This is a genomic window from Dietzia sp. oral taxon 368, from assembly GCF_002999155.1.
GTDB lineage: Bacteria > Actinomycetota > Actinomycetes > Mycobacteriales > Mycobacteriaceae > Dietzia > Dietzia cinnamea.
Genome location: NZ_CP027238.1, coordinates 1,473,394 through 1,529,652 on the forward strand (window position 1 = coordinate 1,473,394; position 56,259 = coordinate 1,529,652).

Here is a 56,259-nt window from a genome sequence, read left to right on the forward strand (position 1 = left end):
GCCGCGCGGCCGTTGCCCTCGCGGAACGGGTGCACGTGGTTGAACCGCGCGTACCAGTCGGCCAGCGCCAGGGCGGCGACCGTCCGGCGGGGCGCGGCCGCCGGCGCGGAGGCCAGCGCGTCGGCGACGATCCGCGCGGGCCGCTCGAGGGGCGCGACGAGGGCCGGGACGCGGGAGGCGGGCGCGAACACCGATCCCCGCCGGCTGAGGTCGACGATGCGCGGCCGCCCGGCCCAGGCGTACACGTCCCCGAACAGCGCGGCGTGGACGTCGGACACCGTCTCCGGCGCGGGCCCCGGGGCGCGCAGGAGGCGTGCCCCGGCGGCGACGACGAGCAGGGCCTCCGCCCGCGCGAGAGCCCCGGCCGAGGTGATCCCGAGGGAGTTCTGCAGCATCCGCGTCCCCCGGTAGAGGTACGGGGCGCGACGGGCCAGGACCCGCGGACCGGGTCGCCGGCGGGCCTCCGCGGGTATCGCCTCCAGGACGCGGAGGCGGATCAGCCGACCGGAGACGCCCCGGTCGACGAGTCCGAGCACCTCGTCGTCGTCCCCGGGGCCCCATCCCTCGAGCGCGGATACCGCGAGCATCGCCGCGGTGGCCGGGTGGCGCGTCATCCCGGCTGCCGGAACTGGCCGGTCGACCGCAGGTAGTCGAGGGTGCGCTGCGCGCCGGCGATCTCGCGCGCGGCGGCCCGCAGCCCGGCGCGCTCGGCGGCGGTGAGGCCGGACAGCGGCACCCGGTCGGTCCCGGGGCCGTCGGCGTCGGCGCGGAGCCGGACCTCCCACCGGAGCCGGGCGGCGACGCGGGCGGCCTCGCGCAGGGCCTCCCACCGGTCGGCGGGGAGGACGTCGGGATCGGCGGCGAGGTCGAGACGCGCGTCGGTGGCGGTGGCGGTGACCCCCGCACGCAGGGCGGCCCACCGCGCGAGCTTGACGACCGGGGTGAGGACGCTCGCCTTCAGGTCCACCACGGGGTCGGCGCGGGTCGGCACCCTGAGTCGGGACGGTACCGAGGCCCGGGTCGCCAGGGCGTCCGCGAGGACGTCGGCGAGCACCGTGGGGTGCGCGCGCACGGCGCCGACGGCCAGCCGGGGGAGGAACTCCGGGTCGTCGTGGCCGTCGGTCAGGGGGCGGGCGTCGGCGAGCAGGCCCAGGTGGACCACCCCCAGGTCGCGGGCGGGGTCGGCGGCCCAGCCGTCGGCGGCGGCGGACCACCCGGCGGCCGTGCGGACCAGGCGGGGGTCGGCGGCCGACGCCGCGGAAGTCTCGGCGAACCACGGCGCGCCCGACAGGTCTGTGGCGGCCACGGCGCGGCGTACCGCGCGGGTGTCGGGGTCGACGACGACGGCGAGGGATTCCAGATCGCTCCCGGGGACGGCCTCTGAGCGACCCACCGATCCGGTCACCCACACCGCGGTCGCCACGGCCGGATCGAGCCGGGCGGCCAGCTCGCGCCGCAACCCGTCGGACCACGCGCGTGGGCGGTCGGCCTTTGGTGGGCGGGCGGCTGTCATGAGCACATTCGACCACGTCAGCGCCCCTGCGGGCGGGGTCGGGGGCGGCGTGAGGGCCTGTTAATGGGAACGAAACATCGCGCAACCCGGGTGTCATGCGCGGCGAGAAAACTATCGCCTGACAGGAATCAGCGCCGACCCCGCCCCGAGAGGAGATCCGCCACATGAGCGATCCGACCGGACTCACCGCCCCGGCTCCGCAGCACCGGGGTGACCACGACGACCTCGCGGACTTCGGCTACGAACAGCAGCTCCACCGCAGTCTCGGGACGTTCGCGTCGTTCGCGGCCGGGTTCTCGTTCGTCTCCATCCTCACCACCATCTTCCAGCTGTTCGGCCTGGGGTTCGGCTTCGGCGGCCCGGCGTTCTTCTGGACGTGGCCGATCGTGTTCGCCGGTCAGTTCCTGGTGGCCCTGTGCTTTGCCGAGCTCGCCGCGCGGTACCCGCTCTCGGGCGCGATCTACCAGTGGTCGCGCCGGATGGGCGGCGAGATCGTGGGCTGGTTCGGCGGCTGGTTCATGATCCTCGCCCAGATCGTCACTGCGTCCGCCGCGGCGATCGCCCTGCAGGTCGTGCTGCCGAGCATCTGGTCCGGCTTCCAGATCATCGGTGACGACCCCGCCCTCACCTCGCCCTCGGGGGCCGCCAACGCCGTGCTGCTGGGGTCGTCGCTGCTGGTGATCACCACGGTGATCAACCTCGTCGGCGTCAGATGGATGTCCTACGTCAACAACATCGGCGTGACGTGCGAGATCGTCGGCGTCGCCGCCGTCGTCCTGGCCCTGTTCACCCACGCCGTCCGCGGGCCGCAGGTCGTCTTCGACACCGCGGGCCTGGCGGAGCAGCCCGGGTACATCTGGTCGTGGATCATCTCCGGGCTCATGGCGGCCTACGTCATGGTGGGTTTCGGCTCGGCCGGCGAACTCGCGGAGGAGACCGTCAACCCGCGCCGTATCGCGCCCCGGACCATCCGCATGGCGCTCACCGCCTCGGCGATCGGCGGCGGGCTCATGATCCTCGGCGCCCTGATGGCCGCCCCCAGTCTCACCGACGGTCGCCTGGCCACCGAGGGGCTGCCGTACGTGCTCAACTCGGTGCTCGGGAACTTCTGGGGCAAGGTCCTGCTGGCCGACGTCGTGGTGGCGATCCTCATCTGCACCCTCGCCATCCAGACCGCGTCGTCCCGGCTCATGTTCTCCATGGCCCGCGACGGCAGGCTGCCGTTCTCGCCGACCCTCTCGCGTGTCCATCCGCGCACCGGGGCCCCGGTCGTGCCGTCCGTGCTGATCGGCCTGGCCTGCATGGCCATCCTGCTGGTCAACGTGGGCAACTCCGCGATCTTCGCCACCCTGTCCTCGGTCTGCATCATCCTCATCTACCTCGCCTACCTCTGCGTGACGGCGCCGCTGCTGCTGCGCCGCCTGCAGGGCTGGCCCGCGGGGCCGCAGCCCACCGACGCCGAGGGCCGGCCCGTGTTCTCGCTCGGCCGCTGGGGGGTCCCCGTGAACGTGCTGGCCGTGGCCTACGGGCTGCTCATGACCGTCAACCTCGCTTGGCCGCGCGCCGAGATCTTCGACCCCTCCGGCGAGACGCCCTGGCTGCGCTGGGCCGGAGTGGCGACCGTCGTGGCCGTCGTCGCCGTCGGCGTCCTGTGCTTCCCCCGCGGCAAGACCCACCCCAACCCCGTCCGGATCGGAGAGTGAACTCCTCATGACCACCACCACCGCCACCACCGCCGCCGCCCGCGAGCACGCCCGCGCCCAGGCCGGCGAGATCACCGACTCGATGCCCGTCGTCCCCGCGACCGACTGGCCGCGCCCCCCGGCGGACGTGCCGGCGGACCGCCTCACCTGGGCGGAGTCGATCCCGGGAGGCCGCTACACCGCGGTCGTCCTCGCGCGCGGGACCCGGATCCGCCTCACCGACAGGGACGGCACGGCGTGCGCCCCGCTCATGATGTGGCGGGCGGACGCGCCCTGGGAGCGGCTCAACACCGCCGACACCGTCAAGGTGCCGTGGCAGGCCTACCTCGGGACCGGCCATCCGCTCCTGTCCGACCAGGGCCGGGTGCTCGCGACGATCGTCGCGGACGGCTCCGGCCGGCACGACGCGCTGTGCGGGACCTCGACCCTCGCCGGGAACACCGCCCGCTACGGGGCCGGCTCACCGGAGTCCGACTCGCCGGCCGGTCGCGAACTCCTGCTGCTGGCCGGGCTCAAGCACGGTCTCGCCGAGCGCGACCTGCCCCATCCGGTGTCGTTCTTCCACGGCGTACGGGTCGACGGCGACGGCACGCTCGTCTCCACCGGGAACGCCGGCCCGGGCGCGGCGGTCGACCTCGTCGTCCACCTGCCGGTCGTGGTGGCCGTCGCGGCGGCCGACCACCCGCTCGACCCGTCACCGGACTACCACGCCGGGACGGTGGAGCTCCTGGCCTGGAGCGCCCCGGAGGACCTCGACGCCCTCCTCGCCGACACCTTCCCCGGCGTCGAGCAGGACCAGGAGTACCGGCGCGCCCTGGCCAACTCCGAGGCCGCCCACCGCGCCGCCACTCTCGCCCCGACCTCCTGAGGAGAACCGCCATGACACAGATAGCGACCGCCGATCGGATCGTGCCCGCCGACGCGACCGTGATCTCGGACGAGACCGTGCCCGCCCGGGCGGCCTGGTCCCGCGTCCTGCGCGCGGGCCAGACGCTGACCATCGTCGACCTCGAGGGCAACCAGGCCGTCGACACCCTCTTCTACGACGCGCACGACACCACCCGCCGCTACAGCGCACCGGCGACCGTCGCAGCCCAGGGCTCGATCTTCCTCACCACCGGCAGCGTCCTGCGCGACGACGACGGCGAGCCGCTGGTGACGATCACCGCCGACGAGGTGGGCAACCACGACACCCTCGGCGGTGCCTGCTCGCAGGAATCCAACACCCTGCGCTACGGCCACCACACCCGCCACCAGCACGCCTGCGTGGAGAACTTCCTGCGCGAGGGCGCCCGGCACGGGCTCGGCAAGCGGGACCTGGTCCCCAACGTCAACTTCTTCATGAACGTGCCGGTCGACGCCGACGGGACGCTCGGGATCGTCGACGGCCGGTCCGCGCCCGGCAAGAGCCTGGCGCTGCGCGCCGACCGCGACGTGATCGTGCTGGTCTCCAACTGCCCGCAGATCAACAACCCGTGCAACGGCTTCGACCCGACGCCCGTCCGGATGATCGTCACCGCTTGATCCGCCACCCGTCACCACAGGAGCACCCGCCATGACCAGCCTCGAGATCCTCGCCCCCGGCCTCATCACCACCGTCCAGGACTGGCCCGGCCGCGTCGGGTACTGGGGGGTGGGCGTCCCTCCCTCCGGAGCGATGGACGACCAGTCGCTGCGGCTGGCGAACATCGCCGTGGGCAATCCCGAGGGCACCGCCGGCCTGGAGTGCACGCGCGGCGGCCTCCGGCTCCGGGCGGACGCCCCGGTCACCGTGTGCGTGGGCGGCGCGCACGTGCGGCCCACCGTGGCCGGGCGGCCGGTGGCCCAGTGGAAGCCGGTCGCCCTGGAGGCCGGGTCGGTGCTGGACATCCCGGTGATCGATGGCCCCGGGATGCGCGTCTACGTGGCCGTGCGGGGCGGGATCGACGTCGAGCAGTACCTCGGGTCGTCGTCGACCTTCACTCTGGGGCGGTTCGGCGGCCACGAGGGCCGCGCCCTCACCACCGGGGACACGCTCGCCGTCGGCGAGCCCGGGCCCGCGACGCCCCGCCGGATCTGCGCCGAGGAGATCCCCGCCATCGGCCACCACTGGCACATCGCGGTCGCCGAGGGGCCCCACGGCGCACCCGAGTTCCTCACCCGGGCCGGGATGGACGAGCTGTACGCGGCTACCTACACCGTGCACTTCAACTCCGACCGCACCGGCGTCCGGCTCGAGGGCCCGCGCCCCAAGTGGGCCCGGCCCGACGGCGGCGAGGCCGGGCTGCACCCGTCGAACCTCCACGACAACGCCTACTCGGTGGGCGCGCTCGACTTCACCGGCGACACCCCGATCCTGCTCGGTCCGGACGGCCCGAGCCTGGGCGGCTTCGTCTGCCCGGTCACGGTGGTCAGCAGCGACCGGTGGAAGCTCGGGCAACTGGCGCCGGGCGACACCGTGCGGTTCGTGCGGGTCCGCGTGGACGCCGTGCCAGACCGGGTCGGCGCCGGGGGCTCGCGGGGCGCGGGCCGTCCGTACGTCCTGGGCGACGGCGGGGACCGCGACGACGGCGTGCTGGGCCGCGGGCACACCGCGGACGGGCTCACCGAGGTCACCTACCGCCGCGGCGGGGACGACAACGTGCTGGTCGAGTACGGGCGGATGGAACTCGACCTGGAGCTGCGGGCCCGCGCCCACGCCCTCTACCTGCACCTGCTGGCCAACCCCGTCCCCGGCCAGCAGGACCTCACCCCGGGCATCCGGTCGCTGCAGGTCAAGATCACCCCCGGACTCAGCACCGTGTCGTCGACCCTGGCCGCCCTCCGCGAGGCCGAGGCCGCCCTGCCCGCCGCCGAGTCGCTGGTCGTGCCGAGCCGTCACGTCAGACTCCCCCTGAGCTGGGACGACCCCGCCACGAGGGAGGCGATCGAGCGGTACATGTACGGCGTGCGCGACGACGCCCCGTGGTGCCCGTGGAACATCGAGTTCATCCGCCGGATGAACGGGCTGGAGACCGCCGACGACGTCTACCGCACAGTCTTCGACGCCGAGTACATGGTCCTGGGCCTGGGGGACGTCTACCTGGGTGCGCCCGTCGCCACGCCGCTGGACCCGCGTCACCGCCTGGTGACGACCAAGTACAACCCCGCCCGGACGTGGACCGCCGAGAACTCCGTGGGCATCGGCGGCGCGTACCTGTGCATCTACGGCATGGAGGGACCAGGCGGCTACCAGTTCGTGGGCCGCACCACCCAGGTGTGGAACCACCGGCACCCGGAGCCGGCACCGGGCTTCGACGCCGAGCACCCGTGGCTGCTGCGACACTTCGACCGCATCTCCTGGTACCCCGTGACCTCCGAGGAGCTGGCCGACCTGCGGGCCGACACCGCCGCCGGGCGCGGGCGCGTCGACATCACCGACGGCACGTTCTCCCTGGCCGAGCACAACGCCTTCTGCGAGCGCGAGGCCGACTCCATCGCCTCCGCGAGGCGCCGCATGGAGCACGCCCGCGCCGAGGAGTTCGCGCGCTGGGCCGCCAGCGGGGAGCTGAGCGCATGAGCGCCGCGACGGGAGCCGGACTCCGTGAGACGGCCGCGGAGCGGGTCGACGCCGTGCTGACCCGACTCGCGGAGGCCGACCGGCCGGAGGTGTTCCTGCAGGTGCGCGACCGGGAGGCGATGGTCGCCGACATGGTGGCCTCCCTCGCCGCCGGCGGGCCCCTCGCCGGGATGACGCTGGCGGTCAAGAACAACGTCGACGTCGCCGGGACACCCACGACCGCCGCCTGCCCGGGGTTCGCCTACGTCCCCGAGCAGGACGCGGTGGCCGTCGCCCGACTGCGCGCGGCCGGTGCGGTGGTGGTGGGGGTGACCAACCTCGACCAGTTCGCGACCGGACTGGTCGGCACCCGCAGCCCCTACGGCGCCGTGCGGGCCGCGCACCGGCCGGACCACGTCTCGGGCGGGTCCAGCTCGGGATCCGCAGTGGCGGTCGCACTGGGCATCTGCGATCTGGCGATCGGCACCGACACCGCCGGGTCGGGACGGATCCCCGCCGCGCTCAACGGCATCGTCGGGATCAAACCCAGCCTCGGCGTGGTCTCCACCGACGGGATCGTCCCGGCCTGCGCGAGCTACGACTGCGTGACGATCTTCGCCCGCGACGTGCGCACGGCCTCCCGTGCGACCGGCGTGATGGCGGGCGGCGACGGCACGCGGAGCTGGCCCGCGGACGCCCAACTCGCCGCGGCGCCGGGGGCGACACTCGCGGTCCCGCGCGAGCTGACCGCCATGGCCCCCGGCTGGGCCGAGGCGTTCGCCGCGACCGTCGACGCGGCCCGCGACCGCGGGTTCCGCGTGGTGGAGATCGATCTCGAGCCGTTCCTCGCCGCCGCGCGGCTGCTCTACGACGGCGCGCTCGTCGCCGAGCGGTACGAGGCGGTCGGCGCCTTCCTCGACGGAGCCGACAGCGGGGCCGGCGGGGCCGACGCAGATGCCGGCATCGATCCGACCGTCCGCGGCATCATCGCGCCCGCCCGCGACGTGCGGGCGGTGGACCTGCTGCGGGACCGCCGGACCGTCGAGGCGCTGCGCCGCCGGGCCCTGGCCGAGCTCGACCGCCTGGGCGCGTCGGCGCTGCTGGTGCCGACGGCACCGTTCCATCCGACGATCACGGAGGTTCAGGCCGACCCGGTCGCCCTCAACAGCCGGATGGGGACCTACACGAACTTCTGCAACCTCTTCGACCTCTGCGCGGTGGCCGTCCCGGCGGGAGAGGTGGACGAGGCGGACCGCGGCACGGCGACGTTCGGCGTCACGGTGGTGGGCAGGCCGTTCCACGACGGCGTGGTGGCCGACATCGCGGCGGCCCTCGCGGCAGAGTTCGCCGAGGAGAACGAGGCCGCCACGGAGCCGCTCGAGCCGTGGCCCCTGCGCGCGGGCGCGCCGACCGTGGATCTGGTGGTGTTCGGCGCCCACCGCCGGGGCGGCCCGCTCGAGCACCAGCTCACCGGACGCGGCGCGGCCTGGCGTGGCGTCGTGCGGTCCAGCGCCGACTACCGGATGTACCGGCTCGACACCGACCCGCCCAAGCCCGGCGTCCTGCGGCACACCGAGGGTGCGGAACTGCTCGGCGAGAGGTGGACGATGCCCCCGGCGGCGCTCGGCGAATTCCTCGACGAGCTGCCCAGACCCATGCAGCTCGGCCGGGTGACCCTCGCGGACGGCTCGGAGGCCGTCGGGTTCGCCTGCGAGCCCACCGCGGTGACCGCGACCGCAGAGGACCTCACCGCGATCGGGGAGTGGCCGATCGGGTGACCGCGGGTACCGCGGAGATCGTCCGACAGCCGGCGCGCACCGCTACGGTCTGCCTATGAGGGGAGTCGGTGATGACGTACAACTCCGGTGACGGGCGGTGGGGGCCCGACGGGCAGTGGCACACGCCCACTCACGAGCCCACGTCGCAGCGGGGGACCCCCGGCGCGGTGATCGCCCTCGTCGCCGTACTGACGGTCCTCGCGGTCGGCCTCCTCGGAGTGATCGCCTACCTCGCCCTCCGCCCGGGCGGGATCCCCGGTGACGGGCCGGGTGTCGTGGCAGCGCAGTCCTCGTCGTCGTCGTCCTCACCGTCTACCTCGTCGCCACCGCCTCCGGTGACCGAGACCGCCTACACCACCCCGCCGCCACGCGAGACCGTCACCGTCACCCGCGAGGCGCCGGCGCCCCGGCTCCCACGCGGCGGTGGGCAGCCCGTCGGGGCCGACTCGTCCGGATGGCTCTCCGACCGCCAGGCGCGCTGCAACGCCGGCGACCCGGCGGCCATGATCGGGCGCACGACGCAGGCGTTGTTCTCCATCTGCGTCAACCCCGACAACGGCCGGTACTACTACCGCGGCTCGTCGGGCGGGGCGGGTGTGGAGATCGACGACCCCACCGTCACCAGGGCTGGGGCGGTGGTGACGAACAACGACGTCCTCTACTCGATCGACGCGTCGGGGATGAGCATCTACCAGGGCGGAGAGCTGATCTCGAGCCAGCCGATGCTCGTCCTCTGGACCGGGTGAGGGGCCCAGCCCGCGAGCGCGGCGCCACCTGCGCGGGGCCCCGTTTTCCTCTCGGGCCACGATTCCGCTAATGTTCCCTCTCGTGCGAAAAGCACGGCCCTGTGGCGCAGTTGGTTAGCGCGCCGCCCTGTCACGGCGGAGGTCGCGGGTTCGAGTCCCGTCAGGGTCGCAATGAAAGAGCGGGCGCATCCGGAATACACCGGATGCGCCCGCTCTCGTCTGGACGGCGCGCCGACTACTCCTTGTTCAGCTTGTCCTGAACGGTGGCGGCGGCCTTCTCGGGCGAGTACGAGAACTCGCCGTGACCGTCCGACGTCGGGCTTCCCGGGCTCCGACTGGAATTGGATGGCCGTGTCGAGTCGATGGGCCGCGGGAGGCGGCCGAAGAAACTTGCGTTAACTCCGCGTACGCGGGCCCAACCGCGCTGCGACCTGATCGCGCGTGGCGGCGTACGTGAGCAGGAAGTGCTCGAGTGCGTGCTGCGCGTGGCGGGGCAGGAACGGGGCGACGGGCACGGTGGTGCGCTGCATGACGTGGCGACCGTCGAGGACCCACGAGGTGAGGTCGTCGTCCAGGTTGAGGCGCGCGATCTCCAGAGCGGCCTCGGCGCGGGAACGCACACCTCGAACGACCCACGCCCAGATGCGGGCGAACGGCTCGTCCTCGGTGAACGAGACGTGCATCCGGTGGCCGACGTGGTCGAAGACCAGGTGGCCGAGCTCGTCCACCACGCACGGCCGGCCGGTCACCTGTTCGATGATCGCCTCGTACCGCTCGCGGGCGTCCACGTGGTCCTCGACCTCGACGGCCACGTCGATCGGGTTGGGGTAGTCGGCGGGGTCGCGTCCGACGGGCACGGAATCGAACCGGATGAGCCTGAGCGCGCCGGTATAGCGGCCGACCGTCCCCTCGCTCCGGAGGGTGAGCAACTGGGGGTGTGGGACTCCCAGCCGGTCGCGGCAGGCGTTGACCACCGCCCGGGCGATAGGCGCCGGCGCGGTGGGGGCGGTGTGCGCGATCATCTCCTCGACGAGGTCGTGCCCGGCGGGGCGGGCGGTCACCCAGGCGACCGCCCCGCCCGCCGCCAGTTGGACGGTGCACCGCCCCTGTCCGCCGAACGGTTGTGACGGTGCGCGGAACTCCATCGCGCCCACCGCCCCGGGCCTGCGGAGATGTCCGGTGAGGGTGTGCTCGAAGTCGTGCCACGGGTCGCCCGCCGGGCGCAGGGAGGCGCTACCCGGTCCGAGGCGGTGGTCCTGCATGACGTCACCCCACCGGCACGAGGGCGGCCACGTCGTCTACGGCCCGTCGCAGCTCTCGCGTGGCCGCGCAGTCGCCGAGTCGCTCGGCCACAGTATCGGCGATCGCGCCGTAGAACCACAGCTTCTCCTGCGGGCCGGCGTTGAACACGTCCCACATGCCGTCGCCCAGGCGGCCGTGCGCGGAGACCATCGACCGGAGGTTGTGGATCTTGTCGGCCGCGGAGATGAGCAGGCACTCGGGGGAGTCCTCGGCCAGGCGGGCGAGGTAGCCCTCCTTGCGGACCCGCCACGGCGGGGTCTCCTCCCCGGCGGTCTTCTCCTCGGACACGCCGCGTACAAACTCCGTGACCCGGTCGCCGAAGTCGGCGGTCATGTCCGCGGCCGAGTACACCGACGGCGGCACGTCCTCCAGCACGTCGTGCAGCAGCGCGGCGACCGCCACGTCCTCGTCGTCGGTGAAGTCCGAGACGATCAGCGCCACCGCGACCGGATGGGCGATGTAGGGCGTCGGGTCGTCCTTGCGGGTCTGACCTGCGTGGCAGCGGGCGGCGACCGCGAGCGCGCGGTCGAGGGTAGGGGTCCAGGTGAGCGGCACGGTGCACTCCTCGAGGGGAGGGTTCCCGGCGTCGGGCGACGCCGCCGGGTCGTGGGTGGAACCGGCCGTGACCGGTGTCCCTTCCACACTCCCGAGTACACACCACGGGTACGACACGGGGGAACCGTTCGGCGTGGGGCGCGCGTCGTACGTGGTGAGGACGCCACGGGGGCGTCCCGGTAGTAGACCGGAACGACGACGAGGAGGGCTCGTGCCCGACGGGACGATCAGGGCGGATGCCGGGAAGATCGCGAGCGCGGTCTCGGTGTTCCGCGACTGCGGGGAGGCGGCCACGGAGGTGACGTTTCCCGAGGTCGCGGCGCGGCTGGGCGGCGGTCTTCCGGGCGGGTCGGCGATCGAGCAGGCGGTGGACCGGGCGTGCGGTGCGGCAGCGGTGTGCGCCGAGAGAATCGCGGGTCGGCTCGGGGGCCTGGCCGACTTCGCGGCCGAGGCGCACCGGTTCCTCGAGGCCGAGGATGAGGACTTCGCGGCTTTCCTCGCAGCGGTGGCCCGGCGGTGAGCTGGACAGTCGCGGACATTCGTCGTTGGGACGTGTCCGCAGTGGCGGGCGCCGGCGGCGAGGTCGGCCGGCAGCACTCGGTGGCGCAGGGCATCCGGAGGGACCTGGTCGACGGTGCGATGGAGCTGGATGATGGCTGGGACGGGGCGGCCGCTGACGCCGTCCTCGACACCGTGGAACGTGAGAAGTCGCACGTCAGCACGCTGGCTGACGGACTCGAGGATCTGGCTGATGCTCTCCGGAGCTCGCACGCTGCTCTGGGGCCGGCAGTTCAGGCGGTTCGAGATCGGGTCGCCGATGCCGAGGCAGCCGGACTCCAGGTGGGCGAGTCGTCGGTGCGTCCGTTGCCGGGTCGCGACGACATCGGTCACTCGACGGTCGATGAGGATGCGGAGGCGATCAGCTCCGCGGTCGACACCGTGCGCTCCCTCGATGAGTACTACGGGCGCCAGATAGACGGGATCGCCGCCCGGCTGCACGCCGCGATCCCACCCGAGGTCGACCGGTCGCCGATCCCGGGCCCGGACGACCCGTGGCCGGGTCGCGGTGTGGACGCGATGACGGGGGCCGCGTCACGGGGCTACCCGGACGTCGCCGATGAACTCGATCCACGGACCCGGGGGAGACACATGCTCAACCCGGCCCCGGATGACTTCGGCAGAGCTGCGGCGACGGGACTGCGGGGACTCGGTGGGGTCGCCGGTCCGGTCGGTGGCGGGCTTACGGTGTACGACGGCGTGAAGGCCCACGCCGAGGGGAGGACGTCGACCGGCGAGGCCGTCGCGGAGACCCTCGGGGCTCTGGGTGGCGGCGCGCTCGGAGGCGCCGCAGCCGGCGCCGTCGCAGGAACGATGTTCGGTCCCCTCGGCACGTTCATCGGCGCCGGCATCGGTGCGGCCGTCGGGACGTACCTGGGACAGCAGGCGGGCGATATGGCTCACCACCGGTACCGGGCCCACACGGCAGAGAGGTGACACGACCATGAGGTATGGGCAGAGACGGGACGACCCGTCGGAACGCGACCCGCACCCCTACGAACACCCCGCCCTGGAACCGGAACCCGGTTTCTGGGACGGCAGGTGGGAAGAGTTCAAGCGGCGGTTCATCCAGATGGCCTGGGAGGATCACTACAGCCGGACCGTCCTCATCCTCTCGACGGTGGGATTCGTGGCGACATTTATCTGGATGTGGTTCACCGGTGAAACCTGACGGTCTCGCCTAGAACGTCTTGGCGTCGATCACGAACCGGTACCGGACGTCCGAGCTGACGACGCGGTCCCACGCCTCGTTGATCTGATCGGCCGAGATGAGTTCAATCTGGGCGGTGATCCCGCGCTCGGCGCAGAAGTCCAGCATCTCCTGCGTCTCGGGGATACCGCCGATCATCGAGCCGGTGAGGATCTTGCGGCCGCCGGTCACCGACCCCGCCCGCAGGGACATCGGCTCACTCGGGATACCGATCTCCACCATGGCGCCGCGAGGCTTGAGCAGGGCGAGATAGCGGTCCAGGGGCAGGTTGGCGGAGACGGTGTTGAGGATGACGTCGAAGCTGCCTCGGAGCGCCCGCAGGTTCTCCCTGCCCTCGTCTCCGGCGGTCGCGTAGTGCTCCACGGCGCCGAACTTCAGCGAGTCGTCGCGCTTGGAGGTGCTCTGGGACAACACGGTGACCTCGGCGCCCATGGCCACGGCGAGCTGCACGCCCACGTGCCCGAGCCCGCCCATGCCGATCACCGCGACCGTCGTGCCGGGGCCGACGTTCCACTGCCGCAGGGGTGAGTACATGGTGATCCCGGCGCACAGCAGCGGCGCGGCGGCGGCCGGGTCGAGGCCCTCGGGGACGGAGACGACCATGCGCTCCTCCACCACGATGTGCGTGGAGTAGCCGCCGTTGGTGACCGGGCCCTCCGGATCGCCCTCGGGCAGCGGCGAGCCGTAGGTCGCGGTGGCTCCGACCTCGCACTCCTGCTCCTGGCCGGCCTCGCACGAGGCGCACTCATGGCAGGCCCCCACCAGGCAGCCGACGCCCACGCGGTCGCCGACCTTGTGGCGGGTCACCTCGGATCCGACCTCGCGGACGATGCCGACGATCTCGTGGCCTGTCGTCACCGGGTAGACGGTGCGGCCCCACTCGCCGCGCGCGTGGTGGATGTCCGAGTGGCAGATGCCGGCGAACTCGATCTCGATGAGCACGTCGTCCGGGCCGGTGTCCCGACGTCGGATCGTGGTCTTCTCCAGGGGTGCGTCCGGTGCGGTGGCGGCGACGGCGGCGACGTCCATGTGTGGTCTCCCTCGGGTCGGGTCAGGTGTGCACGCCACAGTAGAGAATGTTCGGCGTGAGAGAATGTTCGGCGTGCGCCGCCGCCACGGCATCTGCGGCCGCAGCGGAGCGGGTACACGACAATGCCCTCCCGGCCAGGCCGCGTACGACTCCCGAAGGGTTCGTACCGCCATGTCAGAAGGGCAATGAGTCGATTCACAGCGGGCCGGGGTGTCCGGCTACGTCAGCTGAGCGACGAGCCGGACGCCCCCGGTCCAGGTGGTCAGCTCCCGAGGCTGCCGAACACGTCGACGCTGCCCAGATTGACGCTCCCGGTAGTGGTCACCGAGAAGTTCCGGAAGTGAATCTCGACCGGGTACTGGACGTCCGCGAGAGTCGAGATCTCATCGGTCGCAGCGAGGGGCGCGATGCTGTCTTCGGTGACGCAGATCGACGTGGCGACGTAGTCCCCGTCGTCAAGGCCCGGCACGCTGACGTTGTGGGGACTCGCGTAGGCCCCCTCCTCGTCCAGTAGGTCGCTGGACTCGTTGACCACGACGCGCAGGTCGGATTCCTTCGTGGGCCAGACCGGATTGCTGAACAGGTCCTCGAAGAAGGTCTCGTTCCAGGTCTCGGGGTCGATGTCCTTCTCGCTGATCGCACCCTCGACCACCAGAGGCCCGACGCAGGCCATGTTCTCGGGGGCGGTGACGGTGAAGTTCGCCGTGGTGCCGTTGACGTTCACGGTGAGGTCAGGCGAGTCGATCTTGATGATGTCCGTGGGGTCGACGGGGTCGACCAACTGCGCCTGGGCGATGGCCGGCGCGAGGAATGAGCCTGCGCCCAGGAGCGCGGCGGTCACGGCGGCGGTGCCGTAGGTACGGAGGGAAGTTGTGGGCATGGGAAGTCTCCTTGATGAAGTAAGTATTCGAATGGTTATGCGGCCCTGAGGCCTTCGGGTGGGAGTGCGTGCTGGTCTGCCGGAGGGGAGCGCGGCAGAACGTCCGTTGGGGCGTCGCTGGGTTGATTCGGCTGGGCCCCTGCGGCGCTTCGCGTGGGTGACTGCATACCGACACTCGCCGTATCACGCGTGGACGCGGTCGCATCCCGGTAGAGGCCGTCATGGACGAGAGTGAAGACTGCGGGTATTGCAGCGGCGAGGGCGATCACGGCGAGCCGGCGCCGCCGGGTAGTGCCCAGCTTGAGTGCCAGGACCACGGAAGCTGCGGCCAACAAGAGCGCGGTGCCGAGGCCGGCCACGACAGCCCCGGTCGCACTTGGGATATGACGTAGCGATCCGTACAGCAAGTCGATGTGCCAGTTCAGCCCGAGGAACACGACCGCGAAGGCGCCGGCGACCAGGCCCACACCGACTGCTGCCTCGACCGGGTTCGGCAGACTCAGGCGGTCGATCGCGCGACACGCTCGATAGGCGGCCACCACGAGGACGATGGCCAAAGCGGGCACGGCAATCGCGCCGAGGTAGTGAAGCCACCATTCGAGGAGGCTCCACTCCGTGAGGTGGTCGACCGTGAAGGCGTCGTTCACGAGTGACCTCCGGGGGATCGAGTGCGGTTGGCTTCCGGGGAGACCATTCCTCGAGATTCCGCCAAAGCGGTAACGCTCAAAGTGATAAGGAGGCTTATCGGCGAAAGGGTATGAGGCGGTCGAATTCGGGGGTAGCGTCGTCCGCATCGCAGACCTGGCCGACCGAACGGAGGTGACCACGTGGAGACGCTGACCATGCAGCAGATCGCCGACCTCGCCGGAGTGAAACGCCCGGTCGTGTCGGTGTGGCGCTCCCGGTCGACCGGATCTGATAGTCCGTTCCCCGCGCCCGTACACCCGGCGCAGCTGGTGTTCTCCGCAGACGAGGTCGGCCGCTGGCTGCGTGTCACCGGCCGGGGGAACAACCCGGAGGCGCATGAGGATGCGGCGTTGTTCTCGTCGCTGATGGACGAGGCGGCCTCGCAACTTGACGACGCCTCGGCGCTTCTCCTGCTCCACGCGCTGTCCGGCGCCCCGCTGGCTGACCAGAGCCGCGACGACCTCGCGACGCTTCCGGTGGGGCACGCAGTCGAGTCGGTTCTGTCCGTGACGCAGGCGGATAGGGCACTGCGTGACAGCGGCCTGGTCGCGTGCGTCGACCGCCTCGCCGAAGCCGGAACTACCGCGACACGGGTGCTCAAACGGTTGGCGCAACGTCAGGAGGCCAAGGACGCGCCGCTCGCCTCGGAATCGCTCACCAGCACGGGCGATGCACTGGCGTGCGAGGTGGTCGCGGCGCTGGCCGGCGATTCCGACAGGGCACTCGTGCCGTGGGGTCCGGGCGGACTGCGTCTGCTTGCGAGCGTGGTGGAAAAGGCGTCGGAGTCGGATCGGTCGCGAGTCGTTTCGCCGGATGGCCCGACTGGGCCGGTGGACCGACTGCTCTGGCGGTACCTCGCCGCACTCGGCGCCCGCCTGGAACCAGCGACGGCCGGTTCAGCCACGCTTCTCGTCGGGCAGTGGGCGGCGATTCCCCGGGACGGGACTGAGGGCTTCTTCGACTCGGTCGACAACGTGGTGCTGGACCTGGGGCCGGGCAGCGCCGCGGTGGTGTTCGCTCCCGCCCCGCTGCTGGTCGACGAGTTGCCGGGGACGGACCATCGGCGGCGGATCCTGAGGGGGACAGGCGGCGACTATGTTGCGCCCCTGCGCTATGTCGCTCGCCTGCCGCGGGGATTGTGCCGGTTCGGCGGTCGTCGTCGGATGGCGATGTGGGTGCTGGGAGAGTCCGGCGACACCGCCGGTGCGCGGAGTTTCACGACGTTCGGGGAGCACTCGGCCCACGCGCTGGATGCGCGGGAGAACCGTGCACTCGCCTCTGACGCTGTCGCGGCTCTCCGCGGAGGCGCCGCACGGCGGAGTCACGCGTTCCTGCGCAGCGAGCACCGGCTCACCGAGGCGGTGGTGAGCAAATCCGCGCTCGCGCTGCCGGTCACCACCGACGTCGCGGAGGACGGCGGTGATGCGCTGGCCCGCCTGTGGGAGAAGCGCGACGCGTCGGCGTCCGGGGTGCTCGACGGGGTCGAGGTGGTGGCGGCCGGATCTGCGGCTGACCACTCCCTGCCGTGGAGAGCGGCGACCACGGGCGAGCACCGGCCGGCCCGGGTGATCACGGGCGTGCGCATCCCCGCGGAGGTCTTCACGGCGGGTCCGGGCGGCATCGGGGTGATCGGCCCGGACGAGGTGCGCGGCCGGTGCGCGATCGGGTCACGGTCGGTCGACCTGGTGGAGTTGGTCCGACGGGCGCCTCGTTTCCGGCTCACGGAGCCGGGCGACGTGGTGTTTACGACGACGAGGGGGCCGGCCGCGATCATTGACACAGTCGGCGGCAATGCCGTTCAGGCGCCGGCCCGGGTCCTGCGGTGCATGGAACCGGCGGAGGGATCGCGACGTATTCTTCCCGAGCTCGCTGTTCGGGATATTTCGGCTGCGCGGGGATCGGATTGCCGTTCGTGGCGGCTGCGCACCGTCGTCGTCGACGCCTGTAACCCTTGGCGCACGGTAGCGGCACGGGCCGCCGAGCATCGGGCACGGCTCTTGGCCGAATTGAGTGCGCTCGACGCGCTCACCACAGAACTTTCCGACGGACTCGCGGCGGGCACGCTGCGTATAGACCACGACTATTCAGATCAGAACTACGAGGAGAACGCCTGATGGCGAGAGTGTTGGTTCCGATGCCCATGGAGGCATCGACACCTAAGGAACTCAAGGACACGCTGTGGAAGGCGGCGGACAAGCTCCGCGGGTCCATGGATGCGTCGCAGTACAAGGACGTCGTGCTGGGGTTGGTGTTCCTCAAGTACGTCTCGGACGCCTTCGAAGAGCGCCGCGACGCGATCCGCCAGGAGCTGGCCGGGGAGGACGAGGCCTACCTCGCCGAAACGCTCGAGGATGCCGACGAGTACCTGGGTTCCGGCGTGTTCTGGGTTCCCGCCGAGGCGCGCTGGGAGTACCTCTCGCGGCACGCCAAGGGCATCCCGGCGTCGTCGACCAACGACGCGCAGTCGATCGGTGAGCTGATCGATGCCGCGATGCGCGCGTTGATGCAGGCCAACGAGTCGCTGGTGGGCACGCTGCCGGTGTTGTTCGGGCGGGACAATGTCGAGCAGCGCCGACTGGGTGAGCTGGTGGACCTGTTCAACGCGGCGCGTTTCACCGGCGGCGGCGCCTCCAAGGCGCGGGATCTGCTCGGGGAGGTCTATGAGTACTTCCTGGACAAGTTCGCCAAGGCGGAGGGTAAGCGCGGCGGCGAGTTCTACACCCCGCCCGTGGTGGTGCGGACGCTGGTGGAGATCCTCGAACCGCATTCGGGGCGTGTGTACGACCCGTGTTGTGGGTCGGGCGGCATGTTCGTGCAGACGGAGAAGTTCCTCGAGGGGCACAAGGAGGATCCGACCAACGTCGCCGTGTACGGGCAGGAGCTCAACGAGCGCACGTGGCGGATGGCCAAGATGAACCTGGCGATCCACGGGATCGATTCGCAGGGTCTCGGCTCGCGCTGGGGTGACACCTTTGCCCGGGACATCCACCCGGATATGCAGGCCGACTATGTGATGGCCAACCCGCCCTTCAACATCAAGGACTGGGCACGTCGCGAGGACGACCCGCGCTGGGTCTACGGGGTGCCGCCCAAGCGCAATGCCAACTACGCGTGGATGCAGCACATCCTGTCCAAGCTGGCGCCGAACGGCGAGGCCGGCGTGGTGATGGCCAATGGGACCATGACCACTACGACCAGTGGCGAGGGCGACATCCGCAAGGCGATGGTCGAGGGTGACGTGGTGCAGTGCATCGTGGCCCTGCCGGGGCAGTTGTTCCGGGCGACGGGCATCCCGGTGTGCGTGTGGTTCTTCGCCAAGAACAAGGCCGCCGGCAAGGGTGGTTCGGTGGATCGCCGGGGGCAGGTGCTGTTCATCGACGCCCGCGAGCTGGGCCACATGATCGACCGCGTGGAGCGCACGCTGAGTGAGGAAGACCTGCAGCGCATCGCCGAGACGTTCCGTTCCTGGCGAGGCCGCCCCTCCGCGGTGGGTGAGTACGAGGACGTGGCTGGCTTCTGTAAGTCGGCCACGCTCGAGGAGATCAAGGCCGCCGGCTATGCACTGACCCCGGGCCGCTACGTGGGCGTGCCCGAGGCGGAGGAGGATCTTGAGCCGATCGACGAGAAGATCGCGCGGCTCACCGACGAGCTCACCATCGCGCTGGATGAGTCGGCCCTGCTGGATGCCGTGGTCCGGGAGCAGCTGGGGAGGCTTGGGTGAGGGTAACGCTCGGAGAGTTGGTCTCCCTAAGAAGGGGAAACTCGTACCGGGGCTCCCTAGTCGGCGAGTCTGGTTATCCGCTTCTCGGGCTGGGAACCATCGCACGCGAGGGTGGGTTCAAGGGTGGCAAGCTCCGGTTCTACCCAGAGGAGTTTGCCGACCGTATCGCAGTCTCGGCCGGAGACGTCTACGTGTCGCTGAAGGACATGACGCAGGAAGCGGCGCTGCTGGGTGCTGCGGCACGGGTACCAGAGGAGATCGAGCGGGCCCGCCTAACTCAAGACACCATTGCCGTCGACATTCTCGACGACTCTCCGATCAGTTCGGAGTACCTGTACTGGACGCTCAGAAGTCCGCAGTGCCGGCGACACTGCAAGTCACTTGGAACTGGCACGACGAATCTCGACCTTGCTCGGAACGATTTTCTTTCCTATGAATTCGAGCTGCCGTCGCTCGGGGAGCAGCGGGCGATTGGCGAGATCCTCGGCGCGCTGGACGACAAGATCGCCGCGAACAGGCGAGTGCAACGGTCGATTGACGACCTCCTTGACGCCAGCTTCCGTAAGGCCAGCCGATCCACTGCGGAGCGCGTTGAACTCGGCAGTCTGATTGCCCTCAACTACGGCAAAAGCCTGCCGTCGTCTAAGCGAGTTGAAGGCCCGTTTCCAGTAGTGGGAAGTGGCGGTGTCGTGGGTTATCACGATGAATCACTTGTAGACGGACCGGCTGTCATTGTCGGCCGAAAGGGGTCTGTGGGTTCCACGTATTGGATCAGCGAGGGATGCTTCCCGATTGACACGACGTATTGGGTGGCTCCCAACGGAGTCTCACTGGGATATGCCTACCGCCTCTTGCAGGACATTGATTTTGTGGCGATGAATACAGACTCTGCAGTGCCCGGGCTCAATCGGGAGCGTGCGTACGCACTGCAGGTGCCGCTTCCGGACGGGGCGCATCTAGAAGAGTTCGACCGATTGAGTGGGGCACTTACTTCGAAGCACTCAGCGCTCCAGGTGGAGACATCAGCGCTCGCCCGCACACGCGACGCATTGCTACCCCTGCTCATGGACGGCCGGATCGCCGTCAAGGATGCCGAGCAGGCCGCCGAGGCGGTGCTCTGAGTGGCAGCGGGGCGCCGCCGTAATCTGTCACGATCCGCGGGAATCGGGGATCAGTGTCAGATTAGGGGGGTGCCTTATCTAACAATCCCCAGGTCGCGCCTCGCTGGCTCTGATTGTCGGCTCCGTCAGCAGATGCCGTCGATGTCTGCTGCCGGGGCGAAGGCGTTCAGCGAGAGACGTACGGACGTTCCGAGTACATCCGTGGTCTCGTTGACCTCGGGCGCATCGTCTGTGACCTGGTCCCCCGGGCCCAGGCAGGCGATGCAGAGAGTGCAACCCTCATTGCAACTAGAGTGCAACTCAGTTTCAATGAGGCGATAGTCGGTACAACCAAAGTGGGCGTCATGTGGACGGAACAGCGGCTGCGGAGCGTGATCGACTCGCTGAAGTCGCGTCGCGGAGACTCCGCATCAATCGAGGTCAAGCGGGCAGCTATCGGTCTTCCCGCCTCTACGCCGGAGACTCTGTGCGCCTTCGCGAACATGCCGGAGGGCGGGACTCTCATTCTGGGTGTCGATGAGCGATCCGGGTTTACGATCACCGGCGTCGAGAAACCTGCCCAGCTGGAAGCGGGCCTCGTCAACCAAGCCCGCAAGGCCGTTCGTCCCTCACCCCACATCGCGACCGAGCATCTGATGATTGAAGGAAAGTCGGTGATCGTCGTTGACGTGCGGCCACTCAGCATTCACGACAAGCCGGCCACGTGCCAGGGGGTCGCGTATCTCCGTCAATCAGATGGTGACTACGAGATCCAAGAGCATGAACTCCGGATGATCGAGGTCGAGAAGCTCCACACCGACGAGCGGATCGACTACGACAGGCGTGTCATTCCGGACACGGGGGCAGACGCGCTGGTGCCGGAACTCGTGGACCAGTACGTCGCCGCCTGCCGATCCTCCACAGATCGACTGACCGACAAGTCTGACCAGGACATTCTCCGACTGACCAGCATCTTTACCCCCCGGGGTGAAGTGACCCTGACAGGTCTCTACATGCTCGGCGACTTCCCACAAGGAGCCGAGCCATCACTGACTGTGACAGCCGCGGTGATAGTGCCCTCTACCGACTCCGGCGTGAGGAATCGCAACCTGCGGGACTTCAGCGGTCCCGTTCCCGTACTACTCGATGAGGTGATGGCCTGGGTCGAGGCGAACGTACCGACGGTGCGGCGCTACCGCGACGACGGGCACATGGTGGAAGAGCACGAACTGCCACTTCGAGCGGTGAGGGAGTTGCTCGCGAACGCGCTCGTGCACCGCGACCTCGGGCCCAACACGATGGGTACCGGAAAAGGGATCCAAATCCGCCTCACCAGCCGCAACCTCGTGATCCAGAGCCCCGGCGGGCTGCGAGGGATCTCGCTGAAGCAGATCGAAAGCTCCGAACATGCGCAAGCCGCCGTCAACCAACGGTTGTACGCAGCAGCGAAGAAGTTGAAGACAGCCGACGGAGGCTGGGTGATCGAAGGCGAAGGTGGAGGGATACGCGAGGTCTTCGAGAGCGCTGCGCAGGCGGGGCTCCCACGTCCGACGCTGATCAACACCGGAGTTCAGTTCACCGCGATCCTGTGGTTGCCGCCGGGTGAACGTGGATACGACGCGGCGGCTGGGGCCAGGAAATCGGCGTCCGTCGGCACGACCCCAGTAGATGTAGTCACGAACAAACGAGCCGGGCGGCAGACTCGAAACGAGAACGCTGTGTTGTCGGCATTGGCAGAGATGAACGCCCCGACGCTCCGCGACATCATCGAGCGCACGCAGCTGACGGCCGGACAGATCCGGTACGCCCTGGCACCCCTGCTCGATGAGGGTTACGTGGTGATGGACGGCCAGCGCGGGGACCGGACCACGAACTATCGATTAATCGTGGAGCAGCCAAGAAACGGAGAGCAATCATGACCTACGGCTGGTCCGAAGCCCAAGCCGAGCAGGGGATCCTCGACGCCCTCGCCGAGCGCGAATGGGAGCACCGCCCCGGGCCATCCCTCGCGCCCGGCTCGGGGGAGCGCGACTCGTGGCACGACATCGTCCTGCGGGGCACCCTCCTGCAGTCGCTGATCAACCTCAACCCGGACGTGCCCGAGGAATACCTCCAGCAGGCCATGGCCGAGGTGATCACCCCCAAGTCGCAGGACGCCATCACCGAGAACCACCGGCTACACCACATCCTGCTCGACGGCTACAAGGGCCTGACCTACATCGACGACGACGGCCGCGAGGTCGCCCCGGTCATCCGCTTCCTGTCCGCCGACGCCTCGCGCAACCGGTACCACGCCGTGGACCAGGTGACCGTCCGCAGCCGCGAACACGAACGACGATTCGACGTGGTGGCCTACGTCAACGGACTTCCGCTCGCGATCTTTGAACTCAAGAAGCCGGGCGCCAAGAACGCCACCGCCGAACTCGCATACAACCAGCTGCGCACCTATCTCCACGAATTCCCCATGGCGTTCCGCTTCGCCGTCGTCGTCGTCGCCACCGACGACCTCTCCGCCCGCTACGGCACGCCGTTCACCCCGTGGAACCACTTCGCGCCCTGGAACGTCGACGACGACGGCCGCCGCATCGCCCCCCTCACCACCCTCGAAGGCTCCGCGGAACCCACAACCGAACTCGACCTCCTCATCGACGGCGTGTTCAACGTCGAACGATTCGGCCAACTCCACCGCGACTTCACCGCCTTCGACGCCACCGAGTCCGGCTTGATCAAACGCATCGCCAAGCCCCACCAGTACTTCGCCGTCACCAAAGCCGTCGGTGCCACCGTCCGCGCCGTGGCCTCCGACGGCCGGGCCGGCGTCGTGTGGCACACCCAGGGCTCCGGCAAGTCCATGGAGATGGAGCTCTACACCGCCAAGATCATGCGGCACCCGCGACTGGCCAACCCCACGGTCATCGTCATCACCGACCGCACCGAGCTCGACTCCCAACTGTTCGACGGCTTCCAGATCTCCGACCTGCTCCCCGAGCAGCCGGTGCAGGTCCGCACCCGCGACGAGCTCCGGACGCAGCTGGCGGACCGCCGCTCGGGCGGCATCTACTTCACCACCCTGCAGAAGTTCGGCCTGAGCAAATCCGAACGAGACTCCGGAGCGACTCACCCGCTGCTCTCGGACCGGCGCAACATCGTCGTCATCGCCGACGAGGCCCATCGCAGTCACTACGACAACCTGGACGGCTACGCCGCGCACCTCAAGAGCGCGTTGCCGCACGCGACCCTCATCGCCTTTACCGGCACCCCCATCACCGAGGGGGAGCGCGACACCCGCCGCGTCTTCGGCGCCGACATCGACGTCTACGACCTGCACCGGGCGGTGGAGGACGGCGCCACGGTCCCCGTGGTCTACGAACCGCGGCTGATCAGCCTGGCGCGCCTGCCCGGCGTGGACGACGAGTCGCTCGACGACGCCGCGGAGGAGGCGCTGAGCGGCCTCGACGCCGCGGACGCCGAACGCCTCCAGCGCGCGGTGGCCAAGCTCGACACCGTCTACGGCGCCCCCGAGCGCATCCGCACCCTGGCCGCCGACCTGGTGACCCACTGGGAGACCCGCCGCGACACCATGCGGCCATTCCTCGGTGTCCCGGGCAAGGCGATGATCGTCTGCGCCACTCGATCCATCGCCGCGAACCTGTACCAGGAGATCGTCGCCCTCCGCCCCGACTGGCACTCCGATGCCGACGACACGGGCAAGGTCAAGGTGGTCTACACCGCCGACCCGGGCGACGAGGAGCACGTCACCAGGCATCTCCGGCGTCCGAGTGCGATCGCCGCGGTGAAGCAGCGGGTGAAGAACCCCGACGACGAGCTCGAGCTGATCATCGTCAAAGACATGATGCTCACCGGCTTCGACGCCCCGGCGCTGCACACCCTGTACGTGGACCGGCCGCTCAAGGGCGCGCTGCTCATGCAGACCCTCGCCCGCGTCAACCGCACCTTCCGCGGGAAGCAGGACGGGCTGCTCGTGGGCTACGCGCCGCTCACCGACAACCTGTCCAAGGCGCTAGAGGAATTCACCCGCGAGGCCCAGGAGGGCGGTGACCGGCTCGTCGGCCGCACCTCCGAGGAGGCCGCGCAGATCGTGCTCGACCTGCTCGCAGGCGTGCGTGAGCTCATCGGCGACGAGTGGAAGGCGCAGTGGCACGCCAACGCCAAAACCGGCTGGCGTGATGCGCTCCTCACCGTGGTCACCCGCCTGCGGTCGCCGGGCACGCCAGGAAACCGCGACGACGACGACCCGGACGCGCGCCCTCTCGCCGACCGCTTCCGCGACCTGTCATCCAAACTCGCGCGGGCGTGGGCGCTGGCGGCGGGGAACGACTCCCTCGAAACGGTCCGACCCGAGGTGCGGTTCGTCGAAGAGGTCCGCGTCTGGATGCTCAAGCTCGACGCACAGCAGAAGATCGGCGCCGGAGAACTGGTCCCGGACGAGATCAAGCGCATTCTCGGCGAACTGATCGTCGACTCCGCAGCGAGCACAGGAGTCGTCGACATCTACCGCGAGGCCGGACTGCCCCTCCCGCGGCTCGACACGCTGACCCCGCAGTGGGTCGAGGAGGCGCAGAAGCCGTCCAAGGCCCACCTGGCGATCGAGGCGCTCAAGGCGACGTTGCTGGAGGAGGCCGCGACGGTCACGCACGGCAACGAGGTGCGGCGAAAGCTGTTCTCCGAACGCGTCAACGAGCTCATGGTGCGCTATACCAACCAGCAGCTCACGGCCGCCGAGGTGATCGCCGAGCTGGTGGAGCTCGCCAAGGAGGTCAGCGCGGAAGCCGACCGCGGGCAGCGCTTCGAGCCGCCGCTGGAAAGCTATGAACTCGCGTTCTACGACGTGGTCGCGTTGAACGAGTCCGCGGTCGACGTCCTCGGCGACGACGTGCTGGCCGAGATCGCCCGCTCGATCGTCGCCACCATGCGTCGCGACATCCGCACCGACTGGACGGTCCGCGAAGACGTCAAGGCCAAGCTTCGCGCCTCGGTCAAGCGGACTCTGCGCAAGTTCAGGTACCCACCGGACAAGCAACCTGAGGCCATTCAGCTGGTGATGCAGCAGATGGAGGCCCTGGCCCCCAGGTACGCAGAGGAGTCAAAGGAGGAAGACGGGAGGTGAGCTCAGGCCGGGTGCGGGACGCCTACGGCTCCACGGAGCGCGCGACTCCCGCGGACCCGCCCACCCCGAGGCCGTTCTCGCAACCCCACCCGCTGGTCTTCCTCGATGCGGGGCGCGGCCGCCCGGCGGACCGCGAGACTGGGCACGCACTTCCAGCCGCAGCTCGATGATCCCGGGCTTATCGCGCTCTGCCGGGCAGAATGCCTCGCGCCCGGGCACCGGCCTGGCCTCGTCGTCGTCGCCCCCGTACGGCTCATCGGCGAGCGCGTCCTGCCGGGGATCCGGTGAGGGGGCCGCCGCGCCCGTAGTCTCGGCTGATGAGCTCCGAGACCGCCCGCCCCCGCAACGCCCGTCCCCGCACCGCCCGCTACTGGGCAATGCCCGCCGCCCTCGGGGCGATGGGGGTCCTGCACTTCGTCAATCCCCGGCCGTTCGACGGTCTCATCCCGCCCGAGCTGCCCGGCAGCCGCCGCGCGTGGACCTATGGGTCGGGCGTCGCGGAGCTCGCGGTCGCCGGGCTGTTGGCCGCGCCCCGCACACGGAGGCTGGGTGGTGCTGCCGCCACCGCGCTGTTCCTCGGCGTGTTCCCCGGCAACCTGCAGATGGTCCGCGCGTGGCGCCGCAAGCCGGTCTGGCAGTACCAGGTGATCGCGTGGGGCCGACTGCCGCTGCAGGTGCCGATGATCGTCGCCGCCGACCGCATCCGCCGAGGCGCCTGACCTGGGGCGCCTGACGCGCCTTACGCGCCGCCGTCCTGCCAGGCGGCCCGGTCCTCCCACGCACCGAGGCGCGCGAGGGCGTCCCGCTTGACGTCCGCCGGCGCGAACGACGACTCGATCGACGTACGCGCCACCTCCACGAGCTGCGCCTCGGGCACGCCCATCCGCTCGTGTGCGGACACGTACTCGTCGACCACGTCCGCGCCGAACAGCAGGGGGTCGTCGGCGCCGATCGAGCACCGCACGCCGGCGGCCAGGAGCGCGGGCAGGGGATGGCTCTCGAGCGAGGGACTCACGCCCAGCACGACGTTGGAGGTGGGGCACACGTCGAGGCACGTCCCCCGCTCGGCGAGCAGCTCGAGCACGCCCGGATCCTCCACGGCGCGCACCCCGTGCTGGATGCGGTCCGCCCCCAGTTCGACGGCGGAGCGGACCTCCTCCGGCCCGCCCAGTTCGCCCGCGTGGGGCACCACCCCGAGTCCGGCGTCGCGGGCGATCGCGAACGCTTCCGCCGCGGCGGCCACGGGACTGTCACGCTCGTCGGCGACCAGACCCACCGCCACGACGCCGCGGTCGGCGAACCGCGCGGCCAGCCGTGCCGCCTCGAGCGCGTGCTCGGGCCCCGCGCCGCGGTCGATGCTCACGATCGCGCCGGCCCACACCCCGTGCCTGCGTGACGCCTCGGCCATGACCGGCAGCTGGAACTCGAGCGCCTCCTCGGCGGAGCCGAACGCCACCGCCTTCTCGGGGATCGACGCGAACTCGAGCGCCACCACCCCCTGCGCGGCGGCGTCGGCGATCACCTCGTCCAGGAGCTGCTCGACTCGCTCCGGCGTGTGCAGGAGGTCGATGAGCAGGCCGTACGCGTCGAGGAACCGCGTGAAGTCCGGGTAGTCGACGAGCGGCGGCACCTCGAGGCCGTCCTCCGCGCACCACTGCCGCAGCGTCGCCTCCCGCATGGCCGCCTCGAGGTGGACGTGCAGGTGCGCCTTCGGCAGCGCGGTCAGGCTCCGGCGATTGGCATCGGCGCGGTGGGCGGTGTCGGCGCGGCGTGCGGTTTCGGTCATTCGTCGGCCTTGACCTCGCGGGCATCGTCGGCGATGTGCTGGTGCGTCATCGGGTCGGAGCCGTCCCAGGCGGTGACGTTTCGGGCCCGTGGCAGGTCGTCGCGGTGGAACACCGGGTTGTGTCCCTTCGTCTTCTGCTGCAGGTAGTGCCGCAGCAGCGCCACGGCGAGTCCGCCGAGCGGCAGGATCGCGATGAGGTTGATGGTGGCCATGAAGCCCATGAACAGGTCGGCAAGGCCCCACACCAGGTCCACCGAGCCGAGCGCGCCGCCGAACACCGCGAGCAGGACCAGCGCGCGGAAGACGTTGATCGACCGCGGGCTGTCGCGCAGGAAGTTGATGTTGGCCTCGCCGTAGTACGAGTTGCCGAGGATCGAGGAGAAGGCGAGGAAGAAGATGACCACCATGAGGAACGGCACGCCCCACTCGCCGACCTGCGACGCGAGCGAGTCCTGCGTGAGCGTGATGCCCTCTCTGTCTCCGCCGAACTCGGGGTCCGCTAGCAGAATGATGAACGCCGTGGCCGAGCAGACGACGAGGGTGTCGAAGTACACGCCGAGCGACTGGACGAGGCCCTGCTTGACGGGGTGGGAGACCGAGGCGGTCGCCGCGGCGTTGGGGACGGAACCCATGCCGGCCTCGTTGGAGAAGAGGCCGCGGCGCATGCCCTGCATGATCGCCGCGCCGATGGTGGCGCCGGCGATCTCGCGGAACCCGAGGGCGTGGCCGACGATGAGGCCGATCATGTCGGGGACCTCGGTTATGTTGATGGCGACGACGACGAGGGCGACGACGACGTAGGCCGCGGCCATGACCGGGACCAGGATCTCGGTGACAGCGGACAGGCGGCGTACGCCACCGAAGATGACGAGGCCCGTCACGAGCGCCAGCCCCAGGCCGATGGCGATTCCGGCTCCGGTGCCCTGGAGGTCGAACTGGTTGCGGACGGATTCGGAGATCGAGTTGGCCTGGACGGCGTTGAACACGAAGCCGTAGGTGACGGTGATGATCACCGCGAACGCCACGGCCACCGGCTTCCAGCCCAGCCCGTCGCGGATGTAGTACGCCGGTCCGCCGACGTACGAGTCCCTGCCCTTGACCTTGTACAGCTGCGCGAGCGTCGACTCGATGAAGGCGGTCGCGCCACCGATGATGGCGAGGAGCCACATCCAGAAAACCGCCCCGGGCCCGCCGACGGTGATGGCGATGGCCACGCCCGCGACGTTGCCGGTGCCGACCCGGGATGCCGCCGAGATGGTGAAGGCGCGGAAGGCGGAGATGCCCTTCTTGTCCGGTTCGATGTCGGAGGGTTTCTCGGTGATGGTCCGGAGCATCTCCGGGAAGAGCCGGATCTGGACGATCAACGTGGTCACTGAGAAGTACAGCCCGGCGATCACCAGGAGTGCGATGACGCCGTACCAGTAGACGTCGTTGATGCTCGCGACGAGCTCGGTGAGTTGGGTCACGGGTGGTGACACTAGTAACGGGGAGGCGGCTGCGCCACTGAACCTCCGCCACCGGACCCCCGCGCCCAGACCTCCTAGTCTGGAGGAGTGACTGATGCGGGACCGAGACATACGCGCGCCGGCACTGCGACGCTGGAGCCGACCGCCCCCGATGTCGCCCTGCTCTTCGAGGGCGGTGGTATGCGGGCGGTGCACACCGCGGGCGTTGTCGAGACCTTGATCGAGGCGGGGATCCACACCGGTCTGGTCGCCGGAATCTCGGCCGGGGCGTCTCACCTCGCTAACTACGTCTCCCGCGACGCGGTACGCGCCCGGAAGAGTTTCGTGGAGATGGCCGCGGACCCGAACTTCGGGGACTTGCGTAGTTTCGCGCGCGGCAAGGGCCTGTTTAACGCGGAGTACATCTACGAGCAGGCCGGCCTGCCGGATCAGGTGTTGCCGTACGACTTCGAGACGTTCGAGGCCAGCGGGACCGCCGCGCGGATCGGGACGTTCCGCTGCTCGGATGGCGAGACGGTCTTCTGGACCGAGGACGACGTCGAGTCGATGGCCGACCTCATGCGGATGGTTCGGTCCTCGTCGACCATGCCGGTGTGGATGCCGCCGGTGCTCATCGACGGCGAGTACTACGTCGACGGCGCCCTGGGCCACGACGGTGGGATCCCGTTGTCGGCGGCGCGCGAGGCGGGGTTCGAGAAGTTCCTGATCGTGCTCACTCAGCCTGAGGGCTACCGGAAGATCCCGCCGCGCCGACTGACGCCTTTCTATCGCTCGTACTTCCGTCGCTTCCCGGCGGTGGGGGAGGCGCTCCTGCACCGCTGGGCGCTGTACAACGAGACGCTCGACGAGATCGAGGAGCTGGAGAAGTCGGGCGACGCGCTGGTCTTCCGACCGGAGCGGGTGACGATCAGGAGCTACGAGCGCCGGGTCGACCGGCTCGCGGAGGCGTACGTCTCGGGACGCGAGCAGGCCCGCCGTGAGGTCGACAGCTGGCTGGAGTTCTGCGGACTCTGAGAAGACCTGTCCCGCCGCTCCGGAGAGGCCCGGAAATGCGCGACGCCGCGGTCGTGTTCAGGGCACGATCGCGGCGAAGCGGGAAGGGGTGTGACTCAGGAGCCGAAGATCTCCGCGCCGCCACCGAGCGTGAAGAGGATGTACGAGGGAAGGCGGAGCAGGCCGTCGATTGCGGCCGAGCCGACGCCACCCGCGGGGAGGAGGTCAGCGGACCCTTCGGAGAGGTCGAACCAGAAGTCAGAAATCTCGCCCATGTCGTGCCCTTTCGACGTGACGTGCCCACTGTCTGTGGGCTACACCACCAGAAGTTACGACCGCCCTGAGTGCCGTGCCACCGCGAAAGTCACATATTCCCCGGCTTGGTCGCCAGCTAAGGAATTTGCGAACTGTCGACCTGCTAAATGATCGGTTCGTGAAGAACTGGCCACGCTAACTAACTATCGCTCAATTTCGGCGACTGGGTTCTCGGCGATTCGGCGACAGCTGGCTTCTCGCTTCGATTGCGCTACGCGAAGCGGTTGGCGAGTAATTCGCAGATGCCCCTTGTGGTGTCGAACGCGTGACCGTAGAATAGAACACGTATTCGAGACATGGCGCGGCATGGCCGCGTAGGCGACCACGGGGGGTGGGGCATGGACGGCGATCCGGAGCGCACGACCGGTAACCCCGCTGCCGCGTTGGCAGGCCTGACGACGGCGGCGCGCGAAGGCTGGGCCGCCGAGAACCGCGCGGCCGCGCAGCGCCTGGTCGCTTGTTACGCGCTGCTGCAGGAGTGTTGGCGTGAGTACGGGCACGGTATCGACGGCAGTCACGAGGCCCGTCCCGGCCACGCTGTTGTGGACGGGCTCGTCGCGGCGGCCGGGTATGTGGTGGCGGCGATGTCCATCTCGGCCAGGCGCGCGGAGAAGATGCTGTCCTTTGCCTGGGAACTGCACACCCGCTACCCGGCGATTCTGGAGGCCATGGCCGCCGGGCTGATGGAACAACGCGTCGCCGAACTGCTGGCCCGGCAGATGGCCACCGTCCGCGGGGACGTGTTGGAGAAGGTCCAGCGCCAGGTCGTCGAGGACTACCTCAACGGTGTCGCCGCCGGTATCCGCCTGGGCGATAAGGCCCTGCGCGATGACATCGACGCCGTCATCGGTCGCCACGACCCCGACGCCATCCGCCTGCGCAAGGAAGACGCCAGCCGCGGCCGCGGTGTGCGCATCGGCAAAGGCGTCGACGGTATGTCCACCGTCTCCGCCCTGCTGGCCACCGAGGAAGCCGCCGTGCTGGCCGAGGCCCTCGACCAGCGGGTCGCCGAACACCAGGCCGCCGACACTGGCGCAGCCGCCGCGGCCGACCCGGATGCCCCGGCCGAGCCGGAGCCGCGCTACTCCAAAGCTGAACGCCGCGCCGACGCCCTGATGTCGCTGATCTGCGGCGACACCCCCACCCACCCCGACACCGACACCGGCACCGGCACCGACACTGGCACCGACAGTAACGCCGGCCCGGGCGACCCGAGCGCCGCCACTGGCGGCGGTCAGGGGCTGGCGCCGGTATTGCGGCCGAAGGTCACCGTCATCGCCACCGGCGACAACGGCCGCGACGACCACGGCGCGCGGGTGGAGTTCACCCGCACCGGCCAAGCCGCCCTGCACACGCTGATGGAGATGCTCGCCACCTCAGATGGCGCCTCGTTCGAGCAGGTCGATCCCCGCCTCGGCGCGGCCGACGACACCGCCGCCGCGCTGAGATACCGGCCCGGTGCCGAGTTGGCGCGCCGGGTCCGGCTTCGCGACGGCACCTGCCGGCACCCCGGGTGCACGGTCCCCGCCGACGACTGCGACCTGGACCATGTGGTGCCGTTCAACCACGCCGACCCCACCGCCGGCGGCCAGACGGTGGAGGCGAATCTGGTCAGTCAGTGCCGCCGCCATCACCGGTTCAAAACCTTCTCCGACTGGACCTACAAGCTCGAGCCCGACGGCACCCTGATCGTGACCACCCCCGACGGCACCGTCATGCTCACCCGCCCCGACGGGCCGCTGGCCCAGTACCGGCGCGAGCACCAACGCGACGAGGCCGACGCCTGGGCACGCCAGCAACGCCGCAACCCCAACCCCGACACCGGGGCCGGGATCCTGGACGAGGCCACCTACTTCGCCCGCCGCGCCCAACGCCTGGCCCGCGAACGCGCCCGCGCCACCGCCCACAACGCAGCCGACGCGACCTCGCCGCCACCCGAGACCGCCGCCGACACCACCCCGGACCCGGCCCCGCGCGAAAGAACGACCCCCGCCGCGGCCAGCCGCTGGTGGCAACGCAACAAACCCACCGACAGCACCCTGGAAAAAGCCATCCTCCACGCCCTCCACCAACACCTCGACGAACTCCTCCAACCACCACCACCCTTCTGATGGCGCGCTCTTCAGGCGGCGCAGACCCGAGCGCAACGCGTGCGGGGAGGCTTCCGGTGGTGCGGACGCTTGATGCGGTTAGGCGACCCTTGTTAGACAGACCAGTCTGTTCTGACTATCCTCGCCGCCATGACCGATACTGCAGCCGCCCCCCGTACCGCTCGTCCCGCGCGCGCGGCCAAGCCACAGGGGCAGTGGAAGATCGACGGCAAGCTCACGCTCAACCACAACGAGCAGTTCAAGCTGGAGGACGACGCCCTCAACGTGCGCCAGCGCATCCTGGACACGTACTCCAAGGAGGGCTTCGATTCGATCCCGTCGGACGACTTGTCGGGCCGTATGCGCTGGTGGGGCCTGTACACGCAGCGCAAGCAGGGCCTCGACGGCTCCCGGACCTCGAAGCTCGAGGCCGACGAGCTGCAGGACAAGTACTTCATGATGCGCGTCCGCACGGACGGTGGCGCGGTCTCCACCGACCAGCTGCGCGTGCTGGCGAGCATCTCGACCGACTTCGCCCGCGGCACGGCCGACATCTCCGACCGGCAGAACATCCAGTACCACTGGATCGCCATCGAGGACGTCCCCGCAATCTGGCAGCGGCTCGAGGACGTGGGCATCGACACGGTCGAGGCGTGCGGCGACTGCCCGCGCGTCATCCTCGGTAGCCCGGTCGCCGGTGTGGCGGAGAACGAGATCCTCGACCCCACCCCGGTGATCGAGGAGATCAAGGCCAAGTACATCGGGACGCCCGAGTTCTCGAACCTGCCGCGCAAGTTCAAGTCCGCCATCACCGGCCACCCGAGCCTCGACGTGGTCCACGAGATCAACGACATCTCGCTGGTCGGCGTCGAGCACCCCGAGCTGGGCCCCGGATACGACCTCTGGGTCGGCGGCGGCCTGTCGACCAACCCGCAGCTCGCCACCCGCATCGGCGTGTTCGTCCGCCAGGAGGAGGCGGCGGAGGTGTGGGCCGGCGTGGTGGGCATCTTCCGCGACTACGGCTACCGCCGCATGCGCACCCGCGCCCGGCTGAAGTTCCTCATCAAGGACTGGGGCGCCGAGAAGTTCCGCCAGGTGCTGCAGGACGAGTACCTCGGCCGCGAGCTCCCCGACGGCCCGGCGCCCGAACGTGGCGTCGGCTCCGGTGACCACGTGGGCATCTACGAGCAGAAGGACGGCCGCTTCTACGTGGGCGCCGCCCCGACCGTCGGCCGCGTCGGCGGCGAGAAGCTCGCACAGGTCGCCGACCTCGCCGAGGCCGCCGGGTCGCACCGTGTGCGCTTCACCCCGCACCAGAAGCTGCTCGTGCTGGACGTCGAGCCGGACAAGGTCGACCAGCTGGTCGAGGGCCTCGCCGAGATCGGGCTGTACGCCCGCCCGAGCTCCTTCCGTCGCGCCACCATGGCGTGCACGGGCATCGAGTTCTGCAAGCTCGCCTTTGTCGACACCAAGGACACGGCCACCGCGCTGGTCGACGAGCTCGAGCGTCGCTTCGCCGACGACGCGCCCCTGCGCACGCCGCTGTCGATCCACCTCAACGGCTGCCCCAACAGCTGCGCCCGCATCCAGACCGCCGACATCGGCCTCAAGGGCCAGCTCCTCGACGGCGACACCCCCGGCTTCCAGGTCCACCTGGGCGGCGGGCTGGCGTCGGAGGACCAGGAGTCCGGCGGGCTCGGCCGCACGGTCCGCGGCCTGCGCGTGCCGTCCGCGGAGCTGCCCGACTACGTCGAACGCGTGATCCGCAAGTACATGGAGACCGGTGCCAGCGGCGAGACCTTCGCCGAGTGGGCGCACCGGGTGGACGAGGAGGTCCTCGTATGACCGCAGTGAGCCTGGAACTGCTGCCCCGCAGCACCGTCCTCACGCCCGGCCCCGGCCGGAAGCGCACCACCGCCGAGCTCAAGGCCATCGCCGAGGAGGCGGGCCGCCGCTTCGACGACCGCGGCCTCTACGGCAACCACTCCGAGATCGACCCGGCGGAGGTCCTGGCCTGGGCGGGGGAGACCTTCGGTGACGCGCTCGCGGTGGCGTGCTCCATGGCCAACACGGTCGTGCCCGAGATGACAGCGCAGCACGCCCCCGGCGTGGACGTGCTGTTCCTGGACACGGGCTACCACTTCTCCGAGACCGTCGGCGTCCGCGACGCGCTCGCCGCCACCCCCGGTCTCAACGTGGTGGACGTGCGCAGCCCCGCGACCCGCGAGGAGCACGAGGCCGCCCTCGGCCCGCGCCCCTACGAGACCGACCCCGAGATGTGCTGCCGCCTGCGCAAGGTCGAACCGCTCGACGCCGCCCTGTCCGGGTACGAGGCGTGGATCACCGGCCTGCGCCGCGTCGACACCGACCACCGGGCCGGCGCGGCCATGGTCGAGTGGGACGAGAAGCACTCGATGGTCAAGATCAACCCGCTGGTGGCGTGGACCATGGAGCGCGTCCACGACTACGCCGCCGAGCACGGATGCCTGCTCAACCCGCTCCTCGACGACGGGTACCCGTCGATCGGCTGTGAGCCCTGCACCCGCCGCGTCGAGGCCGGTGCCGACCCGCGGTCCGGCCGCTGGGCGGGCTCGTCCAAGACCGAGTGCGGCATCCACCTGTGACCATCGCGTTGTCGCCGGCGGCCCCGCCGGCACCCACGCTGGACGGGCTGCCGCTCACCGTCGGCCTCGCGGGTCGGGAGGTGCTGCTCGTCGGGGCGGGACCCGTCTCGGCCCGCCGGGCGACGACGTTCCTCGAGGCAGGCGCCCTCGTCCGGGTGGTGGCTCCGCGCGTCGACCCGGCGATGGCCGACCTCGCGGAGCGGGCGGGCGACGACCTCGTCGTCGTCACCAGGCCCTTCGCCCCCGCCGACCTGGACAGTCCCTGGATGGTGCACGTCGCCACCGGCGACCCCCGGATCGACGCCGAGGTCGCCGCACTGTGCGAGCAACGGCGGATCTGGTGCGTCACCGCCGGGGACTCCGCGTTGGGATCGGCGCGGGTGCCCGCGCGCACGGCCGTCGCGACGCCCACCGGAACCGTGCGCATCGCCGTCGACTCGGGCGACCCCCGCCGCTCGGTGCGGGTGGGACGCCACGTCGCGCGCTCCCTGGCCACCGCACCCGCCGGTTTGCGTGCGCGCCGCCGCCCGGCCACCGGGTGGGTCGCGCTGGTCGGCGGCAGCGGCGACGGCGACCTGCTCACCGTCCGTGCGCGGCGCCTCGTCCACACCGCCGACGTGCTCGTCGTGGACGGCGCGGCCGACGCCACACTGGTGGCGGAGCTAGACGACGACGTCGAAGTGCTCGAAGCCGCCACCGACCTGCCCGCCGCCCGCGTGGCGGATCTTGTGGCGACACGGTACGCCGCGGGGCACGGGGTCGTGCGGATCGCCGCATCGGCCACCCTGGCCGATCGGGCCCGCGAGCTCGAGGCCGGCGGGGTGGACTTCGAGGTCGTCCCGGGCGTGGTCTAACCCCAGGCGGTCGTGAGCGCCTCGTCGATGCCGTCCCGCACGGCAGCGCGCACCTCGTCGACAGTCGGCGGCGGCCCGGAGTCCCACACCACGATCGGCGCCGCCGCGGCGACGGCGCGTCGCGGGGGCAGCTTCGCGTGCTCGCGGCCGTGGTAGGCGAGTCCCAGCGGCAGCACGGCCACCGGGGCGCCGGCCTCGCGGGCGCCCGCGACCATCATGCCGACGCCCTTCTTCACCGACTCGAGCCGCAGCGTGCGCAGGTCGTCGGCGGAGGAGTTGGTGCCCTCGACGAACGTGAGCACGACGCCCCCGCCCGCGAGCCGGTCCACGCAGAGCCCGATGAGGCGCGTGGCGGCGGCCTCGTGGATGTCGGACGCCGTCCCCTCGTAGTTCTTGGCCCGGAACACGGGCACCGTGCCGGTGTACTCGAAGACCGGTCGCAGGGGCCCGCGGAACAACGGGTCCTTGGTCAACCCGGTCCCGCTCGCGAGGAAGCGGATCCGCCGGTCGAACAGGGCCGCCGCGAGCACGGTGGGGTCGTGCGCGGACGGGTGGTTGACGGCCACGACGATGCCCACGCCGTCGGAGTGCAGGCGGTGCAGCCGCGCGACCGTCTCGTCGGGGATCCGCAGCCGCGGCCGGTAGATCGCGTCGACGAGCGCCAGCAGCGGGTAGGTGAACCAGTCCCGCCGCCGACCGGGCCCGTAGAAGTCGTACACGGCCTCCCAGTTGGCCACGGACACCTCGGGCCGCCGCCGCTTGTTCATGTACGCCGCCTGTTCATGGAGCCAGCCTGTTCATCCCCCCAGTTTCGCCGAGCCGATGCGGCGGCGCACCCCGATTGCGGCATGCTCGATGACATGACAGCCCTGTCCGGTCCGGCCGGCCCCCGCCTGCTGTTGGTCGCGCACGGGACCCGGTCCGCCGCCGGCCGCCGGGTGCTGGGCCGGATCCTGCTCGAGGCGCGCAAGCAGCTCGTCGGGGTGGACTGCCGACTCGCCTGGGTGGACGTCCAGGAGCCGGGGCCCGGGAAGATCCTCGCGGACGGCGTGCCGACGGTCGTGGTCCCCGCCTTCCTCGCGCGCGGGTTCCACGTCGTCCACGACGTCGGGCAGGCGTGCCGCGAGGCGCCCGGCCCCGTCGTGCAGACACCGCACCTGGGCGCCGAGCCCGAGCTCGTCCGGGCGCTCGTGCAGCGGCTCGCCGAGGCCGGCGCGACGGGGGCGTTCGGCGCCGACGCGGTCGTCCTCGGCGCGGCCGGCAGCAGCGACGCGTCGTCGGTCGCGGAGACACGCGCGCTGGCCGCGCGCCTCGCCGAGCTGCTCCGCACGCCCGTGACCGCCGGTTTCGCGTCCGCGGCGAGTCCGACGGTCACCGAGGAGGTCACGCGACTGCGCGCTGACGGACACCGTCGGATCGCCGTGGCGACGCACCTGCTCGCTCCGGGATTCTTCGCCGATCGACTGGCCGCCGCGGGCGGGGATATCACCTCCGCGCCATTGGGTGCGCACCCGGAGATCATCGATCTGATCGTGCGGAGATATCGCGAGAATTCCGCGGCAATCGGTCGCTAAAGTCACGACGACTTACACGCCCAACACCTGTGAATCGACTTAAAACGTCAGCGTTGCAAACATTTCCATCGAACGTTTTCAAAAGTAGTGTGTGCGGACTGTGAATTGTTTGTGCATAATGTCCTCGAAAGACGGATAGCCGGAGCAGGGAGAAGAAGCGCATGGCACAACAGTTCCAGGTTCAGTACATCGACGACCTCGACGGAACGGATCTCGGCACAGAGGCCAATTCCATTTCGTTCGCGTTCGACGGCAAGGAATACACGATCGACCTCAGTGATGAGAACGCCGAGAAGTTCCGTGAGGTCATGGCGCCGTACGTCGAGAACGGCCACCGCGTGACATCGACCAAGGCCAAGCCGGCACGCCGGACGGCGAGCAAGACGTCCTCGTCGGGGGAGACCAAGGCCATTCGTGAATGGGCGCGGAACAACGGATATGAGGTCTCCGACCGCGGCCGAATTCCCGCCGACATCATGGACGCGTACGCTGCGGCCAACTGATCGCCGTGGGCAGAGCGCGGCCGCCCGGACGGGCGGGCGATGGGCTCCGTTGATGGGGGCTGAGGTCCTTTTCCTCTTGCGTGATTCACGCCGCGGCCGGTCAGTTCGCGGCGTATTCCATCCCGGCGGCTCAGAGTCGCTCGACCGGCGCGTCCAGATGGGGCAGTATCCCCGCGACGAGACCGGCGCGGATGCCCGAGTAATTCGGCCCGCGCAGCGAGGCCAGTTCCGCGGCCACGGCGACGGCCCGGTCGAGGACCGACTCGGCGTCGACGGCCTCGTGCGCGATCCCGGCCGAGACGGCCTCGGCGGCGGGGTAGCGGCGGGCGGTGAGCATCGCGGTGGACGCCACCGGGTGACCGAGGCGGGTCGTCACGAGCGCGTTCATGCCCGCCGGGAACGGCATCCCCAGCCTCGCCTCGGGAAGGTTCCAGTAGCCGCGGTCAGACCGCATCACCCGGTGATCGTGGCTCACCGCGAGCATCGCCCCGGCGCCGAACGCGTGACCGTTGACCGCCGCGACGGTCGGCAGCTCCAGCCGCAGCACCCGGGCGAACAGCCGCTGCACCCGCGTCACGTACGCGGGCAGCCCCGCGGGGTCCGAGGCGACGACCCCCAGATCGAGCCCGTTGGAGTAGAACCGACCGGCGCCCGTGGTGACCAGCGCGGCCGGGCCCTCGGAGGCCTCGACCTCGTCGAGCGCGGCGTCGAGCGAGTCGAGGAGGTCCGGCGAGAAGACGTTCTCGGGATTGCCGGGCTCGGCTGTCGGCTCGGTGGTGGTCGGCTCAGTGTCCATCAGCTCCGAGAAGCGCAGGACGTAGACGCTGCCATGACGGCTCAGGGTGGTCATGGACCCAGCCTAGGCCGCCCCGGCAGACGGGCGGGTAACACTGTCTCAGCAGGTGCGGAGCCGGCGTGACGGCACTGTCGCGACGCCCGTATCACGGTGTCCCGCCGACACGCCACGCCGGTATGACGGTGAACTCGTCGTCGTCGTCGTACCCTGCCGGGGTGACCCCTTCCTCGACGCGTGCCTCCACCCACGCCCAGTACGACGACTCGCTGCGCCGGGGGATCCTCGACGAGGCCACCAGGCGGCTCCGCGACGCGCCCCCGGAGACGCTCGGACTGCGGCCCCTGGCCGCCTCCCAGGGCACCTCCACCACGGCGATCTACACGATGTTCGGCGGCAAGGCCGGACTGCTCGCCGCGGTCGCGCACGAGGCCGACAGCCAGCTCGCCGCCGCCCTGCGCGACGCCCTGCGGCACGACAGCGTCGAAGGCGACGTCCGGTCCCTGTGCCGCGCCTACCGCCTGTGGGCGCTCGAGAACCAGGGGCTCTACGGCCTCGTCGTGGGCGAGCCCGCGCGGTCGCCGCGGGCCGGGACCGAGCGCGGTGCCGGTGACCCCGACGAGCCGCTGTGGCGCGAGCCGCTGCTCGAGGTGGTGGACGCGGCGGTCGACGAGGGCGTCTTCCGGGCCGCCGACGTGCACGAGGCCGCGACCGCCATCTGGGCGTCGCTGCACGGCGTGGTGTCGCTGGAGCTCAGCGTGTGGCGGTCCTCGCCCAGCGCCGAGCAGTACTTCGAGACGCAGCTCGCGGCGATCCTGCGGTCGTGGGCGGGCGGCTCGGCGGGGACGACGCGCACGCTCGGCGCCACCGGCACGGACGGCGCGGCCCGATGAGCGAGCGCGCGTTCTTCACCCTCGACGACTCGGGCGCCTACATCCCCACGATCTTCGCGCGCAGCGCCTGGTCGGACAGCATGGTCAACGGCCCGGCCGTGGTGGCGGCGGCCGCGCGCGCCCTGGAGCTCGAGCACGGCGCCGACGGCTTCCAGCCGGCGCGCCTGACCGTGGACCTGTTCGCCCCGGTCCGCAACGAGCCGCTCGTCGCGCGCACCGAGGAGATTCGTGCCGGGAACCGCATCCGCGTGGCCGACGTCGAACTGACGCAGGGTGACAAGGCCGTCGCCCGCGCCACGCTCGTCCAGCTGCGCCGCGGGGAGCAGCCGCCGGGCCGGATCTGGCGGTCGGGGCGGGTCGTCGAGCCCCCGACGGGGGCCGCGGACGAGCCCGACAAGCCGGGCTCGAACGTCTTCTTCGGCAGCGGTGAGGACCCCGTCACGTGGGACCGCGATATGGGCTCGCACCAGAACGACCAGCGCAAACGCTTCTGGCAGCAGCCGCTCGACACCATCACCGGCGAGGACTCCACGCCGTTCCAGCGCGCGGTGACGCTGGCCGAGTCGACGAGCCTCATGACCCACTGGGGCGACGAGGGGATCGGCTTCATCAACGCCGACCTCACCGTCGCGCTGGCACGGCTGCCGCGGTCGCGTGACCTGGGGATCGAGGCCGACGAGCACATCAGCGCCGAGGGCGTCGCGGTGGGCACGGCCTCGCTGTTCGACCGCGACGGCGTGTTCGCGACCGGCACCGTCGTGGCCGTGTCCAACGCGGGGCGGCAGATCGACTTCACGCGGCGCGGGCCGGGCGGTGACTCACAGGACCGCGGTTCGCTCGGCGGCTCGGAGAGGGCGAGGCGGGTATGACCGGCGGCCTGAGCCACGCCAGGATGCTCGACGCGCTCGAGGCGCAGGTCGGGCTGGTGCGGTTCGCGCTGGCGGGGGACGGGTCGGGTGGCTCGGGGTCGGGTGGCTCGGGTTCGGGTGCTGCGGACGTCACCGCCGCCGTGCCCTCGTGCCCCGACTGGACCGTCCGCGATCTCGTCGCGCACCTGGGCACCGTCAACTGGTGGGCGGGTCAGACCGTCCGCGACGCGACGCCCGACGCCCGGAGCCGCGGTATGAGCGCGGTGCAGCGCTCGGCGCCGCCGGCCGCGGACGGCGCGGATGCGCTCGCCGACTGGTACGCGCGGATCGCCGATGAGATGCTCCGGACCCTCACCGACGCCGCCCCCGACGCGCCCGCCTGGACCTTCTCCGGCGCTGGCCGCGCCGACTTCTGGCTGCGACGCCAGCTGCACGAGACCACGATCCACCGCTGGGGCGTCGAGGCCGCGCTGCACGGCGCGGCCGCGACGACGCCCGTGTCGGAGGACGTGGCCGTCGACGGCATCGACGAGTTCTGCACGGTGATGCGCCCGCACTTCTCCGGCCGCGTGCCCGCGCTGCCGCTGACGATCCGCCTGCGTGCCGTGCCCCACGCCGCCTCGGACGGTGTGGCGGCGGGCGGCCTCGCGGCGGGCGCCGAGCCGGTCGGTGCGGGCTCGTTGGGTGCTCTCGAGTGGGAACTGCCGGGGCCCCCGGACGGCGGGGAGGTCGAGGTGGCCGGCCCGCCGGAGACTCTCGCCCTGCTGCTGTGGGGGCGCGTGCGCGCGGGCGCCGCGGGCCTGGAGGTCACCGGCGACCGCGACGGCCTCGACGCCGCCCTGGAGGCCGGGCTGTCCGCGTGAGCGGGCCGTCGGCGTGAGGGTCCCTGCCGCGGTGGCGTGGGTCGCGCTCGGCGGCGCGATCGGGACGTCCGCGCGCGTCGCCGTGACGGAGGCGATCGCGCCGACGCTCGCCGCGACCCTCACCATCAACGTCCTCGGTGCGTTCCTGTTGGGCGCGCTGCTCACCGCCCTGGAGGGCGGTGAGGACGGGGGCGGCCGGAACCACGATGAGGGACGACGACGACAACGCGCGCGACTGCTCCTCGGCACCGGCGTCTGCGGCGGGTTCACCACGTACTCCCTCATCGCGCTGCAGGCCGCGACGCTGACCCGCGCCGGCGACGGGCCGGCGGCGCTGGCCTACTGCGTGGTGACGCTCGTGCTGGGCGCTGTCGCCACCACGCTCGGGATGGTGCTGGCCGCGGTGGCGCGCCGGGGGACGCCGTCGTGACGATGTTGTGGGTCGCGCTCGGCGGCGGGGTGGGCGCCGCGGCGAGGTACGCGCTCGACCGCGTGGTGGCCGCCCGCTGGCGGGGTCGGTTCCCGCTGGGGACGTTCCTGGTCAACGTGTCCGGGTCGCTCGCGCTAGGGCTGCTCACCGGCCTGCTCGTGGACGGCTCCCTCCCGGTGGTCCTCCTCGGGACCGGGGTGCTCGGCGGGTACACGACGTTCTCCACCGCCAGTTATGACACCGTCCGCCTGGCCCGCGAGCGGCGGTTCGGTACCGCGCTGGTCTACGGGGTGGGCACGATGGTCGTCACGGTGGTCGCCGCGGCGCTGGGGTTGTGGCTCGCGGGGTTGTGGTGCGCGGGCGGCTGGTCCACTGTGGGGTGATGGGTCACCGGATGTTCGTGGCGGTCATGCCGCCGGAGGAGGTTCGCGACCAGCTCGAGACGTTCCTCGAGCCGCGGCCCGGGTTGGCGTGGACGAGTCCCTCGCAGTGGCACCTCACGCTGACGTTCTGCCCCGATGTCGACGACTGGCGCCTCGACGACCTCACCGAGCGGCTGGAGGCGGTCGCCCGCAAGCACGAGCCGTTCCGCGTGCGCCTGGCGGGGGCCGGGGCCTTCCCGTCGGTCGAGCGGGCCAAGGTCCTGTGGGCGGGCGTGGATCAGCCGGAGGGGCGGCCGCTCAACGCGCTCGCCGCGGGCGCCCGGTCGGCCGCCAACGCCGCCGGGTGCGTCCCGGACGGGGCGCGGTTCCGGCCGCACCTCACGCTGGCCAGGCTCGGGGGCCGCGATGACGCCACCGCGTGGCTCCGCGTGCTCGACACCTTCACCAGTAGCGAGTGGGAGGTCTCCGAGATCGCCCTCGTCGACTCGTTCCTCGGCGAGGGCCCCCGCGGCCGCGCCCGACACGAGGTGGTGGCCCGGCTGCCGCTGGGCTCACGGGAGCGCCGGTGGTGGGACCCGCCCGGCGCCTGACGGTCGGCGCCCGGGCCGCCGGTCCCGCCGGACGGCCGGTCACAGGGTCGCGCACTGCCCCTGGCGCTCGCCGGCGACCTGGTTGCCTCCGCCCGTCGGGGCCGGGTCGTTCGCCTCGCACTCGAGGTCCCCGCCGATCGTGTTGCCCTCGAAGCGCTGCGCGCCGGAGTTCTCCTCCGATTCGACGTCGCCGCCGATCCGGACGTTCTCCAGGGTGGCTTCGCGCCCATACTCGAGTTCGACGGAGCCGGTCACCTCGCCGCCGGTGACGAGCACGGCGATGTGGCCCTCGGCGTCGATGTCCTCGGTGACGCGGATGTTGAAAGCCTCGAGGCGACCGCCACCGAGCACGTCGACGTCCCCGTTGACCGACAGGTCGCGCAGGATGCACGTCTGCCCGTCGAGGACCCGGACGTCGCCGGTGATGTCCTCACCGGTGCGTTCGCCGGAGCAGTCGACGAGCCCTGGTGCGGCGGTGGCGTCACCGGCGGCTCGATCCTGCTCGGGGACGGTCGGCGCGGAGGACTGCTCGGTGACGGTGACGGTCTGCTCGGCGGGGGTCTGCTCGGCGGCCTGGTCGTCGGACCCGGAGGTGCATCCGGCCGCGGCGAGCAGCGCGGCGGCAGGGAGTGCGAGCAGCGCGCGGGCGTGGCGTGCCCGGGCGGGGTGAGTGGCGCGGGTGGGGCGAGGGGTGCGGGCGGCGTGGACGGACATCGTGGACGACCTCTTCGCTGGTGTGCCGGGGCGCCCTGTGCGGCCCCGGCCGCGGTGGTGACGTGTCCCACCGTAGGCGCCGCCGGGCCACCCGCCACCGCAGACGCGGATACGGTATGGCCGTGGAACTCATCGGGACCGTGGACCCTGCCCATCCGCTCGTCGTCGTGGCCCTGGAGCAGGAGGCCCGGCACTTCGTCACCGACTTCCCCGTCCTCGTCACCGGGGTGGGCAAGGTCCGCGCGGCCGTGGCCGTCGCGCACGCCCTCGGTGGCGGCGCCCGGCCGCGCGAGTTGGTCAACGTCGGCACGGCCGGCGGTCTGCACCCGGGGATGGAGGGCACACACGAGGTCGCGACGGTGTTCCAGCACGACTTCGACGACCCCGCGCTGCACGCGGTCACCGGTCGTCACGACGGTCCGCCGCTCGCCCTGTCGGCGATCCGTGCCGTGACTCCGGAGCAGGCGCCCGAGCCCTCGGCGCCGGGTGGCACGGTTGCGCCGGTGCTCGCCACCGGCGACCGCTTCGTCGCCGGCGGGCCGGTGCGCGACCGACTGGCGGGTATCGCCGACCTGGTGGACATGGAGGGGTACGCGGTCGCCGCGGCGGGGGCGATGCTCGGCGTGCCCACCCGGTTGGTCAAGCACGTCTCGGACTCCGCCGACGAATCCGCCGGGACCACGTGGGTCGAGGGCGTCGACGCCTGCGCCCGCGTGCTGGCGGAGTGGGTCGGTACCCGCCTGGCCTGACGCGGCGGTCACGGCCCGCCGCGCGACGCGCCGTCCGGTTTTGTTCGAACCCTTGTGCGCTCGGTGTGGCGCCGGTATGATCGAACTATAGTTCGACATTGGTGGTCATTGTTCGGTGTGGCGCTCGGCGAGGGGGTGGGGTTGGTGACGACGGCGAGGACGTTGTTCGCGGTCCCTGAGGGTCTGGGCGCGTTGGACATGGCGGCGGTCAGTGAGGCGGCTCGCGCGGCGACGCTGGCGCAGAACCGAGCTGGTGCGACGCGGTTGGAGGCTGCGTATGTGCTGGTCGCGCAGTTCACCCGCGCGGCGCAGACCGAGGACGAGCAGGGGCCTGCGGGGTCGGGTCGGCCGGGGTATGCGCGGTTGGCGCCGGCGGCGCGGGCGCGTGATCATCTGGTGGCGGCGTGTCAGTTGACGTGTTGGCATGCCGAGCGGCTGGTCACCGCGGGCGTGCAGATCCACACCCGTCTGTCCCGCCTTGCGTCGGTGGTGGCGCGGGGGGTGATGCCGGAGCAGATGGCGGTCGATATCGCGTGCCGTCTGGCCGAGGTGCCCGATGCGATCGTGTCCGACGTGGAGGACGAGCTCCTGGCCCGGTTCACCGGCGATCTCGAGGGTGGGGATCGGCCGAGCCGGTCGGCGGTGGATGCGGCGATCGATGAGGCGGTGGAGCGGTGCGATCCGGCCGGGGCGGCCGAGGCGGCCGAGGCGGCCGCGCAGACCCGCCGGGTCCGGTTCCGCGGTGGGCGTGACGGGATGGCCACGATGTGGGCCAAACTCACCGCCGCTGATGCGGAGTTGCTGCGCCGGCGGATCGATACCGATGCCGCGGTGGCGGCCGCGGACGGGTTGGACCGGCCGATCGATCAGCTGCGCGCGGACGCTCTGGCCGCGCTGGCGGTCTACCCGCCCGACACCGCCGCCGGCGATACCGCCACCACCGACGCCGCCGCGACCGACACCGCCGACGCTGCGGCTGCGGCGGCGGCGGCGGAGGAGTGTGGGATCGAGCTCGGGCAGGTGCGTGCGGGGGCGGATCTGCCGCGGCCGTCGTTGGGGAACGCGGCGCGGGCGGGGGTGCCGATCCGGATCAGTGTGATCGCCTCGGCGGTGCGGGGCCTGCCGAACCGGGTGGAGTTCGTCCACGGCACCTACAGCAGTTTCGAGTGGTTGTGCACGGAGTTGCTGGAGGGCGATGAGGCCAGTGTGCGGTTCGAGCTCATCGACCCCGCGCCGGGCGCGCTGGACAGCCCCGAGCACGCGCTGCGGTACATGATCACCCCGGCGATGGCCGAGCGGATCCGGCTCCGCGACGGCACGTGTCGGCACCCGGGGTGTTCGGTGCCAGCCAAGGACTGCGACGTCGATCATGTGATCGCGTTCAACAAGGGTGATCCGGAACTGGGTGGGCCGACCCTGGAGTGGAACCTGGTGTGCTTGTGCCGCAAGCATCACCGGGAGAAGACGTTCGGCACCAACACCTACCGAACCGGGCCGCTGGGCGAGTTGATCATCCGCACCGACACCGGGCATGAGCACCGCACCAGACCGCGGGGCCCCCTGGCGCGGGCCCGCGACGCCATCCGAGAACGCGAATGGGCCGCCTTCGCCGACCGCATCATCGCCGACGACGGCACCCTCATCAACCCACCAGGCCACCCCAGACACGGCCCCCACACCCGCCCCGCCTGACACGCCGCGGCGCCGGGGCTACTCAGCAGTCGCCGACGCCCACCCACTCCGACAAGCCGTCGGAGAAGCGCTGGCGTTTCCAGATCGGCACCTCGTGCTTGAGGCGCTCGATGAGGTCCGAACACGCCGCGAACGCCTCCGCCCGATGAGGCGCCACCGCCACCGCGACCACCGCGACCTCACCCACCGTCAACACGCCCACCCGGTGCACCGCGCCCACGCGCGTCACGCGCTGCGGATCGACGGGCCGACCGTCGGCGTCGGCGGGGCCGCTGTGCTCGCGGGCCACCTCCTCGCAGAGCCGGGCCAGCACATCCTGCGCGACAGGGTGAGCGGAGTACTCGATGTGCTCGACATCGGCGCGACCGGCGTCGTGATCACGCACGATCCCGGAGAACGTCACCATCGCGCCATCCGCCGAGCTCCACACGGCCTGCTCGACCTCGCGGGGCTCGATCCGCTCGTCGGTGATCCGGGCCAGCGGCGCGGGGTGCGGCTCGGAGTTCGGCCCGGAGGGCTGTCCCGAGGCCGGGGTCGGGGCCGACATCAGTGACCACCACCGTGGGCGTGAACGTCCAGCAGGTGCTCGAGCAACTCGTCCAGCACCGCCAGCCCATCGCTGACCCCGCCCGACGACCCGGGCAGGTTCGCCACCAACGTGCGCCCGGCGAACCCGGCGAGACCACGACTCATCGCGGCGGTGGGCGTCGCCGCCAGCCCGCGGGCCCGCATCGCCTCCGCGACCCCCGGCAGCTCGAGAGTCAGGTGCGGCGCCGTCGCCTCGGGCGTGCGGTCATCCGGCGCGACCCCCGTGCCGCCCGTCGTGAGCAGGACCGCCGGCGAGCGGCGCACGTGCTCGGTGATCGCGGTGGCCACATCCGCATCGGCCACAACGTGCACCTCGACCGGCGAGAAGCCGCGCTCGCGCAGCCAGGCCTCGATGGCGGGCCCGGTGGTATCGGTGCGGTCGCCGCGGGCGGCGGCGGTGGAGGAGACGACGACGACGCCGGTCCGGCCGACCTCGAGGGCCGCGGGCCCGGAGTTCGAGCGGCCGCCCTCGTCGTCGTCGGCGATCCCACCGCTCAGCTCGGGGTCGTGTTCTTCCCGCCGCCAGTTCCCGCGTTTGCCGCCGGACTTCGCGGCGAGGCGGACACCGTCCATGGTGGCGAGCGGGTCGACCGCCTTGACCATGTCGTGCAGCGTCAGGCCCGCCACCGAGACGGCGGTGAGCGCCTCCATCTCCACGCCCGTCCGGCCGGTGGTCTTGGCGGTGGCGCGGACGAGGATCTCGCCGGACTCGTCGTCGAGGTCGAAGTGCACCTTCACCGAGTTCAACGGGATCTGGTGGCACAGCGGGATGAGCTCCGACGTCTTCTTGGCGGCCCCGATGCCGGCCAGTCGCGCGGTGGCCAGGACGTCCGCCTTGCCGAGCGCGTCGCCGGCGACCATCGTCACCACGTCCGGGCGCGTGCGGAAGATCCCCTCGGCGGTGGCGGTGCGGGTCGTGACGGCCTTGTCGCCGACGTCGACCATCCGCACGCGGCCCTCCGGGTCGAGGTGGGTGAGGCCGGAGGGGGCGTGATGCGGGTCTGCCATGACCTCCACGCTAGTCCGTGGCGCCGGGTGTGGCCGATCGGATCGGGGGAGCACCTCCGGCGGGCATGCTGGAGGCATCGCAGTGTGACCAGTGGAGGAGGCGGGGAGATGGAGACGGCGATCGTCATCGGTGCGGGGATGGTGGGGCTGTCGACGGCCTGGCATCTGCAGGAACACGGTGTCGAGGTCACGGTGGTCGATCGAGAGGGGGTGACCGCGGGTTCCTCGTGGGGGAACGCCGGCTACCTCGCCCCGGCCCTGACCCTGCCGCTGGCGGATCCGAGTGTGTGGACGTACGGGCTGAAGGCTTTGCTCGACCCGGATGCCGCGCTGCACGTGCCACTCCGGGTCGACCCCGGACTGTGGGGGTTTCTGGCGCGTTTCCTCGCACACGGGACGATGCGGGCCTGGCATCGGGCCATGGCCGGCCTGGCCCCGATCAATGCCCTCGCTCTGGAGGCGTTCGACCAGCTGACAGACGGTGGGGTCGTGGCCCGGACGCGAGAGGGTCCCTTCGTGGTCGGGTTCACCGACCACGCGTCGGCGACGGCGTTCCTCGACGAACTCGAGTGGGTTCGCGGCCACGGGATGGAGGTCGAGGTGGAGCGGCTCGACGCCCCCGCGACACTGGCGCCGATCCTCTCGGAAAAGGTGACGACGGCCTACCGGATGGACGGCCAGCGCTTCATCGAGCCGGGACCTTTCGTGAACGCGCTCGGCGACTCGGTCCGCGCGCGTGGCGCCCGGCTGCGCGCCGGGGACGCCGTCACCGAGGTGAGGCCCGGACGCGTCCCCGGGGTCGTCCTCGCGACGGGGGAGCAGCTCAGCGCTGACTCGGTCGTCATCGCCACCGGCGCCTGGATGCCACAGCTCGCCCGCCCGTTCGGGGTGAGGACGCGGGTCCAGGCGGGCCGGGGTTACTCGTTCTCGGTGGGCGTCGAGGAGCCGATCCGGCACCCCGTCTATCTGCCGGCGCAACGCATCGCGTGCACCCCGTACCAGGGGCGGCTCCGGATCGCCGGAACGATGGAGTTCCTCGGACCCGACGAGCCACCCCGGGACAGGCGGATCCGGGCGATGCTCGCTCAGGTCGACGGGCTGTTCCGGGGCGTGGACCTCGACGACAGGCGGGACGAGTGGGTCGGCTCCCGGCCCGTGACGCCCGACGGCCTGCCGCTGGTGGGCGCCACCGCGGGTCGCGGGGTGTACGTCGCCGGCGGCCACGGGATGTGGGGGATCGTCCTCGGTCCCGCCACCGGGAGACTGCTCGCCGAGCAGATCGTCACCGGGCGGATCGACCCTGTGCTCGGGCCGTTCGACCCGCTGCGATGAGCGCCCGGCCCGGTCACCGCGGACCGGGGCCCGGCGGCGCGGTGGTACGGGTGGGGGTTTAATCGCGGGAATGGCGTTGCTCTTCGAACCGATCCGCATCCGAGACCTCGAGATCCGTAACCGGGCGTGGCTGTCCCCTATGTGCCAGTACTCGTGCGAGGACCGCGACGGCGTGCCGACGCCGTGGCACCTGGTCCACCTCGGCGCGCGGGCCCAGGGCGGGTTCGGGCTGATCCTCACCGAGGCGTCCGCGGTGGTGCCGGAGGGGCGCATCAGCCCCGAGGACGCCGGACTGTGGAACGACCGGCAGCGGGACGCGTGGGCGCCCATCGTGGAGTTCGTCCACTCCCAGGGCGCGGCGATGGGAATCCAACTGGCGCACGCCGGGCGCAAGGCGTCGACCTACAAGGCGTTCCCCGGGCAACCCTTCGGGTCGATGCCTGTGTCCGAGGGTGGCTGGCCCACCGTGGCGCCGTCGCCGATCCCGTTCGGCGACATGGCCACGCCCGAGGCGCTGGACGTCGCCGGGATCCGTGAGGTGGTCACCGCGTTCGCCGAGGCCGCCCGGCGCGCCGACGAGGCCGGGTTCGACGTGGTGGAGATCCACGCCGCCCACGGCTACCTCCTCCACGAGTTCCTGTCGCCACTGTCCAACGAGCGGACCGACGCCTACGGCGGCTCACGGGACAACCGGGCCCGATTGCTGCTCGAGGTCTGTGACGCAGTCCGGCAGGTGTGGCCGGGCGGCAAGCCGCTGTTCGTCCGCATCTCGGCGACGGACTGGGTCGAGGGCGGCTGGACGCCCGAGGACTCCCGCTGGCTGGCGGGCCGACTGGCCGACCACGGCGTGGACCTGGTCGATGTCTCCTCCGCCGCCAACACCCCCGACCGGCCGCCCGTGCCGCTCGAGCAGGGCTACCAGGTGCCGCTGACCGAGGAGGTCCGGGCGTCCGGGGCGGTGCTGGCCGGGGCGGTGGGGCTGATCAGCGACCCGGAGTACGCCGAGAGCCTGCTGATCGACGGCCGCGCCGACGTGGTGTTCCTCGGCCGCGTCGCCCTGCGCGAGCCGGCCTGGCCGCAGCGGGCCGCCGCCGAGCTGGGCCTGGACTGGCGCGACGCCCCGTACCCGCCGCAGTACACGCGGGGGAAGTGGGACTGAGCTACAGATCCAGCTCGATGTCCGAGGAGGCCAGCGAGTTGCAGACCGTGATCCGCTCCTGCTGCACACCGGGCTGTTCGGCGCTGGTGGTGCCGGCGAGCTTGGTCGTGACGCACGCCTTGCACAGGCCCCGCTCGCAGCCGGTGGGCACCGGGATCCCGGCGCGCCCGGCCGCCTCCAGCAGTGTGGTGCCGCCGTCGATCTCCACAGACGTCCCGGTGCGGACGAAACTGACGGTGTAACGGCTGCCGTCGTCGGCGGGCCGATCCAGCTCGGGCGCGGTGAACGACTCGGCGTGGAAGCGCTCGGCGGGCTGTCCCAGCCCCCGCAGCCACCCGCGGGCCAGGTCGATCACCGCCGCCGGGGCGCAGACGTAGGTCTCGCGCTCGGCCAGGTCCGGCACCAGCTCGGTCAGCAGCTCCGGGCCGAGGCGTCCGGTGGGAAGGTCGTCGCGGGTGGCCGGGGCGTCGGTGAACAGGTGCAGCGTGATCCCGGCGTCGCGGGCCAGCTCGCGAAGCTGCGGCTCGAAGATGATCGAGCGTTCGTCGCGGTTGAAGTACAGGACCGTCGCGTCGACGTGGGGGCCGGCGTCGCGGGCGAGGCGGCGCAGCAGCGCGATGATCGGGGTGATGCCCACGCCGCCCGCGATGTGCAGGGTGGGGGCCGGGTGAGTGGTGTCAGGCTCTGCCGGCAGCGCGAAGTCACCGGTCGACTGCGGCACACCTACCAGGGTCACGTAGGCCCCCGGCTTCAGGGTGTCGTTCAGCCGGTTGGAGACGCGGCCGTCAGCCACGCGCTTGACGCAGAACTCCAGGTCGGACGGCCCGGCCTGCCCGACCGAGTCGTGGACCAGGCTGTACTGGCGGACCAGCTCGTCGTCGTCGACCATCTGGCGCACCGACACGTACGCGCCGGCGTCCCACCGCACGTCCTCCCACCCGCGCGGGCGGGCCAGGCGTACCGACAGGGCTTGCCCGTCCGCGACAGGCGTGGCCGCTACGACCCGCGCCGGCACGTTGTGGAACTGCGGCTTGTCGAGGTAGGGCGACTCGGGCAGCCGCCGGTAGCGCAGCCCGGCCGCGACGCGGCGAACGAGCGAAGCCGGGTCGCGCAGCAGGTCGCGGGGCCGAGAGAACTCGCGCTCGCCGAACGGCACCGACAGTCCGGTGAGCGTCTTGGCGATGAGCGGCACGGTCTCCAGAAGCGGCGTCTCGTGGTACGGCAGCCCGTGGCGCGCGGCGATCTCGCGGACCTCCGGCGCAATCTTGCGCTGCATCGACGGCGGCAGATCGGGGAACAGGTGGTGCTCGACGTGCGTGTCCAGCCCGCCGTAGAAGATGCGCAGATCGGGCCGGTTCTCGAACGGCACCTCCTCCTCGAGCAGCCGCGCGAGGGCGTCGTCCATCTGCGCGCTGGGCAGGAAGTTGCGGGTCGCGCGGATCTGACGCTCGTAGTACTGGTCGGCGGTCTCGTCGGGGCCGGGGTCGGTGAACAGCTCGAGCTCGCCGGCGTGGTGCTCGATGAACACCAGGAACAGCACCGACATGTAGCCGGTCACCCCGCCGAGGTAGTTCGCGGCGAGCGTCTGCAGCGGCTTCCATCCCGAACGGAACGGCTCGTCGACGAACCGACGCCGGGCGTCGCGGCCGGCGATCCGGGCGGGGGACCGCAGCATGTATGAGCTGAAGAGCCCGTGTCCCTCGACCTTGCGCGCGATGTTCGCCAGGAAGAACGGCGCCGCGATCGGGGCCATCGCGGCCAGGGTCGAGATCATCGCGACCTGGCCGAGGTGGTGGCCGTACCAGTCCTGGCCGGCGCTGCCGCGGAACAGGCTGTACCCCAGGTCGTGGTCCTTGCCGACGATGTTGGTGTTGGGGTGGTGGCCCACGTGGTGCATGGTCTTCCACTGGTCGGTGTCGACGTTGAAGTCCCAGTGGTAGCGGTCGGAGTGGTACTCGCCGCAGTCCGGCAGGTGGTCGTAGCTGCCGTGGATGATGTTGTGGCCGAGTTCGGAGAACTGCATGAGGCGGTACGCCATCTCCAGTGCGGTGGCGCGGCGGACCGCGCGGGGGCCGCCCTCGCGCAGCAGTTCGCGACGGCGGGCGTCGATCGCCTCGCCGTAGGCGGTGACGTTGCGGATGTGCGCCAGGTCCTCGGCGCCGACCGCGGCCTTGGCGCGGATGTAGAGGGCGCCGAGCTCGGCCGCGAGCCCGGTGTCGGTGGCGGTGTCAGGGGAGCCGGCGAGGGTCATGACTCTGACCGTAGCCACGCATCCGCGCCGGCGGAATGGCACTTTCGGTCGGGAAGTTGGCACTTTCGGACAATCGGGTGGGTGGGTTGGTAGTTTCAGGCGATGACTGTGAGGCCGTCGTTGTCGTCGTCGCGGTCGTCGCCGGGATCGCCCGTGTGGGCCGTGCCGCGCGGCACGGAGGGCGTGCGGATCATGGTGGAAGGCGCCGTGGCGCAGGGGATGACGACGACGAGGTGCCTCGCCGGCACCGGAATTCAGCCGCCCGATCTCGCGGATGAGAACGCGCAGATCTGGGCACATCAAGAGTTCGCGGTGATCCGCAATCTGTTGGCCGAGCTCGGGGATCTGCCCGGGCTGGGAGCCGGCATCGGGGCGTATTCGACCATCGGTCGGACCGGCGTGATCGGATTCATGATGCTGGCCGGGCCCACCGTGCGCGCGGCGCTCGAGCGGGCGATCCCGTACCTCGCGCTGTCGCCGACGCACCTGCGGTTCGCGCTGGAGGAGGGCGACGGGGTCGTGTACGCGGTCGCCGCCGACGACGAGATCCCGCCCGATGTGCGCGCCTTCGTGGTGGAACGGGACCTGGCCGGGCTGGCGGTGGCGTTTCGTGGCGCGCAGATCGACCTGCAGCTGGTCGGGATCGAGACCACGCTCGGGCCCGCGAGCGCCGCGCTGCTGGCGGAGGCGTGGCGGCTCGAGCCGGCGGCCGTGGTTTCCCGGTGCGCGACCAACCGGCTGGTCATCCCGCGCGCACGCCTGGACGAGCGGCTGCCGCAGGCGGATGAGAACACCGCGCGGCTGTTCGAGCAGCAGTGCCGGGAGGTGCTGGATGCCCGGCTGGCCCGCGTCGGTGTGGCCGGGCAGGTGCGTAGCCGGCTGCGGCACGAGCGGGGTGACTGGCCGTCCATGGCTGACCTGGCCGCTGACCTGCACGTCGACGAGCGCACGCTCCGGCGGAGGCTGGCCGCGGAGGGGACGTCGTTCCGGCGGCTGGTCGACGAGGTGCGGCACGGCAGGGCGCTGGAACTGCTCGCCCAGGGCGCGGCGGTGTCCGAGGTGGCGCGCGAGCTCGGATACTCGGAGACCGCGACGTTCACCCGATCGTTCACCCGCTGGGAGGGCGTGTCTCCGAGCCGGCTACGGGAGCGGGGCCTGTGACGCGGATGGCACACTTCGAGGTGATCGAGACCTACACCTGGACAGGGCCCGGGCACCGGCCACACGGCGCGATCGTCGCCCGCCTGTCGACCGAGCGCTGAAGGAGACCCGAGTTGAGCCTGTTCGAGACCCTGAAGACCCGCTGCCGCGACGAATGGGACGCCTACACCCGGCACGACTTCGTGGAGCGGCTCGGCGCCGGCACCCTGCCGCTGCCGGTCTTCCAAGACTACCTGGTCCAGGACTTCCACTTCCTCGTCCAGTTCACCCGCGCCAACGCCCTGGCCACGTATAAGAGCCGCACGCTTGCTGACCTCAAGGCCGCGCACGCCGCGACCGGCGCGATTCTCGCCGAGACCGACCTGCACCTGACGCTCACCGAGCGCTGGGGCATCCCGCGCGCCGAGCTCGAGGCCGCTCCCGAGAAGCAGGCCACTGTCGCCTACACCCGCTATGTCCTGGACTCGGGAATGGCCGGGGACCTGCTCGACCTGAGCGTTGCGCTGGCCCCGTGCACGATCGGCTACGCCGAGATCGGCGCCAGGCTGCAGCCGCGTCTGGCCGAGCACGGCGGACAGAGTGGCGAGCACCCGTACCGCGAGTGGATCAGCGAGTACTCCGGCGAGGAGTTCACCGCCGCCTCCCGCGCCGCGATCGCCCAGCTCGATGCCCTGGCTGCGGGCGGGCTGTCGGACCGTCGGCTGGACGAGCTCACCGACGTGTTCCGCACGGCCACCCGCCTGGAGATCGACTTCTGGCAGCAGGCTCTCGACAGCGCCGAGTAGGCATCGCCGCCGCGTGGTCGCAGACCACGGTGGTACGTGGACCCGCCCCGGGGATGTGTGAATCGGCGAGACCACGCGGCGGCGAGGGGCCCTGGGCAGGGGCTCAGAACAACTGCCGCAGGTTCGCCTTGGCCAGGTCCACCAGCTCGTCACCGCGGCCGGACAGTACGGTGCGCAGCGAGTAGAGCGTGAATCCCTTGGCCTGGGCGGCGCTGATGGACGGCGGGATCGTGAGCTCCTGGCGTTCCACCTCCACCTCGAGCAGGGCGGGCCCGTCGTGGGCGAGGAACCGCTTGACGGTCCCGGCCAGATCCTTGGACTTGTCCGCCCGGAAGCCCGCGAGCCCGCAGGCCTCCGCGACCTTCGAGAAGTCGGGGTTGGACAGGTCGGTGCCGAAGTTCACGAAGCCGTCGGCCTTCATCTCCACCTCCACGAAGTTGTACGAGGCGTTGTTGAACACCACCACCTTGACCGGCAGGTCGTGCTCGACCAGCGTGAGCAGCTCGCCCATCAGCATGGAGAGCCCACCGTCGCCCGCGAGCGCGATCACCTGCCGGCCGGGTGAGGCGGCCTGGGCGCCGATCGCCTGCGGCAGGGCGTTGGCCATGGACCCGTGGGTGAACGACCCGACGATCCGTCGGCGCCCGTTCATCGTCAGATAGCGGGCCGCCCAGATCACAGGGCTGCCGACGTCCGGCAGGAACACCGCGTCGTCGTCTGCCGCCTCGTCGATCAGCCGCGTCAGATACTGCGGGTGGATGGTCCGCTTGGACGGCGTGGCGAGATCGTCCAGCGTGCGCCGCGTCTTGGCGTAGTGCTTCGTGGCACCGTCGAGATGTTTGCGGCCCGTGTGCGTGCGCAGCCTGGGGAGCAGCGCCCGTATCGTCTCCCCGACACCGCCGACCAGCGGCACCTCGACAGGCGTGCGTCGACCGATCCGATCGCCCCGGATGTCGACCTGGATCACCGTGGCGTCCGGGTAGAACTGCTGATACGGCAGGTCGGAGCCCAGAACCAGCAGGGTCTCGGCGGCCATCATGGCGCGGTAGCCCGAGGAGAACCCGAGCAGACCGGTCATTCCCACGTCGTAGGGATTGTCGTGCTCCACCCATTCCTTGCCACGCATCGCGTGGACGATCGGCGCCTTGAGCGTCTCCGCGATCTCCAGCAGTTCGTCATGGGCGCCCGCGCAGCCGGCGCCTGCGAGGATCGTGACGTCCTCGCAGCCGTCGAGGGCACGGACGGCGCGAGCGAGATCCTCCTCTGCCGGGACCACCGCACTGGCTGTGGGGCGGATGGCGGCCGCCTCGGCGGTGATCTCCTCGAGCGCCACGTCGCCGGGCAGGACGAGTACGGCCACCCCGCGCTTCTCGATGGCCGCACGCATAGCGATCCTCAGCAGCCGCGGCGCCTGCTCGGCTGACGAGACGTGCTCCGCATAGACGCTGCACTCGCGGAACAGCTCCTGTGGATGGGTCTCCTGAAAATATCCCGTCCCGATCTCCTCTGACGGGATGTGCGCGGCCAGCGCGAGGACCGGGACCCCGGAACGCTGGGCGTCGAACAGGCCGTTGATCAGGTGCAGGTTGCCGGGCCCACAGGAACCGGCGCACACCGTGAGGTTCCCCGTCAGCGAGGCCTCTGCGGAGGCGGCGAACGCGGCCGCCTCCTCGTGCCGGGTGATCACCCAGTCCACGCCGTCGGTCTGCCGGATCGCGTCCGTGACGCCGTTCAGCGAGTCGCCGGGAAGTCCGTAGACCCGCTGGACCCCCGAGGCGTGGAGCGTGTCGATGATGTGTCGAGCGACCGTGGTACGTGTGGGCATGTATGCCTCCGACTGGTGGTGAACTCGTCGCCGAAGGGCCGGGCCGGCCCTTCGGCCATCCCCGACCCTACGACCCTTCAGTGTGACCGGGTACCGATCGCGCTGAAGGGTCAGCAGCCGGAATGTCGCCGGCGGTGACGGTTGAGGTGGGGGTGTCCGGGTGGGGTCAGCCGTGCGCCGGGGCGGGCGGGTCTCCTGGGGTGGGCGTGGTCGCGGTGGTGGCGTTGTCCTCGTCGACCCGGGGAACGTCTTCTCCGTCAATCTCGACGACCTGGCCCCTGCCGTCATCCCACACGGCCTCGCCCCGCGTGATCATGCCGGCCTCGGTGCTGAGGGTGACCTGGGGGAGGAAGAACGCGAAGAGAAGGGCGACGGCGAGGACCGGGACCACGAACCAGAGCGCTGGAGCCAACGCATCCGCATAGGAGTCCACGATCCCCTGGTGCAGCGGCTCGGGGAGGTTCGCCACGAAGGCCGGCGTGACGGCGCCCGGGTTCAACCCCGAGGCGATCGCCTGCTCCGGGTTGGCGGCCACCGTGTC

General features: G+C 71.0%; 52 protein-coding genes and 1 tRNA gene (2 of these 53 cut by a window edge). 35 read left to right on the forward strand and 18 right to left on the reverse strand.

Going from position 1 to position 56,259, the window contains the following annotated elements; all coding sequences use genetic code 11:
* On the reverse strand, positions 1–614 hold the 5' portion of the coding sequence (locus C3V38_RS06950) for a Fic family protein (protein ID WP_106385384.1). The gene continues 214 nt to the left of window position 1, outside the view; only the first 614 of its 828 coding nucleotides appear in the window; its start codon is at positions 612–614; its stop codon lies beyond the left edge, outside the window.
* Positions 611–1,513 carry a putative nucleotidyltransferase substrate binding domain-containing protein gene (locus tag C3V38_RS06955; protein ID WP_129591171.1) on the reverse strand — a complete coding sequence of 301 codons (903 nt, stop codon included), beginning with the start codon at positions 1,511–1,513 and terminating at the stop codon, positions 611–613. Before C3V38_RS06955 ends, C3V38_RS06950 begins: the two co-directional genes overlap by 4 nt.
* Positions 1,514–1,677: 164 nt before the next feature.
* On the opposite strand from C3V38_RS06955, the gene C3V38_RS06960 reads away from it, so the two are divergent.
* From C3V38_RS06960 to C3V38_RS06990, 7 genes are all read left to right on the forward strand, one after another.
* Positions 1,678–3,216: an amino acid permease gene (locus tag C3V38_RS06960; RefSeq protein WP_106385386.1), complete on the forward strand. Its 1,539-nt coding sequence runs from the start codon at positions 1,678–1,680 to the stop codon at positions 3,214–3,216.
* Between the two features lie 7 nt (positions 3,217–3,223).
* Positions 3,224–4,084, forward strand: a complete 861-nt coding sequence (locus C3V38_RS06965; RefSeq protein WP_106385387.1) for an urea amidolyase associated protein UAAP1 — start codon at positions 3,224–3,226, stop codon at positions 4,082–4,084.
* Between the two features lie 11 nt (positions 4,085–4,095).
* On the forward strand, positions 4,096–4,740 hold the full coding sequence (locus C3V38_RS06970) for an urea amidolyase associated protein UAAP2 (protein WP_106385388.1): 645 nt from the start codon (positions 4,096–4,098) through the stop codon (positions 4,738–4,740).
* A 31-nt stretch (positions 4,741–4,771) separates the two neighbouring features.
* On the forward strand, positions 4,772–6,754 hold the full coding sequence (locus C3V38_RS06975) for a 5-oxoprolinase/urea amidolyase family protein (protein ID WP_106385389.1): 1,983 nt from the start codon (positions 4,772–4,774) through the stop codon (positions 6,752–6,754).
* Positions 6,751–8,511, forward strand: a complete 1,761-nt coding sequence (gene atzF / locus C3V38_RS06980) for an allophanate hydrolase (protein ID WP_106385390.1) — start codon at positions 6,751–6,753, stop codon at positions 8,509–8,511. Before C3V38_RS06975 ends, atzF begins: the two co-directional genes overlap by 4 nt.
* A gap of 71 nt (positions 8,512–8,582) precedes the next feature.
* Entirely contained in the window at positions 8,583–9,257 is a 675-nt protein-coding gene (locus C3V38_RS06985) for a hypothetical protein (RefSeq protein WP_106385391.1), read from the forward strand.
* A gap of 95 nt (positions 9,258–9,352) precedes the next feature.
* A tRNA-Asp gene (locus tag C3V38_RS06990) sits at positions 9,353–9,426 on the forward strand.
* 226 nt (positions 9,427–9,652) lie between these two features.
* Here C3V38_RS06990 and C3V38_RS06995 read toward each other — a convergent pair.
* Together C3V38_RS06995 and C3V38_RS07000 are read right to left on the reverse strand one after the other, a co-directional pair.
* On the reverse strand, positions 9,653–10,519 hold the full coding sequence (locus tag C3V38_RS06995; RefSeq protein WP_106385392.1) for a hypothetical protein: 867 nt from the start codon (positions 10,517–10,519) through the stop codon (positions 9,653–9,655).
* 4 nt (positions 10,520–10,523) lie between these two features.
* Positions 10,524–11,201 (reverse strand): HD domain-containing protein, encoded by a 678-nt coding sequence (locus C3V38_RS07000; RefSeq protein ID WP_254426103.1) that lies wholly within the window; start codon positions 11,199–11,201, stop codon positions 10,524–10,526.
* Positions 11,202–11,325: 124 nt separating this feature from the next.
* Between C3V38_RS07000 and C3V38_RS07005 the strand changes: the two genes are divergently transcribed.
* Genes C3V38_RS07005 through C3V38_RS07015 form a run of 3 tightly spaced genes read left to right on the forward strand, consistent with a single transcriptional unit; the run spans position 11,326 to position 12,843 of the window.
* Positions 11,326–11,634: a hypothetical protein gene (locus tag C3V38_RS07005; RefSeq protein ID WP_070720732.1), complete on the forward strand. Its 309-nt coding sequence runs from the start codon at positions 11,326–11,328 to the stop codon at positions 11,632–11,634.
* On the forward strand, positions 11,631–12,608 hold the full coding sequence (locus C3V38_RS07010) for a WXG100 family type VII secretion target (protein WP_070720729.1): 978 nt from the start codon (positions 11,631–11,633) through the stop codon (positions 12,606–12,608). The genes C3V38_RS07005 and C3V38_RS07010 overlap by 4 nt, the downstream gene beginning before the upstream one ends.
* Before the next feature lie 7 nt (positions 12,609–12,615).
* A complete protein-coding gene (locus C3V38_RS07015; protein WP_061917117.1) occupies positions 12,616–12,843 on the forward strand; it encodes a hypothetical protein in 228 nt (75 codons plus the stop codon).
* Between the two features lie 9 nt (positions 12,844–12,852).
* Here C3V38_RS07015 and C3V38_RS07020 read toward each other — a convergent pair whose 3' ends face one another.
* The 3 genes from C3V38_RS07020 to C3V38_RS07030 all read right to left on the reverse strand — a co-directional run bounded on the left by C3V38_RS07020 (position 12,853) and on the right by C3V38_RS07030 (position 15,439).
* Positions 12,853–13,911: an NAD(P)-dependent alcohol dehydrogenase gene (locus tag C3V38_RS07020; protein ID WP_070720727.1), complete on the reverse strand. Its 1,059-nt coding sequence runs from the start codon at positions 13,909–13,911 to the stop codon at positions 12,853–12,855.
* 263 nt (positions 13,912–14,174) lie between these two features.
* Positions 14,175–14,792: a hypothetical protein gene (locus C3V38_RS07025; protein ID WP_061917123.1), complete on the reverse strand. Its 618-nt coding sequence runs from the start codon at positions 14,790–14,792 to the stop codon at positions 14,175–14,177.
* Positions 14,793–14,827: 35 nt separating this feature from the next.
* A complete protein-coding gene (locus C3V38_RS07030) occupies positions 14,828–15,439 on the reverse strand; it encodes a hypothetical protein (protein ID WP_070720724.1) in 612 nt (203 codons plus the stop codon).
* A gap of 180 nt (positions 15,440–15,619) precedes the next feature.
* On the opposite strand from C3V38_RS07030, the gene C3V38_RS07035 reads away from it, so the two are divergent.
* The 6 genes from C3V38_RS07035 to C3V38_RS07065 all read left to right on the forward strand — a co-directional run bounded on the left by C3V38_RS07035 (position 15,620) and on the right by C3V38_RS07065 (position 26,147).
* Positions 15,620–17,593: a DNA-binding protein gene (locus tag C3V38_RS07035; RefSeq protein WP_070720723.1), complete on the forward strand. Its 1,974-nt coding sequence runs from the start codon at positions 15,620–15,622 to the stop codon at positions 17,591–17,593.
* The gene (locus C3V38_RS07040) at positions 17,593–19,200 is read left to right on the forward strand and encodes a class I SAM-dependent DNA methyltransferase (protein ID WP_070720720.1); all 1,608 of its coding nucleotides are present in this window, start codon (positions 17,593–17,595) and stop codon (positions 19,198–19,200) included. Before C3V38_RS07035 ends, C3V38_RS07040 begins: the two co-directional genes overlap by 1 nt.
* Positions 19,197–20,321 carry a restriction endonuclease subunit S gene (locus tag C3V38_RS07045; protein ID WP_083324330.1) on the forward strand — a complete coding sequence of 375 codons (1,125 nt, stop codon included), beginning with the start codon at positions 19,197–19,199 and terminating at the stop codon, positions 20,319–20,321. Before C3V38_RS07040 ends, C3V38_RS07045 begins: the two co-directional genes overlap by 4 nt.
* A 344-nt stretch (positions 20,322–20,665) precedes the next feature.
* The gene (locus tag C3V38_RS07050; RefSeq protein ID WP_070720747.1) at positions 20,666–22,219 is read left to right on the forward strand and encodes an ATP-binding protein; all 1,554 of its coding nucleotides are present in this window, start codon (positions 20,666–20,668) and stop codon (positions 22,217–22,219) included.
* Positions 22,216–25,428: a type I restriction endonuclease subunit R gene (locus C3V38_RS07055; protein ID WP_070720717.1), complete on the forward strand. Its 3,213-nt coding sequence runs from the start codon at positions 22,216–22,218 to the stop codon at positions 25,426–25,428. Before C3V38_RS07050 ends, C3V38_RS07055 begins: the two co-directional genes overlap by 4 nt.
* A 317-nt stretch (positions 25,429–25,745) precedes the next feature.
* Positions 25,746–26,147, forward strand: a complete 402-nt coding sequence (locus C3V38_RS07065; protein ID WP_174705762.1) for a hypothetical protein — start codon at positions 25,746–25,748, stop codon at positions 26,145–26,147.
* 20 nt (positions 26,148–26,167) lie between these two features.
* On the opposite strand, the gene add is transcribed toward C3V38_RS07065, so the two are convergent.
* On the reverse strand, positions 26,168–27,214 hold the full coding sequence (gene add / locus C3V38_RS07070) for an adenosine deaminase (protein ID WP_082767890.1): 1,047 nt from the start codon (positions 27,212–27,214) through the stop codon (positions 26,168–26,170).
* Positions 27,211–28,680: a sodium:alanine symporter family protein gene (locus C3V38_RS07075; protein WP_106385393.1), complete on the reverse strand. Its 1,470-nt coding sequence runs from the start codon at positions 28,678–28,680 to the stop codon at positions 27,211–27,213. The genes add and C3V38_RS07075 overlap by 4 nt, the downstream gene beginning before the upstream one ends.
* An 87-nt stretch (positions 28,681–28,767) precedes the next feature.
* Between C3V38_RS07075 and C3V38_RS07080 the strand changes: the two genes are divergently transcribed.
* A complete protein-coding gene (locus C3V38_RS07080) occupies positions 28,768–29,694 on the forward strand; it encodes a patatin family protein (protein ID WP_254426104.1) in 927 nt (308 codons plus the stop codon).
* A gap of 95 nt (positions 29,695–29,789) precedes the next feature.
* Here C3V38_RS07080 and C3V38_RS17575 read toward each other — a convergent pair whose 3' ends face one another.
* The gene (locus C3V38_RS17575; RefSeq protein WP_165001078.1) at positions 29,790–29,948 is read right to left on the reverse strand and encodes a hypothetical protein; all 159 of its coding nucleotides are present in this window, start codon (positions 29,946–29,948) and stop codon (positions 29,790–29,792) included.
* 378 nt (positions 29,949–30,326) lie between these two features.
* Between C3V38_RS17575 and C3V38_RS07085 the strand changes: the two genes are divergently transcribed.
* The 4 genes from C3V38_RS07085 (at position 30,327) to C3V38_RS07100 (ending at position 35,556) form a co-directional block, all read left to right on the forward strand.
* Positions 30,327–32,099, forward strand: coding sequence for an HNH endonuclease signature motif containing protein (locus C3V38_RS07085; RefSeq protein WP_254426105.1), 1,773 nt, complete (start codon positions 30,327–30,329; stop codon positions 32,097–32,099).
* A gap of 129 nt (positions 32,100–32,228) precedes the next feature.
* Positions 32,229–33,923 (forward strand): nitrite/sulfite reductase, encoded by a 1,695-nt coding sequence (locus tag C3V38_RS07090; RefSeq protein WP_061917513.1) that lies wholly within the window; start codon positions 32,229–32,231, stop codon positions 33,921–33,923.
* On the forward strand, positions 33,920–34,702 hold the full coding sequence (locus C3V38_RS07095; protein ID WP_061229943.1) for a phosphoadenylyl-sulfate reductase: 783 nt from the start codon (positions 33,920–33,922) through the stop codon (positions 34,700–34,702). Before C3V38_RS07090 ends, C3V38_RS07095 begins: the two co-directional genes overlap by 4 nt.
* The gene (locus C3V38_RS07100) at positions 34,699–35,556 is read left to right on the forward strand and encodes an NAD(P)-dependent oxidoreductase (RefSeq protein ID WP_061229944.1); all 858 of its coding nucleotides are present in this window, start codon (positions 34,699–34,701) and stop codon (positions 35,554–35,556) included. The genes C3V38_RS07095 and C3V38_RS07100 overlap by 4 nt, the downstream gene beginning before the upstream one ends.
* Here C3V38_RS07100 and C3V38_RS07105 read toward each other — a convergent pair.
* The gene (locus C3V38_RS07105; protein WP_244881758.1) at positions 35,553–36,323 is read right to left on the reverse strand and encodes a 1-acyl-sn-glycerol-3-phosphate acyltransferase; all 771 of its coding nucleotides are present in this window, start codon (positions 36,321–36,323) and stop codon (positions 35,553–35,555) included. The two genes, C3V38_RS07100 and C3V38_RS07105, sit on opposite strands and share 4 nt — an antisense overlap.
* Before the next feature lie 93 nt (positions 36,324–36,416).
* On the opposite strand from C3V38_RS07105, the gene C3V38_RS07110 reads away from it, so the two are divergent.
* Together C3V38_RS07110 and C3V38_RS07115 are read left to right on the forward strand one after the other, a co-directional pair.
* A complete protein-coding gene (locus C3V38_RS07110) occupies positions 36,417–37,130 on the forward strand; it encodes a sirohydrochlorin chelatase (RefSeq protein WP_232303188.1) in 714 nt (237 codons plus the stop codon).
* 161 nt (positions 37,131–37,291) lie between these two features.
* On the forward strand, positions 37,292–37,633 hold the full coding sequence (locus C3V38_RS07115; protein ID WP_061229945.1) for an Lsr2 family protein: 342 nt from the start codon (positions 37,292–37,294) through the stop codon (positions 37,631–37,633).
* 130 nt (positions 37,634–37,763) lie between these two features.
* Here C3V38_RS07115 and C3V38_RS07120 read toward each other — a convergent pair whose 3' ends face one another.
* Positions 37,764–38,483: an enoyl-CoA hydratase/isomerase family protein gene (locus C3V38_RS07120; RefSeq protein ID WP_083324508.1), complete on the reverse strand. Its 720-nt coding sequence runs from the start codon at positions 38,481–38,483 to the stop codon at positions 37,764–37,766.
* Positions 38,484–38,644: 161 nt separating this feature from the next.
* On the opposite strand from C3V38_RS07120, the gene C3V38_RS07125 reads away from it, so the two are divergent.
* The 6 genes from C3V38_RS07125 to thpR are packed head-to-tail and all read left to right on the forward strand — an operon-like array spanning position 38,645 to position 42,454.
* Positions 38,645–39,319 (forward strand): TetR/AcrR family transcriptional regulator, encoded by a 675-nt coding sequence (locus C3V38_RS07125; RefSeq protein WP_243699685.1) that lies wholly within the window; start codon positions 38,645–38,647, stop codon positions 39,317–39,319.
* Positions 39,316–40,188, forward strand: coding sequence for an acyl-CoA thioesterase domain-containing protein (locus tag C3V38_RS07130; protein WP_106386390.1), 873 nt, complete (start codon positions 39,316–39,318; stop codon positions 40,186–40,188). Before C3V38_RS07125 ends, C3V38_RS07130 begins: the two co-directional genes overlap by 4 nt.
* On the forward strand, positions 40,185–41,051 hold the full coding sequence (locus C3V38_RS07135; protein ID WP_061917526.1) for a maleylpyruvate isomerase N-terminal domain-containing protein: 867 nt from the start codon (positions 40,185–40,187) through the stop codon (positions 41,049–41,051). The genes C3V38_RS07130 and C3V38_RS07135 overlap by 4 nt, the downstream gene beginning before the upstream one ends.
* A gap of 13 nt (positions 41,052–41,064) precedes the next feature.
* Complete coding sequence (locus C3V38_RS07140) at positions 41,065–41,481, forward strand: CrcB family protein (RefSeq protein WP_061917529.1); 417 nt, start codon at positions 41,065–41,067, stop codon at positions 41,479–41,481.
* A gap of 2 nt (positions 41,482–41,483) precedes the next feature.
* A complete protein-coding gene (crcB, locus tag C3V38_RS07145; protein ID WP_061917549.1) occupies positions 41,484–41,864 on the forward strand; it encodes a fluoride efflux transporter CrcB in 381 nt (126 codons plus the stop codon).
* Complete coding sequence (gene thpR, locus C3V38_RS07150; RefSeq protein ID WP_061917532.1) at positions 41,864–42,454, forward strand: RNA 2',3'-cyclic phosphodiesterase; 591 nt, start codon at positions 41,864–41,866, stop codon at positions 42,452–42,454. Before crcB ends, thpR begins: the two co-directional genes overlap by 1 nt.
* A gap of 39 nt (positions 42,455–42,493) precedes the next feature.
* Here the strand turns inward: thpR and C3V38_RS07155 are convergent, their stop codons facing one another.
* A complete protein-coding gene (locus C3V38_RS07155; RefSeq protein ID WP_061917535.1) occupies positions 42,494–43,168 on the reverse strand; it encodes a hypothetical protein in 675 nt (224 codons plus the stop codon).
* Between the two features lie 116 nt (positions 43,169–43,284).
* Between C3V38_RS07155 and C3V38_RS07160 the strand changes: the two genes are divergently transcribed.
* A complete protein-coding gene (locus C3V38_RS07160; protein ID WP_061229951.1) occupies positions 43,285–43,917 on the forward strand; it encodes a nucleosidase in 633 nt (210 codons plus the stop codon).
* Positions 43,918–44,061: 144 nt separating this feature from the next.
* Complete coding sequence (locus C3V38_RS07165) at positions 44,062–45,609, forward strand: HNH endonuclease signature motif containing protein (protein ID WP_254426106.1); 1,548 nt, start codon at positions 44,062–44,064, stop codon at positions 45,607–45,609.
* Positions 45,610–45,631: 22 nt separating this feature from the next.
* On the opposite strand, the gene C3V38_RS07170 is transcribed toward C3V38_RS07165, so the two are convergent.
* Together C3V38_RS07170 and moaCB are read right to left on the reverse strand one after the other, a co-directional pair.
* On the reverse strand, positions 45,632–46,156 hold the full coding sequence (locus C3V38_RS07170) for a molybdenum cofactor biosynthesis protein MoaE (RefSeq protein WP_254426107.1): 525 nt from the start codon (positions 46,154–46,156) through the stop codon (positions 45,632–45,634).
* Complete coding sequence (gene moaCB / locus C3V38_RS07175; protein ID WP_106386392.1) at positions 46,156–47,205, reverse strand: bifunctional molybdenum cofactor biosynthesis protein MoaC/MoaB; 1,050 nt, start codon at positions 47,203–47,205, stop codon at positions 46,156–46,158. Before moaCB ends, C3V38_RS07170 begins: the two co-directional genes overlap by 1 nt.
* Positions 47,206–47,313: 108 nt before the next feature.
* Here moaCB and C3V38_RS07180 point away from each other — a divergent pair, with 108 nt between their 5' ends.
* A complete protein-coding gene (locus C3V38_RS07180) occupies positions 47,314–48,537 on the forward strand; it encodes an FAD-binding oxidoreductase (protein WP_106385394.1) in 1,224 nt (407 codons plus the stop codon).
* A gap of 70 nt (positions 48,538–48,607) precedes the next feature.
* The gene (locus C3V38_RS07185; protein ID WP_106385395.1) at positions 48,608–49,696 is read left to right on the forward strand and encodes an NADH:flavin oxidoreductase/NADH oxidase; all 1,089 of its coding nucleotides are present in this window, start codon (positions 48,608–48,610) and stop codon (positions 49,694–49,696) included.
* A gap of 1 nt (position 49,697) precedes the next feature.
* Here C3V38_RS07185 and C3V38_RS07190 read toward each other — a convergent pair whose 3' ends face one another.
* Positions 49,698–51,947: a fatty acid desaturase gene (locus tag C3V38_RS07190; RefSeq protein ID WP_106385396.1), complete on the reverse strand. Its 2,250-nt coding sequence runs from the start codon at positions 51,945–51,947 to the stop codon at positions 49,698–49,700.
* A gap of 219 nt (positions 51,948–52,166) precedes the next feature.
* On the opposite strand from C3V38_RS07190, the gene C3V38_RS07195 reads away from it, so the two are divergent.
* Together C3V38_RS07195 and C3V38_RS07205 are read left to right on the forward strand one after the other, a co-directional pair.
* Positions 52,167–53,108 (forward strand): AraC family transcriptional regulator, encoded by a 942-nt coding sequence (locus C3V38_RS07195; protein WP_254426108.1) that lies wholly within the window; start codon positions 52,167–52,169, stop codon positions 53,106–53,108.
* A 113-nt stretch (positions 53,109–53,221) separates the two neighbouring features.
* Positions 53,222–53,893 (forward strand): TenA family protein, encoded by a 672-nt coding sequence (locus C3V38_RS07205; RefSeq protein WP_106385397.1) that lies wholly within the window; start codon positions 53,222–53,224, stop codon positions 53,891–53,893.
* A 103-nt stretch (positions 53,894–53,996) separates the two neighbouring features.
* On the opposite strand, the gene poxB is transcribed toward C3V38_RS07205, so the two are convergent.
* Both poxB and C3V38_RS07215 read right to left on the reverse strand, forming a co-directional pair.
* Positions 53,997–55,718, reverse strand: a complete 1,722-nt coding sequence (gene poxB, locus C3V38_RS07210) for a ubiquinone-dependent pyruvate dehydrogenase (protein ID WP_106385398.1) — start codon at positions 55,716–55,718, stop codon at positions 53,997–53,999.
* A gap of 166 nt (positions 55,719–55,884) precedes the next feature.
* On the reverse strand, positions 55,885–56,259 hold the end of the coding sequence (locus C3V38_RS07215; RefSeq protein WP_254426109.1) for an MDR family MFS transporter. Its footprint extends 1,347 nt past the window's final position; the window shows 375 of its 1,722 coding nt (coding positions 1,348–1,722); its start codon lies beyond the right edge, outside the window; its stop codon occupies positions 55,885–55,887.

Excerpts from the sequence above, each read along its gene's own strand:
- C3V38_RS07195 (WP_254426108.1), top strand. The coding sequence starts at position 52,167 with ATGACGACGACGAGGTGCCTCGCCGGCACCGGAATTCAGCCGCCCGAT.
- thpR (WP_061917532.1), top strand. The coding sequence starts at position 41,864 with ATGGGTCACCGGATGTTCGTGGCGGTCATGCCGCCGGAGGAGGTTCGC.
- C3V38_RS06965 (WP_106385387.1), top strand. The coding sequence starts at position 3,224 with ATGACCACCACCACCGCCACCACCGCCGCCGCCCGCGAGCACGCCCGC.
- C3V38_RS07065 (WP_174705762.1), top strand. The coding sequence starts at position 25,746 with ATGAGCTCCGAGACCGCCCGCCCCCGCAACGCCCGTCCCCGCACCGCC.
- C3V38_RS07110 (WP_232303188.1), top strand. The coding sequence starts at position 36,417 with ATGACAGCCCTGTCCGGTCCGGCCGGCCCCCGCCTGCTGTTGGTCGCG.
- C3V38_RS07090 (WP_061917513.1), top strand. The coding sequence starts at position 32,229 with ATGACCGATACTGCAGCCGCCCCCCGTACCGCTCGTCCCGCGCGCGCG.
- C3V38_RS06970 (WP_106385388.1), top strand. The coding sequence starts at position 4,096 with ATGACACAGATAGCGACCGCCGATCGGATCGTGCCCGCCGACGCGACC.
- C3V38_RS06995 (WP_106385392.1), bottom strand. The coding sequence starts at position 10,519 with ATGCAGGACCACCGCCTCGGACCGGGTAGCGCCTCCCTGCGCCCGGCG.
- C3V38_RS07130 (WP_106386390.1), top strand. The coding sequence starts at position 39,316 with ATGAGCGAGCGCGCGTTCTTCACCCTCGACGACTCGGGCGCCTACATC.
- C3V38_RS07160 (WP_061229951.1), top strand. The coding sequence starts at position 43,285 with ATGGCCGTGGAACTCATCGGGACCGTGGACCCTGCCCATCCGCTCGTC.
- C3V38_RS07135 (WP_061917526.1), top strand. The coding sequence starts at position 40,185 with ATGACCGGCGGCCTGAGCCACGCCAGGATGCTCGACGCGCTCGAGGCG.
- crcB (WP_061917549.1), top strand. The coding sequence starts at position 41,484 with ATGTTGTGGGTCGCGCTCGGCGGCGGGGTGGGCGCCGCGGCGAGGTAC.
- C3V38_RS07040 (WP_070720720.1), top strand. The coding sequence starts at position 17,593 with ATGGCGAGAGTGTTGGTTCCGATGCCCATGGAGGCATCGACACCTAAG.
- C3V38_RS06955 (WP_129591171.1), bottom strand. The coding sequence starts at position 1,513 with ATGACAGCCGCCCGCCCACCAAAGGCCGACCGCCCACGCGCGTGGTCC.
- C3V38_RS07020 (WP_070720727.1), bottom strand. The coding sequence starts at position 13,911 with ATGGACGTCGCCGCCGTCGCCGCCACCGCACCGGACGCACCCCTGGAG.
- add (WP_082767890.1), bottom strand. The coding sequence starts at position 27,214 with ATGACCGAAACCGCACGCCGCGCCGACACCGCCCACCGCGCCGATGCC.
- C3V38_RS07025 (WP_061917123.1), bottom strand. The coding sequence starts at position 14,792 with ATGCCCACAACTTCCCTCCGTACCTACGGCACCGCCGCCGTGACCGCC.
- poxB (WP_106385398.1), bottom strand. The coding sequence starts at position 55,718 with ATGCCCACACGTACCACGGTCGCTCGACACATCATCGACACGCTCCAC.
- C3V38_RS07155 (WP_061917535.1), bottom strand. The coding sequence starts at position 43,168 with ATGTCCGTCCACGCCGCCCGCACCCCTCGCCCCACCCGCGCCACTCAC.
- C3V38_RS07190 (WP_106385396.1), bottom strand. The coding sequence starts at position 51,947 with ATGACCCTCGCCGGCTCCCCTGACACCGCCACCGACACCGGGCTCGCG.
- C3V38_RS07015 (WP_061917117.1), top strand. The coding sequence starts at position 12,616 with ATGAGGTATGGGCAGAGACGGGACGACCCGTCGGAACGCGACCCGCAC.
- atzF (WP_106385390.1), top strand. The coding sequence starts at position 6,751 with ATGAGCGCCGCGACGGGAGCCGGACTCCGTGAGACGGCCGCGGAGCGG.
- moaCB (WP_106386392.1), bottom strand. The coding sequence starts at position 47,205 with ATGGCAGACCCGCATCACGCCCCCTCCGGCCTCACCCACCTCGACCCG.
- C3V38_RS07185 (WP_106385395.1), top strand. The coding sequence starts at position 48,608 with ATGGCGTTGCTCTTCGAACCGATCCGCATCCGAGACCTCGAGATCCGT.
- C3V38_RS17575 (WP_165001078.1), bottom strand. The coding sequence starts at position 29,948 with ATGGGCGAGATTTCTGACTTCTGGTTCGACCTCTCCGAAGGGTCCGCT.
- C3V38_RS06960 (WP_106385386.1), top strand. The coding sequence starts at position 1,678 with ATGAGCGATCCGACCGGACTCACCGCCCCGGCTCCGCAGCACCGGGGT.
- C3V38_RS07055 (WP_070720717.1), top strand. The coding sequence starts at position 22,216 with ATGACCTACGGCTGGTCCGAAGCCCAAGCCGAGCAGGGGATCCTCGAC.
- C3V38_RS07120 (WP_083324508.1), bottom strand. The coding sequence starts at position 38,483 with ATGACCACCCTGAGCCGTCATGGCAGCGTCTACGTCCTGCGCTTCTCG.
- C3V38_RS07050 (WP_070720747.1), top strand. The coding sequence starts at position 20,666 with ATGTGGACGGAACAGCGGCTGCGGAGCGTGATCGACTCGCTGAAGTCG.
- C3V38_RS07085 (WP_254426105.1), top strand. The coding sequence starts at position 30,327 with ATGGACGGCGATCCGGAGCGCACGACCGGTAACCCCGCTGCCGCGTTG.
- C3V38_RS07105 (WP_244881758.1), bottom strand. The coding sequence starts at position 36,323 with ATGAACAAGCGGCGGCGGCCCGAGGTGTCCGTGGCCAACTGGGAGGCC.
- C3V38_RS07170 (WP_254426107.1), bottom strand. The coding sequence starts at position 46,156 with ATGTCGGCCCCGACCCCGGCCTCGGGACAGCCCTCCGGGCCGAACTCC.
- C3V38_RS07180 (WP_106385394.1), top strand. The coding sequence starts at position 47,314 with ATGGAGACGGCGATCGTCATCGGTGCGGGGATGGTGGGGCTGTCGACG.
- C3V38_RS07115 (WP_061229945.1), top strand. The coding sequence starts at position 37,292 with ATGGCACAACAGTTCCAGGTTCAGTACATCGACGACCTCGACGGAACG.
- C3V38_RS06985 (WP_106385391.1), top strand. The coding sequence starts at position 8,583 with ATGACGTACAACTCCGGTGACGGGCGGTGGGGGCCCGACGGGCAGTGG.
- C3V38_RS07095 (WP_061229943.1), top strand. The coding sequence starts at position 33,920 with ATGACCGCAGTGAGCCTGGAACTGCTGCCCCGCAGCACCGTCCTCACG.
- C3V38_RS06975 (WP_106385389.1), top strand. The coding sequence starts at position 4,772 with ATGACCAGCCTCGAGATCCTCGCCCCCGGCCTCATCACCACCGTCCAG.